Consider the following 57,671-nt stretch of genomic DNA (forward strand, 5'->3'; position numbering starts at 1 on the left):
TGTTGTGCCATGACATGCCCAGATCATTAAAAAAGTGTCGATACTACTGGCCAGCCAGCTTGGAATTGAGCGCACGCAAACGCTCAGCTTCCGGGTCGCGATCATTGCGTGGCGGCAATTGCAAATAAAAACCTTGTGTTTCCAGGCTTTCAGCGACTTTTTCAACCGTCGCGTGAGCAAGCTTTTTACCAGGCGTTAACAGCAGAACCATTGCCTGCTGTGGACGACCAAAAAGCTTGAGTAAATCTGGAGGTACCTTACTCAACCCCTCCTCCTTTTTCACGTACAGATACATGCCCTCTTCCTTGGTGCTACGATAAATTTCACAAATAATTTTCACGGGTCTTCACCTTGTTATACGCCTAGTGCGACTAAACATTCTGTTGCCGAACAATACGCAACAAGCCTTCGCCAATTAGATCAAAACGCCAGCCCAATAAACGCTCGGGCAAACGATATTCGCCACCATTCATCCCGGAGCGAACCAAATGCTCGTAATCCTTTTTGCGAATCAATACTTCGGGCGGCAACTGGGCTTGTTCGGCGTATTCGCGCACATAATTTTTCAACGCCTTCATCAGCGGGCCTTCGCTTTGCGCTAAAGGCGGATCGAGTCGCGCAGGCCATGCAGCTTCATCCATTGCCAAAGCGTCGCTGACTATTTGTAAAATAGTTTCACTATCATTTTTTAAAGTGCGCGAGGGAATATCCGGTACACGTTGTAATTGCGTCACATCCTGAATTCTTTTACGCGCAATTTCCCATAATGAAGGCTCTTTTATTAACCTATTGCGCGGAATGTTGCGTGCCCGCGCTTCAGTTTCGCGCCAAATACAAAGCTGCTTTAAAATTAATAACTCCTGTTCACGCAATTTCCAGGCAAAACCTACTTTTTGATACGCCTCGCTAAAATCATCTGCTTTGCGCGCATTGCTTATCAAATCAGCACAATCACTTTTCACCCACTCCAAACGCTCGGTTGTTTTTAATAACTGCAATAATTTTCCATACACAATCAGCATATGCGCAACGTCAAGTGCGGCGTATTTTAATTGCGCTGCACTGAGCGGGCGCTGCAACCAATCCGAGCGAGTTTCTTCTTTGGGAATTTCAATAGTTAGCAGGTTTTTGACTAAATTGGCGTAACCCAACCCAAAGCTCAAACCTGCAAATGCGGCTGCCACTTGTGTATCAAATAATGGCGCCGGCACTACTCCCAACCAGCACTGAAACACCTCCAGATCTTCTGAACAAGAATGCAATACTTTGGTGACTGCAGGGTTTAGCATCAATTCGCGCAAAGGCTCGAGATTGCCAATCGCAAGCGGATCAATTAAGTAGCATCCCTTGCCATCGCCAATCTGCAGCAAACCTGCAATGGGATAAAAGGTATCGCTGCGCATAAATTCAGTATCAATCGCCAGCGCCGCTTGCTGTTGCCAGCGCGCGCAAAGCTCGGCGAGTTGATCGTCCTGATCAATCCAGATAGGTTCAGTGGGTATTAGCATTAAAATTACAAACTTCTGCGAGAGGAAAAAGCGTGCGCGAGAGTGCCACCATCGATAAATTCCAGCTCGCCACCGAGCGGGACACCATGGGCAATACGCGAGACAGTTACATTCAAATTTTTAGCGCGTTCACTGATGTAAAAGGCTGTCGCTTCACCTTCCACTGTGGGGTTGGTGGCGAGAATGACTTCAGTGATCGGCTCTTGCTGTAACAAATTAATTAATTGATCGACACCAATATCTTCCGGGCCAATGCCATCAATCGGCGACAAATGCCCCAGTAGTACAAAATATTTACCTTGATAAGTACCCGCCTGCTCGATCGCCAATACATCGCCGGGGGTTTCAACCACGCATAGCAAACTGTTATCGCGCCGGTTATTTGCACAAATTCCACAATGGGCTTGCTCTGTAAGCGTGCGGCAGCGCTGGCAGCGCCCGACACCTTCAACTGCCTTATGCAAACTCAGCGCGAGCCGTTCAGCACCGGCGCGGTCACGCTCCAATAAATGCAACGCCATGCGCTGGGCAGATTTAGGACCCACGCCGGGCAAGCAGCGTAGTGAGGCCATAAGGTCATCAATTAAAGGGCTGAACATTCAATTTCCAATATTTGTAAGGGCGCCGCTTGCTACGCCCTGATATTTTTACGGTTTTTCAGGAGGCGCTCGCGCCAACGATTAAAACGGCATTTTGAATCCCGGTGGGATTCCCATACCCGCAGTCATTTTTTCCATTTGCTCGCGATTTTGCAGTTCAATTTTACGCACTGCATCGTTCACGGCGGCCGCCAGTAAGTCTTCCAACATTTCTTTGTCTTCAGTCATCAGGCTTGCATCAATGTGTACGCGTTTTACATCGTGACGGCCAGTCATGACCACACTCACCAAACCGGCACCCGCCGCACCTGTGACTTCCGCTTTCGCTAAATCTTCCTGCATTTTTTGCATATTGGCCTGCATTTCCTGGGCCTGTTTCATCAAATCGCCGAGACCTTTCATAGCATCCTCTTCAGTAAATTAGATTGGTTGAATGGTTTCTTCGCGCAATGTCGCACCAAATTGAGCGATGAGTTGCTGCACTATAGGATCATTTTTAATCGCATGGATTGCATCTTGTAAACGCTCCTCACGCAAACGAATCGCCATCATCGACGGTGTTTCGGCCGTCACTTGCCCCAGCTGGATATGCACGCGCACTGGCTCGACAAAATAATCACCCATTAAATCGGCAAGGCGCTTTTCATGGCTCACGTCATACAGGGTGCTATTGGCTTCATCCAGCACAAAAAAGAATTCATTGCCCTGGCGTTTAACCATTTGGCAATTCGCCACCGTACTTTGCAAAATACCGGTAACACCCAAGCCTAAATAAATTTCCGTCCAATCCGCAGGGCCCGCTTGTTCATAGGGAACTTTGCGTAGAGTTTTTGGCGTGGGAACCTTCACAGGTTCCGGCGCGGCTGCAATTTGTGTCGCAGGAACTGTAACTTGCTGCACTGCCGTTGGCGGCTGCTCAGCCGCCTCAGGCTTTTTTGGCTCGTTTACCTCGGGCGCAACGGGCGCTTCGTAATACGCGGGTGCGGGTTCGTATTCGTCTTCACTGGCCGGAACATAATCATCTTCAGGGGCATTGCCGTAAGCCTCCTCAAACGCAGGCGGAGGCTCAGACTCAACCGACCCACCCTGGGCTACAGGCTCAGGTGTAACACTCGCAGGGGGAGCTTCGCTTACCGTCGGAACTGGGGCCGGCGCGGCCACCGGAGCGACAACTGCCGGAGCCGCGACCTGTGGAGTCGATGAAGGCTTTATGGGTGCAGTCGATTGTGGCAATGTCTGGGTCGGCATCTCAATAACGCCCTGCGGCTTAAACGCCAGCATGCGCAACAACACCATCTCAAACCCGGCGCGCGGATCGGGGGCAAGCGGTAAATCGCGGCGTCCCAATAATGCAGTTTGATAAAACAGCTGTACGTCTTCCGAGGGCAATTGCTGCGCAAGCTGCATGATCCGCTCGCGATCACCGTGACTATTATCAACCGCTTCAGGTAGCGCCTGGGCAATCGCAATGCGATGTAGTACTGCTAACATCTCAGCAATCGCACTGGCGTAATCAGGTGCCTGTTCAGACATCCGCTCAACAGCAGCCAACACTGCCCTACCATCCAGCGACGCCAGTGCATTTACCACATCGTACACCGCTGTTTGATCGATGGTGCCGAGCATGGTACTAACTTCAGCTTCCGTAATTTTGCCGGAACCATAGGCAATCGCTTGGTCGGTGAGGCTCATCGCATCGCGCATGCTGCCATCGGCCGCGCGCCCCAAATGCCAGAGTGCCGACTCTTCAAACGGTACCAATTCTTCATTCAATACAAACTTCAAATGCTGAACGATACGCTCAGGGTTCATATTTTTAAGGTTGAATTGCAAACAGCGCGACAGAATTGTCATCGGCAGCTTTTGTGGGTCGGTGGTCGCCAGCAAAAACTTTACGTGGGGTGGAGGCTCTTCCAGGGTTTTTAGCAGCGCATTAAAACTGCTATTGGAGAGCATATGAACTTCGTCGATCAGGTAGACCTTATAACGGCCGCGGGTAGGCGCATATTGCACGTTCTCCAGCAGCTCGCGGGTATCTTCCACTTTGGTACGCGACGCCGCATCCACTTCAATCAAATCAACAAAACGCCCCTCGGCGATTTCACGGCAACTGGAACACTGGCCGCAGGGCTCAGAGCTAACACCGGTTTCACAATTGAGGCATTTGGCGAGAATCCGCGCGATGGTGGTCTTACCCACACCGCGGGTACCAGTGAAGAGATAAGCGTGGTGCAAGCGGTTATGATCCAGCGCATTAATAAGTGCCTGCAGGACATGCTCCTGCCCGACCATTTCCCGGAACACACGCGGGCGCCACTTGCGCGCCAGAACTTGATAGCTCATGCCAATTGCTGCTCTCTGTATGTGAAGTGTGCTGGTTGCAAAAACAGGGCGCGATTATAGCTGCCAACGACGGAAATAAATACCGAACATAAGTACCCAGCAAGCAGGACGAAGAGCAAAGTGTTAGCAAGGAAACAACAATGAAGTTAGCAGCACAGAGTTTGGTAAATTGAATTAAACAGGAAATTATAAAAAAGGAGGATTCACAATAAATGGGTGGCGACCTAACCAGCCACACCCCGGCACATAACTTACTGCTACCGTTGCTCCCTTCCGGGCCTGGCGGGGTTTACAGATCGTCATTGCGAGGGGACCGGCTAGATCACCATAGCAGCTTACGCAGTAATGCTCACTGGGAGTGGGCTACGCAAGAGGCGCGCATTATCATCAGTTTACATCGGCATTGCAAGGCTCAATTTAAAGGGCAACTGGTTTAATTACCTCTACCGCACCACCTTAATTTACAGATGTCCCGATTGCAGTTCACAGCTGATCAAAAACGCAACAATCAATAAGCACCGCACGAAATTGTAATAAATCGCACCAGAACAAAGATTTTATTGCAGTGGCACTCATTGCAATTCCCTTTTGCGCCACTATCAACTAGGCTTGTTTAATATTTTAATGATCAAACACACCTAACGCTCAGGAGCATTATTTATGGCAACAGTGACCCTCAAAGGAAATCCATTCAATACTAACGGCAACCTGCCCGCTGCAGGCAGCAAGGCTCCCTCATTTAAACTGGTTAAAACAGATTTATCGGAAGTCTCTTTGGCTGATTTGGCAGGCAAGCGCGTAGTGCTGAACATTTTCCCCAGTGTCGATACCCCGACCTGTGCACAGTCAGTGCGTACATTTAACGCACAAGCAAGCGCACTGGAAAATACGGTAGTGGTCTGTGCCTCTCAAGACCTGCCTTTTGCATTAGCGCGCTTTTGCGGTGCTGAAGGTTTGGACAAGGTAATTCCCGCATCTGCCTTCCGCTCAGACTTTGCCAGTGACTATGGCGTAAAACTGATTGATGGCCCACTGACTGGTTTAACAGCGCGCGCTGTAGTAGTTGTAGGCACCGATGGCAAAGTATTGCACACGGAATTAGTAAGCGAAGTGGCGCACGAGCCTAACTACGACGCCGCATTAAAAGCACTCGCATAATCACGATTGTGCGAAAGCCAAAACGCCAGCCCTTGCGCTGGCGTTTTTATTTCCATCTTTAGGTGGTTTCTCGACCAGCCGATAACAGCAACAATCAACAAAACCCCTATCAATCAAACTTCTTATCAAAAAGTCATTTTTATGACTAAAGACTCTTAAAAAATAAGATTTTTTAGCCTGCCCAACACGCCTGCCGCGCCTCGCCACCTATACTCAACCCTAATACTACTTGTTGTAGCGCATTAGCAATAATAGGGAGCCGAGTGCACATGCTCACTCAGGATGAAGCAAAAAAATCCGGCAGCGACTTTACCCGCGAACTTTTGGATGCAGTACCTGCAGGGATTATTGTCAGCCGTCAGGATGGCCGGATTAGCTACCTCAACGAAGAGGCTGAACGTCTGTTTGGTTACTCGCGCCATGAATTAATCGATCAAAATATCGAGACCTTACTGCCGGATCGCTTTAGCGGTAACCATGCCGATTTACGCCAAAGCTATTTGCAGCAACCATCCACTCGCTACATGGGTGCAGGCCGCGACCTTTACGGCAAACGTAAAGACAACACTGAATTCCCGCTGGAAATTGGCCTGCGTCCACTGATTGCCGACGGCGAGCGATTTGTGGTCGCCACCATTGTGAATATCACCCGCCGCAAGCAACTTGAAGACCGCCTTGCCGCTGTTATCGATGCCTCGCCCTATGGTCAATTACTGGTTGATGATAGAGGCATTATTCAACTGATTAACCCCAGCCTCCTGACATTGTTTGGCTACGAAAAAAATGAACTGCTGGGTAAGTCCATGGATGTGTTACTACCTGAGCGTTACCGCGAGGGACACCAAAAGCTGCGCGAAGGTTATGTGCAAAAACCCTCACTCAGAGCCATGGGTTTAGGTCGCGACTTAACCGGCCGCCATAAAAACGGCACTGAAATTCCCATCGAAATTGGTTTAAGCCCTGTGGATAGCGACGCGGGGAAAATGACATTGGCAGTGGTGACGGATATATCCGAGAGAAAACGCCTCGAACTCAATTTAAAACAAGCGAACGCTCATTTGGAAGAATTCACCTATGTCGCCTCCCACGATTTGAAATCACCTTTGCGCGGCATTGCTGATTTGGTTGAATGGATTGCAGAAGACCTGGGCAATAACGTACCTGCACCCGTCACCAATAATATTGACCGAATCCGCATTCGCATCGGGCGTATGGAGCGGTTGATCGAAGATTTACTGCTTTACGCCCGTGCCGGTAGGCGCCATAAAGAATCAGCGGCGGTAAATGTGCCGGAACTAATCAATAACATTGTGGATATGCACCCGGTTCCCGCGCAATTCAGCATCAAACAAGATATCCACATCAATGAAATTTATGCTGCAAAAACACCACTGGAAACCGTGTTGCGCAATTTATTCAGCAACGCCCTTAAACATCATCACGGCACCACACCGGAAATAACCATCAGTGCTGAGCCGAGCGGCAGCTATTGCCTGTTTAAAGTAATTGATAACGGACCCGGCATTCCCGAAATAGCACAAGAGCGCGTTTTTCGTTTATTTCAAACCCTTAATTCTCAGGAGGCAGGAGGTAGCGGGATTGGTTTGGCATTGGCAAAGCGATTGACAGAAAGCCACGGTGGGCAAATAGAACTCATCAGCAACAGCGAGCAACCAGGCTGCAGTTTTCATGTGTGGTGGCCGCGTTTTTCGAGGAAAGATATCGATGACTAGCGAACCCAAAATTAACATTTTGCTTGTTGACGACGATGATGTATCCGCTGAATCCGTCGTCCGCAGCCTGCGCAAAAATGCTGTTGATTTTCCCATCACCCTTGCGCGCGACGGCATGGAAGCCTTGGAAATACTGCGCTCCGCACACCCTCACCTCAGCATCACCAAACCGTATCTGGTATTGCTGGATTTAAATATGCCGCGCATGAATGGTTTTGAATTTTTACACGAAGTACGCAACGACAAAAAACTTCACAACAGTATTGTTTTTGTGTTGACCACGTCCGATGCCGAGTCGGATCGCGCTCGCGCATACGATGAAAACATTGCCGGCTACATGGTGAAATCGGCGGTGGGCCCACAATTTTCCAAGCTTGCATCGCTGCTTGAAAGCTATCGCTCAACAATCAGCCTTCCCAATTAATTAACGTCAATATCAGGATGATTCATTGATATGCAAGTAACGACTGTAGTGCGCCCGGTATCGTTACTCATTATTGAGGACGACGATGTTGATTTAGAAAAAATAAAACGACTACTGCAAAAAGGTGCCCTCAATGTCACCATTACTACCGCCACCTCGACCAACCAAGCGATAGAACTTATCAATCAACACACATATGACTGTGCAATTTTGGATTATCGCCTTCAAGATGGATTGGGCTCGGAATTACTACTGCAGATAAAAAATCACAAACAAAACCCCACTCCCGTAATTATGATTAGCGGCAACAGTGACGAGCGCATTGTTGCTGACATTATGCGCGAGGGTGCGTTTGACTACCTACCCAAACGCCAACTTACTGCTGAGACCTTAATTACTACCCTTGAAGCAAGCCTTATTTGGGCGGAACAAGCGCGCCTGCAACAAGAGGATCAAGCGCGCGTACACCACCTTGCCGAAGGCTTACCTCACCTCGCATGGACATGCACACCGGATGGGGCCTGTGATTATTTAAACCAACGTTGGTGTGATTACACCGGTATTCCCAAAGCAGAACAAATGGGCACAAACTGGATAAACGCAGTGCATCCTGATGATCGCGAATACCTTGCGCGCAACTGGGCAAAAGCAGTCGCTAACCGGGAGGAAATGTTTGTCAAATTTAGGATTCGTCGAAACGACGGCCACTATCGTTGGTTTGATACCCGTGCAATACCGCAAAAAAATTCACAAGGTGATGTACTTCGCTGGTTGGGCACCAACACCGACATTACCGAAATGGAATCGACTCGTCAGGCACTGGCTCACAGCGAGCAGTTATTCCACGCTGCGTTTGATTATGCACCGCTGGGTATGGCGCTGATTAATATGCAAGGAATTATCATCCAAACCAACCCGGCACTGCGGCACCTACTGGGGTATGACAATCAGGGAAAAACACAAACTGCCAGCTCAGCAAAACCACTGCTTAAAATCAGTGATCTTTTTATCGCAGAGGATATAACCAATGCACTGGTTGAGCTGGAGCGACTTTACAGTGGCAATCAACTATTTGCCCAATATGAAACCCGCTGCCAAACCCATAATGGCAATAGCATTCCCACTATGATCAATGCAGCTTATATCAAAGAGTTTTCGGGCGAACCTTGTTACCTGCTGCAAATTTACGATTTGTCCGAGCGCAAACGCTATGAACATCAGCTGCTGAAACTCGCCCATTTTGATAGCCTTACCGGTTTGGGCAACCGCGAAAAAATGAACCGGGAAATTGAATTTTTAATTCGCAAAGCCAGCCGCAGCACAGCTCCTTTTGCAGTTATTTTTGGCGACCTGGATCACTTCAAACAAATCAATGATGGATTGGGGCACGAGGCGGGCGACATACTGCTAAAAACTGTCGCGCGTCGGCTGCAAAAATCGCTGCGCCACGAAGATATTATTTGCCGCTTGGGCGGCGATGAATTTGTAATTTTATTACCTGACATTCCGCGCTTTGAAGCCGTAGCTTCGGTAGCCGATAAACTCCTGCAAAAAATTCACAAACCGATTCGCCTGGGAAAAAATCGCGTACATGTCAGCATGAGTTTTGGCATTGCCCTTTACCCCACCGATGGCGATGATGCCAAAACCCTGCTGCGCAATGCCGACAGTGCTTTGTATGATGCCAAAGCAAAAGGCCGCGGTTGCTATCAACTGTACCGCAAAGAGCTGACTGAATACGTTCACAATCGCTTACAGTTGGATGCCGACCTGCGCAAAGCAATTATCAATCACGAATTTGAGGTGCACTACCAACCGGTGATTGATCTTGACACCAATCAGGTTGTTTCTGCCGAAGCACTTATTCGCTGGAATCACCCTAAACGCGGGCGTGTAGGGCCGGATGAATTTATTCCCTATGCACAAGAAAGTGGTTTGATCTTGCCCATCGGTAATTGGATCATCAACGAAGCATGTCATCAGCTTGCGCAATGGAATAGAGAGGGTATACATATCAATATATCTATTAATGTTTCTGCGCGGCAGTTTATGCAGCAAGATCTATTGCCCCTTTTTGAACAGATGCTTGAGCAATACAACTTGCGCGGCGACCAACTTACCATCGAAATCACCGAGCAAATGTTTCTGGAAAATACGGAAAACAATTTGCGACAAATTACCCAACTTAAAAACCTGGGCATTAAAATATCACTGGATGATTTTGGTATAGGTTATTCATCGCTGAGCTACATTTTGCGCTTTTCCCCGCAGTACCTGAAAATTGATCGCTCGTTTGTCAGTCTAATTGGTACCGGCAAGGAACATGATGAAATGGTAAATGCGATCATCGGGCTCAATAAAATAATTCCCATGCACATTGTTGGCGAAGGAATTGAAGAGGAAAACCAACGCCACTTCCTACACTCACGCGGCTGTGATTTAGGCCAGGGTTATTTATTTTCAAAGCCCGTACCGCCCGACCAGTTGGCACACTTTATTAACAGCAAACAACCCGCCACACTCTTGCTAAATTGAGCATCAACCCCCGCAAAAGCGACCCTATATTCACACACCGGTGTAGATTTTAACGTCACATTATATTAGTCTTGCCAAAGCTGTTAGCAGGGTATTTTTTGTAAAAAACCAATAGATATCCCTGCTAACGGCTTACCAAATAGTCATTAACTTAATACGATAAAAAGGAAAACAGGATGTCTCGTTTCAAACTATCTGCGTTATTGGTTCTGGTTACTGCATTGGTTAGCGGCTGTGCTACTCAGGTAACGGAAACCCCGTCAAAAGTAACACCAGCAACTACCGACTTGGGCGAATTCAGTCAGGTTATTTTAGTCAAAACTGAAATTGCACCAACCTATGCTTCTCACCCCGCCAACTTAAAAGCAGTCAAAAAAATTGATGAAATTCTTGCTGAACGTTTGGGTGGTGTTTTGGAGAACATGCAGGTAAAAACTCTGGATCAAATCAAATCTGAAAATTTGGCTAACAATGGCAATGTGCTGTTCATCAAGCCCTATGTTAAACAAATCAAATTTATTGGCGGTGCAGCCCGTTTTTGGGCTGGTGCAATGGCTGGCAGCTCTGTAGTAATTATGGACGTAGCTTTTGAAGACGGCGCAAATGGAACCAAACTAAGTAACCCCGGTTTTATGCGTAAAGCAGGTGCCTATACCGATGCATTTGGTGTTGCATCTAATGCGATGTTAGATGACGTCGCACAAGACGTTGTTAACTATGTAGCAGCGAACAAATAATCACGCGTTAAAACTCACGCGTTTGATAAATACTGTTCGTATAGATAAAAGGCCGCCGGAAAAATAGGCGGCCTTTTTTATTGGCTGCCACCTGTGCATCAAACCCACACAAGCTAGAGCGCAATGGCACCTTGCAAATTTTTCAGGCAATGGGCCTTGGCCAGTGCCAAAAAATCCTGCACATAAGGTAGCACCAAATATTCTTCACGCACTGCCGCATAAAGTGTGGGCCAAATACCTTGTGGCCCGGCTGAACGTACGCTAATCAAACCCTGCGCCACATATTCAGCCGCCACCCAATTTGGTAAAGCACACACACCGCGCCCACTGGCAACCAATTGCACCATCATCAAAGTTAATTCCGAAGTGCGCACAGCGGCTGGCTCTACTCCGGCGGGCATTAAAAATTGGGTAAACACATCCAGGCGATTGCGGCTCACGGGGTAGCTAATTAAGGTTTGATCAGCAAGATCTTGCGGCTGTAAATATTCCCGGGCGGTCAACCGATGCTCATTCGCCAGTGCGATTTGCATTTCGTAACCAAACAAGGGCACATACTCAATACCCTTGATTACTTGTGGATCAGAAGTAATTACCAAATCAATATCGCCCTGCGCCAAGGCTGGTAGTGGCTCAAAGGTAAAACCCCCAGAGAAATCCAATTCAATAGCGGGCCATTGATTGCGATATACATCGATAGTCGGCATCAACCAGTTAAAACAACTGTGGCATTCAATTGCCATGTATAAGCGCCCTGCCTCGCCGTGCACTAATTTTTTTACATCGCGCTCAGCATCGCTAACTCTGGCGAGCACATCATCTGCCAATAGCAGCAATCGTTTTCCTGCCTCAGTAAACCGCAAAGGACGACTTTTACGGATAAACAATTCGCACTCCACGCGCGACTCCAGTTCTTTGAGCTGGTGAGACAGCGCAGACTGCGTGAGAAATAAACGCTCTGCCGCCTCCACCAAACTGCCGGTTTCACGCAGAGCGATAAGGGTTTTTAAATGGCGAATTTCGATCATAGTTATGCTCTCACGTAGGTTGGAAAAGCGTAGCGCCTTCCGACGATGCAGCCCAATAGCAGTGATATGCCTGAATATTTGTTGTGTCGGAAGTCGCTGCGCTTTTCCAACCTACCCACTCAATGAATCAATCCGCACAGGGTAACATTAACCATATTCACGTTAAAACCGAAAATCACCAGTTTTATTCATGTTTGTGTTTCGCCCAAAATAATCCTTTCGTCAACAAAGGGCGTCGACGCCGATTGACCGCTATTGGGTGTAAATTGCCGATTGCATTACCAGCCACAAACAAAAATGCCGCCGTGTTTTGCACGGCGGCATTTTTAGTGAATCATTACCAACGCCATTGAATTTCCGCCGTTAACTCGCGGCCGCGACTAGGTACACCATCCAATTTACCGAGCCCTTGTGCCGGAGTTGCATAATCCTCATCGGTAAGATTTTTTATTTGCAAACTAATGTCGTAACCACTGGTAAAGCGGTAGCGCCATTGGGTGTTGAGCACCCAAAAATCATCCAGTGTTATTTCAGTTGTTGCCGACACAGGAGCTTGGTGTTCATCTTGATATACACCAAGCAAATTCCAATTCCAACGCTGGGCGGCGTAATTAATTTCAAAGGATGCCAGCGATTCCGCTTCGCGAAATGCCGTCTCCGGTAAATTCATATTGGTATAAGTGCTGCGCAGTGACCAGCGATCGCCGAATTTTTGTAGCCACTCTATTTCAAGGCCATCACTGCGCTCGCTATCGCCATTGACATACGTACGGGTAGTGCCAATAAAACCTGTCATGATCGGTTGTTCGTAGCGGTTTTGAAACACACCAGCGCTAAGGCTGGTGGCCTGCCAATTGCCCATTAGAATCAAGTCCCAAGTTTTTACCACCTCATGCTCAAGATCCGGATTGCCAAGCAATGTGGGGTTATTAATAAACGCTGTCTCTGCCAGCGTCGGTGCGCGGAATGCTTCGCCGTATAACAACTTCAGGCTGTAGGTTTCATTGAGTTGTTCTACCAGTGCCAAACGCGGGCTAAAACGTGCCTCTACATCTGAGTAGTCATCATAGCGGCCCCCAATGGTGAGCCTAGTTGAATCGCGCAGGCTGCGAATATATTGACCATGAATACCCGTGGTGGATTGTGAACCTGAAACCCCCAAGGGGGTGCGTTCACTCATTTCGCCGTAATAAGTGATGGGGAATTGTCGCTGGATTAATTGCACCAGATCGTAGTTGCTGTAAGCACGCGCTTTGATCTCTTCGTGGTGCGCCGCTTGTATGCCCCATTGGGCGCTGGACTTGTCGTCTATAGTCCAGTCCGTTGTGTAGGCCAAGCGATAGCTTTCACCGGCTTGTGTTGCTTGAATCCTAAATGGTTCATTGCTGCTGGGTACGCTTACCGCCGCCAAGGCCCCCGGCCCCTGCACAAACCCTTCAAGCTCAAAGGTGAATTGTTGATAGCTGAGAGAAAAATTGGATTTGATCGCAGGTGTCCATTCAATACCCTGATCCACACTTAAGTTCCACAGCTCACGGGCGTGATCATTCACCCCGTTGGCAGTATTTTCCGAGAGATAAAAATCCTCCGACTCGCCGCGATAATAGGTCAGATCAATTTGGGTTTTGCCGCGACTTAACCCCAGATCCATATTCAACAAACGACGCGGGTCTTCAGTCTCCAGCGGCAAACGGCTGAAGCTATCGGTAATTGTCAAATCTTGCCCTTTATCTTCATAGGCATGCAGGTACGCATCCGCCTGCCATTCTTCACCGGCGTGACTCCAGAGTGCATCCAGTGCGCGCCGCTGCTCACTGCCCACGCCCACAGCGAGGGCTTTTTGCTGTTTGCGGGTGACAATATTAATTACACCAGTGAAAGCAGAGCTGCCGTAAACCGCAGAGCCTGGGCCGCGAATCACTTCCACCCGCTCCACCTGCGCCAATGGAAATAGCGGCAAGGTGACATCGGGGCTGCCAGCACGGGGGTCGTTAAATACCTTGCCGTCAATCAGCAACAGCACCTCCAGCGATACCTGGGTGGTGCGTCGGCCACGCGCGCTGTAGGTGTAAGCCAACCCACTATTAGCATTGCGATTAAATTGAAACCCCGGCACCAACCCGAGCAACTCGTGCAGGTAATCCACACCCAAGCGCTCTATGTGCTCATGAGTAAATACCGACACCGCCGCCGGTACCGTTTTAATCGACTCTTGGGTAAGGGTCGACCCAGTCACCGGGGTTTCCAGCAACTGTTCAAGGCTTAATTCGAGGTAGGCAAATTCATCCGCGTGTGCGCCCATACTGAGCAGACACATCAACGCCAACAAGCAGCGCGGTGCACGATAAACTTTCGGTTTGATGACCATAGTGCGATTCTCCACGTCAGTAATACCGGGCGCAGGTCAGCGAGCTGACCAATCTGCCAACCAGGCATCAAACTGCCCAGGCGGTAAGGGTTTGGAAAAGTGATAGCCCTGCATTAAACGACACCCTTCATTCACAAGCAGAGTCATTTCATGGCTGGTTTCTACGCCTTCAGCGATGGTATCCATACCCAGTGACTGTGCGAGACGGATGATGTAACTAACAATCGCCAGCGACGCCTCATCCGACTGCATATCACGAACAAACGATTGATCAATTTTTAAAATGTTTACCGGCAAGCGGCGCAGATAATTAAGGCAGGAAAAGCCAGTGCCAAAATCATCAATTGCAATGCGATAGCCCAAGTCGCGAAACTTCTGCAACACCTCGATAGAGGCATCCATATCGCTCATCAGCATGCTCTCTGTCAGCTCCAACTCCAACGACTGGGGTGCCGCGCCCGCGTCGTCCATAATGGTTTGCACCTCAGCCATAAAACCAGGTTGGTGGAATTGCAGTGCTGAAATATTCACACTGACCACCAGTGAAATGGCACCTTCCGCCTGCCAGCGAGTAACCTGTCGCGCGGCTTCGGCGATCACCCAATTGCCGATAGGAATAATCAAACCAATTTCTTCCGCCAGCGGAATAAAATCATTGGGCTGAACCAAACCGCGCTCCGGGTGACGCCAGCGAATTAGGGCCTCAGCACCGTAAAGTTGCTGATTAGTGGCATCCATCTGCGGTTGATAATGAAGTTCAAACTGCCCCAACTCCAAGGCTTGTCGCAAGTCGTACTCAAGTTTTAAGCGATCCAACGTGCGCGAATTTAATAGCGGTGTATAGAACTGATAATTGTTGCGGCCTTTTTCTTTGGCGAGATACATTGCAGCATCGGCATTTTTAATCAGTTCGCTCGGTGAACTGCCATCCTCAGGGTAAATCGCGATACCAATACTTGGGCTTAAATGCAGTGGCATCTCTTCCACTAAATAAGGCTTTAATAATTCTTCGCGCACTTTGATTGCCACTTCCGCCAAATCGCGCTCATCATGCACACGCGGCAATAACACCACAAACTCATCGCCACCCAGGCGCGCAACTGTATCGTCATTACGGATAACTTTTTTCAAACGCAGGGCTGTCTGGCGCAAAATTTGATCGCCTGCTGCATGGCCGAGCGAGTCATTGATATTTTTAAAACGATCCAAATCGATAAACAGCAAGCCAACTTTTTCCTGACGCCGTTTGGCAGTATTAATCGCCATTTCCAAACGATCATTTAATAAAGTGCGATTGGGCAACTCGGTGAGGCTGTCGTGGTGCGCAAGAAAGTCGAGTCGTTCGCGGGATTTTTTGCGCTCGGAGATATCAGTAAAAATAGCGATATAATTTTCTATCTGACCGTCGCTACCCAATACGCGGCTAATTGAAAACCAGGAGGGAAATGTCTCACCATTTTTACGCCGGTTGCTAAGCTCACCCAACCAGGCCCCACGCTCGTTGAGAATGGCAATCAGGTTGCGGAAAAATCCTCGCGGGTGTTGGCTCGCACCTATTTGGGCGGCGTCCACACCCAACACATCTTCAGCACTGAAGCCCATCATTTTTTCGTAGGTTTTATTCACCAGAACTATGCGGAATTGATCATCCAAGATCATGATCGCTTCATTGCTGCCTTCAAATACTTTGGCCCACAAACGCAATTCCGCTTCCTGATGTTTACGCTGGGTGATGTCGCGAATCACCATCACCACTTCTTGCTGTTCGCGCAGCATTACCCGCGCCTCCCAGGTGCGCATTTTTCCTGCCAGAGGCGACCAATCAAACTCGACTAATTGTTCACCTTTACCGGCAAACACCCGGCGAATTTGTGGTGCGAGAATGCGATAGACGGGTGCAGGCAAGTGCCCTTCACCACTGTCCTCATCGTAACTAACCCAATGATCCATCTCATGAGTGTAAGCGCCGACTTGCATATCAATTACATGACCATCGCGGTCAATACGCAAAATCATGTCGGGAATACCCGCCAGCAGCGCGCGGGTTTTACCCTCACTTACACTGACATCGCGAAAGGCTTTTTTGGCGCGCAGAATAAATTGCAAACGATACGGCAGAGAGCCCCAACTGACGGGCTTGGTAATAAAATCTGTGGCGCCGGATTCATAGGCGTGATGAATGGATTCTATATCGCCCAACCCGGTGACCATGGCGATAGGTAAATCGTGGCCGCGTGGGTCTTGCAGTAACTCGCGGCACAAGCTGAAACCATCACCGTCGGGCAGGAGCACATCTAACAAAACAATATCTGGTTTACGCTCTGCAAAACGTGCGCGTGCAGAGGCGCAGTCGACCGCCTCCATCACCTGAAAACCTGACTGTTCAAGGGTGATGGTAGTCATTAAACGCGCGGCTTCATCGTCATCAACAACCAATACCAGATTCACATTGGCATCACCCAGCGTGATCAGCGGCATACCGTTGCTGGTTGTTAGGTTGAGTGCTGAATCAGGCATCGAGCGGGTTTCTTTCACGTGGATAACTCCTTTCGCTCTAATTCAGCCAAACCTTCTAGCGATAAATCATAGAGCCGTAAAATGCTGTCGACCTGCTGCGCGGCACCCTCCATTTCACCTTTGCGCGCGCTGGCCTCACAATCGCGACAGGCCGCTGCCAAATCCAGCAAACCTAGATTAGCAGCGCTGTTTTTAAAATTGTGTGCGGTTTTGTAGAGTAAATTGGCATCGCCCGCGGCCACTGCCTGATGCAGCTGGGTAATTAGCGCAGGGCTAGCGCCGCGAAATAAACCAATAATTTTTGGCAACAAACCAACACGTAACTCGCGCAGTTGGCGAATAACCTGTTGGTCAATTTCAATTTTGCCTGACGTGGACGATTCAACAGGCGTTGAATCCTTTTCGGGTAACCAACGGCTCAGGGTTTGGTTCAGCTGTAATTGTGAAAAGGGTTTGCTCAGGTAATCATCCATCCCCTGCGCCAAACAATGCTCACGATCACCACTTATAGCATTCGCGGTAAGCGCAATAATGGGTAAAGGATTCAAGCCCATTGTTTGCTCGCGCTGACGAATTCGTCGGCTGGCTTCAAACCCGTCCATCACTGGCATTTGGCAGTCCATCAACACCAGGTCGAATGACAGGCGATCAATAAGCGCCAGCGCTTCCTGACCGTTGTTGGCAATTGTCATATCCAACCCCATGCGCTGCAGCATAGCTTTGGCAACTTCCTGATTCACTGGATTGTCCTCCGCCAGCAATACCCGACCGCGCAGCGGTTTTACACCGGGCATTGGCTTTGCACCCTCACTGACCAGGGACTCGGAACCCAGCGGTTGGTAGATAAAATCACCAGCCGCAACCTGGGCGATAAGCCCATGTAACTCCGTCTGGCGCGCCGGCTTGAATAACATCAATGCACGGTTGGCAAGGGACTCCTGAATCGCAATGCCGGCGGGGCACAGCACCATTACCGCTAGCGATTCAAATATTGGTGAGGCCGCCAAATTATCCAGCAATGCACCGGCATTCATATCCGGCATCGCCCAGTCAGTTAATAGCAGTTCAAATGGAGCGTCCGTTTTAGCCTGTTTATTTAACAGCGCCAGCGCCTCGACAGCGGACTCTGCAAGCACCGGAGTGATTCCCCAAGCACGCAACCAATCGTCCAGAATATCGCGGTTGACCTCGTTGTCATCCACCACCAATGTGCGCAAGGGCTTGAGTGGCTGAAACTCCGGTGCCGCCTCAGTATTAATATGCTGCGCCAGCAATAAATCAAAATAGAAACGACTGCCCTCTCCCGGCTGACTTTCCAACTGAATCTGCCCACCCATCATTTCAATCAGGCGCTGCGAAATTGCCAACCCCAAACCAGTGCCGCCGTACTTGCGCGACATGGAGGAATCCGCTTGGGTAAAGGATTGAAATAGTTTTGCGCTCTGCTCAGGAGAAATACCAATTCCTGTATCGCGCACAGCAAAGCGCAGCTGCAATTGGTCTGCCTTGTTGGCCACAAGCCCAACACTGATTTCTACTTCGCCGCTGTCGGTGAATTTGATGGCGTTGCTCAATAGATTGGTAATTACCTGCCCGAGCCGCGGGCCATCTCCTATCACAGAGACAGGCGGCAATGGTGTTCTGCACAGGAGTTCCAAATTTTTCCCGTGCGCAATAGGCGCGTAACGCTCCGCGATATCTTCAATCAGGGTATTGAGCGGGAATGGCAGTAACTCTAATTCCAGTTTACCGGCTTCGATTTTAGAGAAATCAAGAATATCGTTAATGATAAGAAGCAAATCTTCGCTGGAGCGACGCGCCACCCGGGCAAATCGTTTTTGTTTGCTGTCCAGCTCTGTCTCCAACAACAAACCGGTCATGCCCATAATGCCATTTAAGGGCGTGCGGATTTCATGGCTCATGACTGCCAAAAAGTCACTTTTGGCTTTGCTGGCAGCTTCCGCTTGTTCACGCGCGTATTGCAACTCCAGGGTGCGCTCCAGTACCCGCTGCTCCAGCAGCTCCTGATTTTGGCGCAACTCGCTGTCTTGCATTTCAATACGATCCAGCATGGCGTTAAAACGCCGGGTCAGCAGCCCCACCTCATCACGTACAGCGGACTCAGGTGCGCGAGCATCGTAATGTCCTTGATCGCCCACCCGCTGCGCCAATTCACTCAAACTCCCCAAGGGGCGCATTACTCGGGAAATCAAAGCCCAAGCCAAAATCCCGGACACCAACAGCGCCACAAAAGCGGCGGCTAACACCCAACCGATCTGGCCATAAAACTGTTCGCGCAATGGTTTTAGCGTGACATCCAACTCCAAATAGCCCAGAGGCTCTTCTGCCCAAAAAACGTCTGCGCGCACCCGGGTATCGCGCTCAGGGCCGAGCGCTGCAGTATCGCCAAGCGCAGCGCGGTATTCAGCCAGCAACTCGTTGTTGCTGAGAATCAAACGTGCCGCAATCACTTTAGGTTCCACACGCAATACGGCCAGCGTTTGTTGGGCGGCTTCTTTGTCGGCAAACATACTCGGCGCTGCCATATTCAACGCAGTTGCTTCCGCCAAAATTTGCAGCTGGTTATTTACTTGATTCACAAAGTAATTGTATTGCTGCCAACTGGTTGCTAGTGCCGCACCCAAGACTGCAATGCTGGTTAATAACATGGCGAGCAAAGTGATTTTGCGGGTTAGCGAAGTATTAGGAATGGAGTTTGGCATCTTAGCGGCGCTCCATTGTTGGCTTTTTAGCCAATTTGAGCAGCTGGCTACTGACTTTTACACCAGCGCTTTCAATCGCCTGTTCGTTGATCACAAACTCAATACGGTTATCACTCGTACGCAGCAGCGCGATAGCAACACGCCCATCCCGAGGATCAGGCTCATCCGCTACGAGCAATACCCCCGGTGGCAATTGTGCGGGCAAGGAAATACGTTCACCGCTTGCGGGGCGATAAATCATTTGGCAAGAATTTAAATGCTGATCGAGATCCGCCGTTTTATCGAGATAGACAACTCTGGTCTGACGCTGCGGTTGGGTTTTTTTTTCCAACTGCGCCAAGGCTTGACGGGTAACACCTTCTGCCCCCAAAGCACAAAGCGAAACCGATTGATCTTTGTGTGCGGGCCATTCGATGAATTTCAAAAAGTTATAGACAAATGCAACGCGCAAGCTAGCCTCGGACGCATTCGCCGAAGCCACAAAAAAAGGCGTGAAGAGCAAGACTCCCACACCAGAATAAACCAAGCGACGGCCAGTAACTTTGGCCCACCTTCCCAGCACAGACTTCACCTTGTGCGATTCCCTCGTGTAAAGCGTTTTAATCTGCTCAGGATAGCCCAGCGGAGGTGGTTTTGCGATAAAGGGTTTTGCTTTTTCCGTCGCCTCCAGCCACCTTAATAAGACTAAGTGGTATCATGGTAGCCCTCAATTTCCATTCCTATGGCCACTTTTATGCTGTTGTTTGTCGATAACCTAACCAATGTCGATTTCAGTTTCCTTGACCCCCAGCGCGGCCTTCTCGGCGAGACCTGGTTAGCAAATGTTCGTTTGTATGGGGAACTGGATGAACAAGGCATGGTGTGCGATTTCGGCACCGTTAAAAAAGTCATGCGTCATTGGTTGGATACAGAGTTAGATCACCGCTTGGCTGTGCCCATTCGCTCACCGCAAATTCGCATTGACGATGAAGGCGACTTTCTCACCATTCATTGGCAATTTGGCAGCAATGGTGAATTTTTACACACACGCTCACCGCGCGATGCAATTGCTCTTGTCGATGCAGAGGTTCTAACACAAGAATCTATTGCCGAATGGTGCATTAGCCAACTCAAGCAACAATTCCCAATGAGCGTGGCACGTTTGGAGTTGGACTTCTCATTGGAGCCTATAACAGGAGCCTATTACCACTACAGTCACGGCTTGAAAAAACACCGGGGTAATTGCCAACGCATTGCACACGGCCATCGCTCACGCATAGATATTTGGGCCAACGGCAAAAAATCACCGAAACTGGAGCAGCGTTGGGCCGATGAATGGAAAGATATTTATTTGGCTACTCGTGAAGATCTGATTGGCAAACCGCAACACCAAGGCACGAATTACTACCACTTTGCCTACGAGGCAGAGCAAGGCCCGTTTGAAATTACCCTGCCGCAACGCTGCTGCTATCTGATCGATACCGAAACTACCGTAGAGTTTATCGCCCATCACATTGCGCAAAAAAGCCGCCAGGAAAACCCCGATACCTTTATTCGCGTGAAAGCGTATGAAGGCATTAACAAAGGTGCAATTGCAGAAGCCTAAAACAGTAGTGCAATTATTAATTGCGAGTTAAAAGATTATCAATTTTTTGCAGGTGGGTAATCAGCGGTGCTGAGTGTAAATTCAACACTGAAAAATACTCTTCAGCCATAGGTGCCACTGAGCAATATTTGGGAAGCTCCATTTGTTGCTCAATCATAGAATACAAGCGCGGTAAAAAAATAAACTGCAACCACTGCGGAAAGTTCATGGTATCTATCGCGAAAGGCTCCGTACTCGCCAGCGCCTCCTCGGAAATCATTTCAAATTCCCACAGCTGTAATTGCCGCAGTTGTTGTTCAACGTCCATTAACACTTCGGCAACGGCGATGTGGAGTTTATTCATGGTATATCCGGCAGTCAGGGTGCTTCGTAGGTTGGTGCTGAGCGCAGCGATGCCCAACACGCTTTTTAAAAAATCATTTGTGAACGATATGGGTAAACGGCGGCAGCGAATTCAAAATCGCTTTGCCGTAACGCTTGGTAATAATGCGGCGATCAAGCAGGCTGATTTTGCCTGTATCCGTTTCAGTGCGCAGCAAACGCCCACAAGCCTGAATTAATTTTAGCGATGCATCCGGTACGGTAATTTCCATAAATGCATTGCCACCACGCGCTTCAATCCACTCCGATAATGATGCTTCAATTGGATCATCGGGAACCGCAAACGGCAGTTTGGCAATAATCACGTGCGTGCAATATTTACCCGGTAGATCCACCCCTTCGGCAAAACTTGCCAACCCAAACAGCACACTACCGCGCCCTTCATCGATAGCTTTTTTATGCTGCACCAACATTTCCTGCTTGGAATTATCACCCTGCACCAAAATAATTTCGCGTAGATCTTCCGGCATATCCTCAAATACATCGAGCATTTGTTTGCGCGATGAAAACAACACCAGAGTGCCCGCATCGGGATCAATTAAATTCGGCAGATCGTCAATAATGGCAAGGGTATGCACATCCGCATTAGTCGCCTCCACTGCAGCCACGGGAATTTCCAGCGTCGCCTGTTGAAAATTAAAAGGGCTGGGCACTACATGGTAGTTGGCGTCCGCAGGTGTTCCCGCGCGCATTTGAAAGCGTTGAAAATTCCCCAACGCGGTTAAAGTTGCGGAGGTAATAACCGCACCGCAGGCTTTTTCCCACAAACTGTATTCAAGGGTTTTGGCGGCAAGAATCGGGCTGGAGCAAATTTCCAAATCGAGGCTGCCAGTGTGGTCTATGGGGGTGATCCAACGGGCTTTGGGAACCGAACCGGGTTTATCGGGCGTAGCAAAACTCGCCCACAAATCGCGATTGGCTTCCGCACGCGACTGCCAGGTTCCCAGCAGCGGATAATTATTTTCCAAATCAATTTTGGGTACGGGGCAATGCGCATCTTCCATCGATTGGGTTAATTCATCGCACATTTTTTTGAGCAACTCGCTCAGGCGATCAAAACCTTTATAGAGCTCAACACAAGGTAGGAGAAAATCCTGCGGAATAACGCCGTTGTCAAAACGATAATGGTTTTGGCGATCATCAAAGGCAATGCTCTGCGCCAACTGATCAAACACCGGATACAACTGATCTAACCGCTGCTTGCAATCAATTAGCGCGGCTGGCAATTGCTCGCCATAACGATCCACATTCCCAGCGCCACTCACCGCACCTAAAATTGCGCCGAGCGCTTTATTGCATTGATCCAGCCATTTGCTGGTCGCGAGCATGCGGCTGTGATGCGCAAAATGATTGAGTGCTTTTTGCGGTAAGTGATGACCTTCATCGAACACAAAAATCGCGTCCTCCGGTGCGGGCAAAATAGCACCACCGCCTAAGGCCAAATCGGCCAGCACCAAATCGTGATTGGTAACAATACAATCCACGGCATGCATTGAATCCCGCGCTTTAAAAAAACTGCACACCGACACATTGGAACAGCGGCGTCCGGTACATTGGCGATGATCAGTGGTAATGATTTGCCACTCGTTTTGTTCGAGTGCTTGCGGCCAGGTGTCGCGCTCGCCATTCCATTTATTGCCAGCGAGGGATTCCATCATGGATTGATACAGTTTTACGCTTTGCGCCGACACACTCGGATATTCATCTTCATAGAGCGCGCGGGTGGGGTTTACACCGCTTTCGTATTCAGCAATGAGATTATCGAGCTTACTCAAACACAAATAGCGACCACGGCCTTTGGCGAGCGTGAAGGAAAAATTTAGCCCACTGTTGCGATGTAAATCGGGTAAATCTTTATTTACGATTTGCTCTTGCAGCGCGACTGTCGCGGTAGAGACAACCAACTTCTTACCCAGAGCTTTGGCCATGACCAGCGCCGGCAGTAAATAGGCGATAGTTTTGCCCGTACCTGTACCTGCCTCAACCACACAAATATGACCACCGGCACGCTCCTCCACTAGACGATGATTTTCATCATCCAATTTAATACTGCCGAGCGCTTTAGCGATTTCAGCGATCATCAATTTTTGGCCATAGCGGGACTTTAAGCCCTTATTTTCCAAAAATGTGCTGTAGGCGCTTTGAATTTGTTTTTTGAGGTCATCGGTTAGCATTAGCTGCTGCTACTCAGTTTGCTCACAACCGGGTTAGCATAAATTCCCAGCGCAATTTCGCGCTGCCCTTCGGGGATTGCATTCATACGCTGGGCAAAGGCTGCTTTTTCTGCACTTAAAGTTGCAGGATCATAAGGTGTGTTGTTTACACCATAATTCACTGTCGGCACATTGCCATGCAACATTTCATAAGCAATACAGTTAGTAGCATGCAACACATAGTTGCCAAGAATTTGTTTGTCCAAGGCGGCAACCAGCTCATCAGTATCGGTGTAATCACCATCCAAAATATCGCCGAATGCCAAATGCACATTACCTTTGTCGCCGGCAATTCCCATGGCGATGCTTTTTACATCCTCATGCTCTTCTTTTTGGTAACTGCCTTGCGTGCGCTGTAAATAAAGCTCGCGCGCTTTCGCTGCATCGCAAGGGTCCAACTCGTAAGAAATAGATACCGGCACTATGCGCAACTGCCGGATATAAGTCGCCAACTCTTCCGTTTTGGGTTTATTTAGCGCGATCATACCCAGCACTGCGGAATTGGTTTTATCGCAACCATCTTTGGCGCGACCTTCACGCTGGGCGATCCAGATACTTGAATGTTCATTGCAAATTGAATGATGAATATAAGACGACAAATATTTTGCCGCTTTGAGTTTTTCACGCGGCGCTTTTGCCGAACGGTTAACAATAAAACTTTTATTCAACCGCATTAAATCTGACACAAAAGGTTTGGTCAGCAAGTTATCGCCAATCGCGATACGCAAAGTATTGCTGTGGTTGTGATAGAGAACCCAATTGACAAATGCCGGGTCCATCGCGATATCGCGATGGTTGCTTATAAACAAATAGGCCGTTTTTTTATCCAGCTTATCCAGGCCTGATGTAGTTAATGCGGTGACGCGCTTGGCCATCATAGCCGCCATATAGTTTTCAACCACGTGCTGAAAACCATCCACATCCTGAATGCCGGATAACTGCTGTTTGAGCTTCGCTTTTACCAGAGGTTTTATTGCCCACCCCAACCATTGGTGTGCACCGGGAAAACGCAAACGAGTTACGGCATCGACCAATTCCGGGTCGGCTAACAGGCGATCAAGCGTGGAGCGAACTTCATCATCGCGGTAGGGACGAATATCATCAAATTCAGTCATATAAGGGAGTCATCAGTAAGAAGGCAATTTCAACATCTATCGGAATGGGTTTATATCCAAACAGACATTATGCGCTCCAAGAACAAGCGCTTTGCATAAGGGCCGGAAGCCAGCGAAAATAGGCGCACAAAATACCGAAAAGGGTCGCAAAATGCCACCAAAAACACCACCCATCAATCGTAATACCGATAGCAACACCCCCTGCCCCTGCGGTAGCCAGCAATCACTGCAAGCCTGTTGTCTGGATTTTATCGAAGGCATCCGCCTGCCCCCCACCGCTGAAAGCTTAATGCGCTCGCGCTATACCGCGCACAGCCTTGTCGCCGTCGATTACCTGTGGGACACCTGGAGCCCAGAACAGCGTTTGCGCTCCAGCAAGAGCGACATTCGCGCCTGGGCTGAAAGCTGCGACTGGTTGGGTCTGCAGATACGCAACACCCACGCAGGAGCAGAGTATGATGATTCCGGCATCGTTGAATTTGTAGCGATTTTTCGCCAACAAGGGCAACTGCATCAGCACCATGAAACTTCATTATTTAAAAAGCACTTGGGTAAGTGGTTTTATGTTGATCATGTGGAGCCGTGACAGAGTCAAATTTCCGACACAAATAATAAAGAAATGTGATGCAACCGGCGAAGCGCACAAAAATCCGCCACTGATCGCATTAGCTGATCACCTCATCACTCACTAATGCTTAAAATAGCGCCAAAATCATAATATCCATTGCGCTATTAGCGGCTACACTCTCCGGTGTGCCATTTGCCAAGACTCTAACTCTCTGACTCTATGAAAATTTTGCTGGTCGAAGACAGTGCAACCCTGCGCCATGCCATGCGCAATTATATTCTCGAAGCGGGTCATGAACCCTTGATTGCACGCAGTGGCGAAGAAGCGCTGCAGCTGCTCGAAAATACCCCGGTCGATATGATCATTATGGACGTGGAAATGCCCGGCTTGAATGGCTTTGAAACGACACGCCTCATCCGCGAGTGGCTTGCGGGCCACTGGATACCCATCATTTTTGTAACCGGCCTGAATGAGGACGAAAATTACCGCGAAGGCATAGAAGCCGGTGGCGATGATTATCTGATCAAGCCGGTCAGCTTCATGATTATCAAAGCAAAAATCCGCGCGATGGAGCGTATCGCCGAAATGCGCGACCAGCTGAATCAGCTCAACGTGGAATTGGAGGCACTGAGCCAGCTCGACAGCCTCACGCAAATATATAACCGCCGCACCTTTAATGATTTGGCACAGCAACAGTGGTCGCTGGCTAAACGCCATCAACAACCCATTAGTGCGTTGATGATCGACGTGGACCACTTCAAATTATTTAACGATCACTACGGTCACCCGGCGGGTGATGCCTGCCTGAAAAAAGTCAGTCAGGCGATTAAAAGTTGCCTGCACCGCAGCGGGGATATTTTGGGCCGCTATGGCGGCGAAGAGTTTGTAGTACTACTGCCGGAAACCGATGCGAAGGGTGCAATGCGCGTATCCCAATCTATCGGTGAAGCCTTGGCGCAGTTGCAAATACGCCACGATGTATCACCCACCGACAGCTATGTAACCGCCAGCATTGGCGGTGCAACTTGCCTGCGCACCACCGGCCATGATTTGGAAGAACTGATTAAAAATGCCGACCGCGCTCTGTATAAAGCCAAACGCGCGGGGCGCAATCGCAGTTGGGTGGAGGAAGTAGCCACCCACAAAACTATTTTGCTGGCGGATACAGATCAGGAGTTACTGCGTCATTTCAGCGGCTGCTTGCAAGCGCACTTTAATTTGCTCACCGCCGAAACACAGCGTGAATGCCTGGAGTTAGCGATTGAATTGCATCCAGACTTAATATTGTTAGGTAGTGGCATTGTAGATACCCAAGCCGGTGCCGAACTGTGCAACTGGCTCGCACGTACCCCAAAAACAGCCAACAGCCTGTTAGCGCTTGTGAGCGAACAAACCGACGACAAAATCAAAACACTTGGGCAAACACTCAATATCGACCATTTCTTTGATAAGAGCCTCAGTGCGCCCACGCTGCTCAACAACATTGTCAAACTGCTTAACGACGCGCACTGATGAGCAGCCATTCACCGCATTAATTGCTGCGCAGCGAGTTGTACCAATTTACCTCGCGTGAATATTTATCCACCTGATCGGCCACATCCAACACCAGCGCAAACAGCGCCATGCGCACCAACACGCCATTGTCCGCCTGGCGGAAAATGGCCAGGTTGGGGTTTGCATTCAAATCATTATCCAGCTCATTGGCGTCTGCCCGTGAATCTCGCGGCAGCGGGTGCATGATCACCGTATTCGGTTCGCAGTATTGGGTATAGATGGATTGATTCAAACGGAACCGACCGCGATACAAATCGGCCTCTTCTTTACTGGCGAAACGCTCTTCCTGGATACGTGTTGAATAAGCGATATCGATATTGCCGATGCTGGATGCCAAGTCATCCGTAATCGTCACCTTGTGCCCTGCACTGCGCAACTCCTCAACGATATAGTCCGGCATTGCCAACTCTTTGGGTGACACCAAACACACGCTAATGTTTTGAAACAAGCACAGCAACTTACACAGAGAATGCACTGTGCGACCATGTTTTAAATCGCCGATCATCGCAATGCGCAAGCCATCAATACTGCGCCCGTTAGCCCGCAACTCTTTGCGAATGGTGTACAAATCCAGCAGCGCTTGGGTTGGGTGTTCATTGGCACCATCACCGCCATTCAATACCGGCACGCGACTGCCTTCGGCAAATTCTGCGACCGAACCTGCTTGCGGGTGACGCATACAAATCACATCGCTGTAACCGGACAGTACGCGGGCGGTATCAAACAGGGATTCGCCCTTGGTGAGCGATGAGCTTTCAAAACCAGTAGTTTCGCGTACATTGCCGCCCAGCAAATTAAACGCCGAACCAAAACTCACCCGGGTGCGGGTACTGGGTTCAAAAAACATGTTGCCCAAAATCGCCCCTTCCAATACCCGCGTTACCTTGCGACGCAGGGCGTAGGGCTCCATGGCATCGGCCACGTCGAAGATGCGCTGGATATCAGCGCGTTCAAATTGTTTGATAGAGAGAATGTGCGCGCCGGTAAAATTCACAAGAAGTCCTTAGCGGTGAGACCGCTGACCAAAGAGGCAAAACCAAAGGGGGACAAAAACGGCCGCCATTTTAACGACAGCAAAGCGCGATACCAACGGCTAATGATAAAAAAACCTAGTGCACCGGAATCAGCGAGACCAGGCGCGTATCGGCACGCCGCTCTTTAGTAGGCAGCGATGGCATCATGCGCTCCAATGCCGCCTCGGCCGTAGCGCGATAAGTGGTTAACTTGCCGCCCATTACCGAGAGCACTCTAGGCTGGTGTTCGTTATCCACCGAGAAAATCACATCGCGCGAACGACCAAATGCCGCCTTGTCACTCTTGGGCAGCACTCGCAAGCCAGCAAAGGTATCGACCTGACTATCCTCCACTGGCAATTCCGGGAAATAGTGACGCAAGGTCGCGAGCAAATAAGCCTTTTCTTCATCGCTACAAAACGCGGTTTCCGGGCGCCCTTGGTGCAGCTTTTCAGTGGTGCCGACCATTAACTGCCCTTCCCACGGCAAAACAAACACCGCGCGTTTATCGGCTGGAGCCTCCAGATAGAAATACTGCGCAAGCAGCGGCGGCAATAGCAAATGACTGCCCTGCACTAGCTCGACCTGGGGATGATTTATCGCCGGTTTAATCTTGGCCAATACCTCCGTCGCCCAAGGGCCAGCGCAATTGACCAATACGCGACAGCTGATCGACTGTTGGCCGGATTCGGTTTGGATATCTACCTTGCAACATTGACCATTGCGCTCTGCGCCCACAAAGCGCGCAGGCATGAGCATATCTGCTCCCAACAAAATGGCCGACTGCAATACCGAACGCGTGAGCGCCGCATCATCGGTTTGCGCTTCGTGATAACGGAACACAGCTTTCAATCCCTGCTGCTTTAACCCGCTCAACTGATCCCATTCCGAGCGGGACAATTGACGAAACAAGCTGTTTTTATCAAACCCCGCCAAACCAGCGTAAAGGCTCAGCCCCGCCCGAATTGTCAGCGATGAGCGAGTTGAATTCTCATAAACGGGAATGTGCAAGGGGCGCAGTTTTACCAATTCGGGGGCAAGCCGTAATAGAAGCGCTCGCTCGCGTAAGCTCTCGCGCACCAAACCGAACTGGGCTGTCTCCAGGTAACGCAGCCCGCCGTGAATCAGCTTGGAAGATTTGGAGGATGTACCCGCCGCCGGCGCAGTTTGCTCGACGACCAATACCGAATAACCCGCTGCCGCTGCCGCCTGAGCGACACCGGCGCCCTGAATACCTGCGCCTACAACGACAATGTCGTATTTCATTGAATTTCGTCCGAGAGAAAAATCAGCCAGAGTATAGACAGACTTGTAAGAATGATCGACAGCTGTGCGCTGGAAATGCGATTAATGGTGCTGAATAACACCATCCAGGTCATAAAGCCCAAGCAACTTACTCGCCGCCAGGGGCAGCTGGGCAATGGAAAGCTTCGTACCGGCAGCCTTGGTCAAACTCAATGCCGCCAACAAGAGTGAGGCGATGGAAGAATCCACCTTGGTTACACCGCTGCAATCCAGAGTGCGTATATTGGATTGCACACTGGTGTGAAGGGTGCGCTGCAATTGCTCCCGCAAGTGAGTCACCGTTTTAAAACTCACCTCGCCGCGCACATAAAGCACATGCTCATTCAGTATTAATTCACTCATTTTTAGCCGCTGCCGCTTTGTCGTTTTGTTCAGTCAGGTTGTTTAAAAAAGCATCCAAATTAGTGCGATTGATTTCCTCATCGAACACCCCGCGGGCAGTAACCACCAAACTAATGCCCTCGACATTGATGTCCACAATTTTCCACTTATCATCTTGCAGCTCCAACCGCAAAAATAAAATTACCGCCTCACCGCGCTCGTTATTTACCCGCACTTTAAGGGTGGTTTTGGTTTCACTCTGACTGCTGTTTTTATTATCACGGCCGAGCATTTCCGGTTTGGCATTGCGGTACAGGTACAAGGTTTTGGTGTAGCTACGAATTAAATAGCGCTGAAATTCGCGCAAGTAAATTTCCCGCTGCTGCGCACTGGCACTACGCCAGTGTTTTGCCAACGCGAGTTGCGCCATACGTTTAATCGCCAGGTTAGGTAATGCAGACTCAGCCACAATACTACGCAATTGTTCCGGGTCAGTTTGATAAAGCGCCTCATGTTTTTTTAACTGGGTTAATACATTTTCAATCGCAACCTGCATTACCCCAGCCGGATCTGCTTTTTGGTTACCCGCCGTATCGGCACGAACAGCCAATGGTAGTGAAAACAAAAACAAGGTACAAAAAATCGCCCTGAATGAACGCGAAAAAAATAATGGTGTTAGTAAGTTATTCATGATTCGTATCCTCTGCTGAAGTGCTCGTAGCTTTGTTCAAGCCAAATTCACCGATTAATTTTTCTAGCAACAGCGCAGAAGAAGTGAACTCAATAGTGTCACCAGCCTTGAGCATGTCCTCTTCCGCGCCTACATCCAAGCCGACATACTGCTCGCCCAGCAAACCGGAGGTAATAATACTCGCCGAAGAATCCACACTAAATTCATAGCGGTTATCAAGCGCCATACTGACTTTGGCTTGGTAATTGGAAGTATCCAACTGAATATCTGTAACACGCCCTACCACTACTCCAGCGCTTTTAACCGGCGAACGCATTTTTAGCCCACCAATATTGGTAAAGTAGGCATGCACCTCATAACTCGGTGCGGCGCGAAAGCTGGATTGATTTGCAACCTTCAGCGCTAAAAAAACCACTGCCGCCATTCCCAGCGCGACAAAAAAACCAACCCACAAATCAACCAGTGTGCGATTCATTATCAAAACCCTCTGAACATAAAAGCCGTCAGCACAAAATCCAATGCCAACACCACTAACGCTGAAACCACCACTGTGCGTGTTGTCGCCCGCGAAACCCCTTCGGCAGTCGCCACCGCAGAATAACCTTCGTATACCGCGATCAAACTTACTGCCACCGCAAAAATCAGGCTTTTAATAATGCCATTGACAACATCCTGACGAAAATCCACCGCGTTTTGCATTTGCGACCAAAAGGTTCCTGCATCCACACCCAGCAATTGCACCGCCACTAAATAGCCACCAAAAATTCCGAGCGCACAAAAAATGACATTGAGTAATGGCAGCGAGATAACGCCCGCCCAAAAGCGCGGTGCAATCACTCGCGCCAGCGGTTGAATCGCCATCATTTCCAGCGCATTTAATTGCTCAGTCGCTTTCATCAAACCGATTTCTGCTGTTACCGCAGAACCCGCGCGACTTGAGAATAGCAATGCCGATAATACCGGCCCCAATTCACGCACCAGTGCTAAGGCTACCACCATGCCCACACCATCACCGGAACCAAAACGCTCCAGCGTGTCGTACATTTGCAAGCCCAGCACCAACCCCACAAATAAACCGGACACCACAATAATTAACAGCGAGAGCACACCAATAAAATAAACTTCGCGCACCACCAACCAGGGGCGGCGCAAACACATGGCAGACATCAATAAAATAGAAATTAAAAACCGACAAATAGCGCCGAGCAATATCAGCCGATCGGTCACCTGCCGCCCAATGAACTCAACGCCCTGCAAAATAGATTTCATCGCTCAGCTCCCAGTAAGTGGCTGGCATAATCCGGCGCAGGGTAATGAAATGGCACCGGCCCATCGGCTTTACCGTTGACGAATTGTGCGAGGAAAGGATGATCGGACATTTGAATATCAGCAGGAGTACCTTCGGCGATAACCGTACCGTCGGCGATCATATAAACGTAATCCACTATTTTGAGCGACTCTTTAATATCGTGAGTCACCACAATCGAGGTTGCACCCAGCGCATCATTAAAGCGGCGAATTAACTGCCCGATGACACCGAGTGAAATTGGGTCTAGCCCCGCAAAAGGTTCATCGTAAAGAATTAATTCCGGGTCCAGTGCAATGCAGCGCGCTAAAGCTACGCGCCGCGCCATACCGCCCGACAGTTCGGACGGCATTAAATGATGTGCGCCACGCAAACCCACCGCGTGTAATTTCATTAGCACCAGGTTGCGAATTAAATCCTCAGGCAGATCGGTATGCTCGCGCATTTGAAAGGCAACATTTTCAAACACAGTTTGATCGGTAAACAGCGCACCCATTTGAAACAACATGCCCATTTTGCGGCGCAACAAAAATAACTTTTGCGTATTTAATTCCGCCACCGATTGGTTATCCACCAACACTCGCCCGGAAGTTGGTTTCACCTGCCCGCCAATCAAGCGCAAAATAGTTGTTTTGCCACAGCCACTCCCGCCCATAATGGCCACCACCTTGCCACGCGGAATGCGTAAACTGATGTTATGCAAGATCTTGCGCGAGCCATAGCCAAACGAGACCTGCTCCAATTCCACCATCGCCGATTGATCATTCATGCCAGTTATTTCATCCCTCTTGCAAAGGTCACACTGCGAAATATCAAATAAACCAAAACACTGTAGGCGCGTCTTTTTAAGATAAAAAGACACTAACCTAAGTGTTACCTTCGTAATGGAAATTACAAGTGAGGATTCTGATATGGATCAACTGGAAGGGAATTAAAATACGCACGCTGATAAGCAAGCAATCTATTACCTGGATCGGTACATAAGGGCGCCTCTTTCGACACCCAGATGCGCCTTATTTTAACCAGGGCGCGGAAAGCGGCGCGCCTACACCTTACCCACGCAACGCAGCCTCAATAGTGGCGATGTCGATTTTTTTCATTGTCATCATCGCATCAAAAGCACGTTTCGCCGCAGCAGGATCAGGATTCACAATGGCCTGCATCAAGGCAACGGGCGTAATCTGCCAGGACAACCCCCACTTATCCTTACACCATCCGCACTCACTCTCCGCGCCGCCATTATTGACAATTGCATGCCAATAACGATCAGTTTCTGCCTGATCAACTGTGGAGACTTGAAACGAAAATGCTTCACTGTGCGTAAAAGTATCACCACCATTAAGTCCAAGACAGGGAATCCCCATGACGGTAAACTCCACCGTCAACACATCACCCTGCTTCCCCGACGGATAATCACCTGGCGCACGAAATACAGAACCAACCGACGAGTTGGGAAATGTTTCCGCGTAAAATTGCGCCGCCGCCTCAGCATCATCAACATACCAAAGACAAATTATATTTTTTGCGTGATTACTCATAACGATTCTCCTTTATGAAATTTTAATACCCACCACCGCAACCCAATAGCAACGCTAATTTTTCTAGAGGCAGCACTTGCTGCCCCCAATTTACCAGATAAGAGAAAAACGCCAAATAAATCAAAAAATCAAAAAATCAAAAAAACGGTTAACTATTGAGTTGCGCGCCAAACATATTTAATTGAACCACTATGAACTTATAAACACTACTAAATTGCTTCAGAGGCTGCTACTTTGGGGCGCAGGTATTATCTGTATGCATCATCCATCAATCACGATAAGGAGTCGGTTATGAAAGCACCACGGTTTTATTCCGTATTTTACAAACCTCTTGTTTTTATTATTTTCGCTCTATGGGGTTCCAATGCGCTTGCTTATTTAGTGATTAACTATGATAGCAATGACCTCATGTGGCAGAGCGAGGAGTTGCGAATTGACGACGACGATTACGCCTCTTACGGGGACTTCTTTATAGACCAGACGATCAACTTCAAAATAAAGATTATCATTCCAGATATTGAATCTTCAAACCCAGAAACAGCGCCGTCTGTTTTCAATGATGTTATAAAAAGTATCAGCACATCTAATATTTTCACATCTCCACTGATAACTAAAAGCCGATTTGAGTTAATACCTGAAGGCCCCCTATTCTCTTACTGGAGCCTGACTTTTGACGTTATTGAAAGCGGACCTCTGACAAATGGAACTGCAAGCGGCGGCTCATTCTCCACAGGAGGTTTTATTAGTTGGAACCCGGATGGCTCCGGTGTTGGAAATGGCATCGCTAATTTTATGTATTATTGGGACAATTGGGTTTACAGACGACAACAGATGGAATGGATAATAAATACCGACGTTCACTTTGCAAATTATGAGAGTCAATTGACTATAGAAAAAGTATCCGTAGCGGAACCCATTCCACTTGGGTTATTACTAGCCGGAATGATCTTTATTTTTTTCGCGCGTCGTCCAATCAAACTTAAAATCTAAGCCCACAGTACCAACAAAAATCAGGCAGCTGCTGGAGATGCGATTAGTCGCTGGAATGTCAGGTAGAGTAAGCGGATCGATTGCTATAACAAAGTGTACCCAAATTTCCAAACCGTAGGGGCGTTTCTTGCTGCGCCCCTACGGTTAATTCTGTAACCACTCGTTCATTTTGCGCTGCCAGTTTGCGAAGCGTTGTTGCAATACAGGGTTTTGCTGTGGCGTAAATATATCCTCCTGCAAAGCAGGCTTCCAACTTTCTGGTAAACCGGCAGCCATGCAGGCGATACCTTGTACGGTTGCGTCAGCATTATCGCTGCGATGGACATCGGCTTGTGTGAGATCTGCAATTTTTTGGCAGACGGTATCGGCTTTGCTGAAGCCGCCACTGATAATTATTTTTTGGGTAGCGCCTGACTGATTCATCAATTGCACGTTGATAACAATCTGAAAAATAACGGATTCGATCCACGCAAGAATTTTTTCTGCTGCGGATAAATTGTCGCTAAAGCGCGATTGCAAATCGGTTCGCCAATAAGGCGCACTTAGGCCACCGACGGCGTTAAGGAAATAACAATCACCGGCGGGATTTAATTCAAGTGCGCTGTCAATTTTTTGTGGGGTAATGGTTAACCCGGCGTGCTGCTGGATAAAACTGATCGCCGCCGCTGCACCATTTACGGTTGCCTCCCAGGCGTAATATTTTTTTGCTGCCGAATTTTCTGGCAATTCATTTTCAGGCAACCCATTTTTAGGCAACCATAGGGGACTGACTAATAACCCTTCTGGCGCATGCAAATTTTCACTCAGACGCTGGATAAATGCGCCGGTGCCGATATTGATGTAGCAGGCATCGGGCTCCGGCAAACCACGCGCAAACAATGACGCACCTTGATCGCGGGCGCTCGCGGTGAAGGGAATTGTGTAATCGCCCAATTGCAAATTTCCAAAGTGACTATTGTGGTGTTGGCAATGCGGTAAAACCGCGCGCGGGATTTTAAAAAGTTCCAACAGCGATTGATCCCATTCATTGCGCCGCAAATTCCATAACAGTGTGCGCTGGGCGTGACCGGGATCGACAAGGGATTGTTTATGTATTGCTGAAGAGTTATCCAACAAATGCCAAAAAATATAACTGACGATGGGGCCAATGCTGAGGCAATTATCTTTTTGTGCTTGGGCAACTTTTTCATTGTGTTCCAAACACCAGCGCATTTTTGTTGCGCCGTAATGCGGCGATAAACGTAACCCCGTCAGTTGTTGAGTTTGTTGGTGTGTCAGTGAAATATCGTTTAAGTAGGGTTCGCCGCGAATATCCTGCCAGCTCAACACCGGTGTTAAGGTTTCACCGGTTTGATTATTCCAACATAAGAGCGATGAGCCCTGCCCCGCAAATCCGGCGCTGACAATATGCTGCACATCGGCACCGAGTTGTTGCTGGATTTTTTGCAAGCAGGTGCGAATACCCGCAAGAATCTCAGCGCCATCTTGTTCGATAAAGGGATAGACAGACTTTTCGGGTTGATATGTGCGTGTTGCACAGGGTGCGGAATAAATGCAGACCTGTTGGCCGCTGCTAGTATAAATGGCGACGCGTGTGCTTTGACCACCTTGATCGATGGCGAGGTGCAGGTTGTTGCTAAAAACGGGAGAGAAAACCGGGGGCATAATGCTTGCTCGATAATAGTGGTGTCATCGAGCAAGTGTAGCGAGGATTTAAAGTTTATTCGCCAGATTGGGGGCCGGGCATAAAACCGCTGTAGGGGAACTGGGCGATCTTATCGCTGCCACCTTTGACTTCGGTGATTTTTGCAGGGCCTTCTTTTTCCACTTCATCGATACGCACGATCGAATGCATGGGAATATAAGAGCGCTTGACGCCCGCAAATTCGGTTTTGAGCTTTTCTTCGGCCGGGTCAATTAACAGGCCGCTGCGTTCACCAAACACAAATTCTTCGATTTCGATAAAGCCGTACATTTCACTTTGGTAAATCGCCGAGCAAAACACCTCGTAGACCTGGGCCTGGTTGAGGAATATCACTTTATAAACGGGTTTAACTGCCATAACTCTCTCTGCTGCAATGCGCTCACTCAGAACGCGACCAAAACACACCATCGCGGTCGGCTTTACCCCATCGCGAGGGGCGCGAAGAATAACACACCTTCCTGGCGATTCACGCCCCAACTGCACAAAAAGTAGCCGATAACGGAGGGCAATCCACTAAAGCGCCCCATTAACCGGTATACTGCGCGCCATTTTTTCCCTTTTCAGTCGATTATTTATGAATTTTGCCTCGCTCGGCCTTGCCCAAGAACTCCTGCACGCGATTAAAGTCATCGGGTTTAAAACCCTTACCCCCATTCAGCAGGAGGCGATTCCCGCCGCCCGCCGCGGTATTGATTTACTCGCTACCGCACAAACCGGTACCGGTAAAACCGCCGCCTACAGCTTGCCCGTACTGCAGCAAATGCTGGAAAAACCCAAACATACCGAAGCCGGTTTTGTGCGCACACTGATTCTGGCACCCACCCGCGAGCTGGTGGAGCAGATCGCCACCGCGATGCAACAATTTGCGCAGTTCACGCCCTATAAAATCGCCACCGTTTACGGCGGTGTAAAGCTCACCGGCCAAAGCACCAAACTGCGCGCGGGTGTGGATATTCTGGTCGCCACACCGGGCCGCCTGAAAGAACATGTGGAGCTGGGCAATATCAATTTGGCTAAAACCGAATTTGTGGTGCTGGACGAAGCTGACCGCATGATGGATATGGGTTTTGTGAACGATATGCACACGATTCTCACCAGCATTGTGCGCAAACATCAAACGATGTTTTTCTCCGCCACTAGCTCGCCCTTGGTAACTAACCTCGCCAAACAGGCAATGAATCGCCCTACTCTGATTTCCATTTCCAAGCGTAACTCGGTGGCAGAAACCGTCGATCACGTGCTGTATCCGGTGGATAGCGACCGCAAATACGAGCTGTTTATCCATTTGTTGCGCGAGCAAAACTGGCATCAGGTGATGGTATTCAGCAGCACCCGCGACGAGGCAGAGAACCTATACAAGGCATTAAAAGAAGACAAAGTAGACGCTGCGGTGATTCACAGCGAAAAAACCCAGGGCTCACGGCGCCGTGCCCTGCAGGAATTTAAGGAAGATAAGCTGCAAGTATTAGTAGCCACCGAAGTCGCCGCGCGTGGGTTGGACATTCAAGGGCTGGACTTTGTAGTCAACCTCGATTTGCCCTTCTTCACCGAAGACTATGTGCACCGCGTAGGCCGCACCGGTCGCGCGGGTAAAAAAGGTGTGGCGATTTCGTTGGTCACACCGGCGGAAGAACACAAGATTTCGCTGATCGAAGAAGTGATTGGTACCAAAATCAAACGCGAAAAAATCAAAGGTTTTGATGTAACCGAGCAAGTGGTTAAAACCGTCACCAAACCCAAAAGCGGATTGTTGAAACTGGCAACCAAGCCAAGCGGCCTTAAACTGGGAGCAAAATCGCGCGCGGGTGATCCTAAAAAATCGGCCTTTGCCAAACCGGGCAAATCCGGTGCCAGCGGCCATACGGCTGCCAAAAAACCGGTGCGCAAAGGCAGTAAAGATGCGCGCCCGGCGAGCAAGTTAGGCTCATCTACCCGCCCTAAAAAGAAGTAACACAAATGGATACCCGCGTTCGCGGGTATGACAAAAGGTGCAGTTGTTTAAAGCTGAGTCCAATAAAAAGCCGCCCTCGATCACTCGGGGGCGGCTTTTGTTTTTCGGGCGATTAGTTGGGAACTAGTCGTTCAAGTCTTCGTCGTCATCCAGCTCATCAAACTCATCACGCGCTTTGCGAATACCGTGAGCAGCAATAATCTCCACATAAAAACTATCGCCACCGGCGCTGGCAACTTCATCCATCTTTTTAGTGATTTCGCCTAACCGCACCACTTCTGCCTGCTCGGCAGTCACACCGAATTTGCAATCAAACGCCCAGAAATCCACACCCGCTGGCAGGGTTTTGCGGCGCTCACGTTTCACGTATTTGCGCACTTCGTGTTTGATGGCCTCCAATAAACGATCGGGATGCTTGCCTTCGACCTGGAGTTTGAACGTCTTTTTCATGGCTTACCTGTAGATAAAGAAGAGAATGTATATAAAGAAGAATGTGCGCGGCAGTAAAGTGGCGCGCATGGTAACACGGGCGCCATTGCCAAGGGGCATTTGTGTAGGCTTTAGCGCCCAAGATGGCTATAATGCGCGCCTCCTTTTTCTGCGTGTTTTTTAATCAACACTTTTGCGCCAACCATTCTTTTTTAACCAGGTAGTAGTTAGATGTCGACCACCGAAATGCCGATCAAAAAGCTCTATATCAAAACCCATGGCTGCCAGATGAATGAGTATGATTCATCGCGCATGAAGGATTTGTTGGGTGAATCGCACAATATGGTACCGACCGAAGACCCGGAAGATGCCGACGTAATCCTGATTAATACCTGCTCAATCCGCGAAAAAGCCCAGGAACGCCTGTTCCACGAATTGGGCCGCTGGAAAAAACTGAAGAAGAAAAACCCCGATCTGGTGATTGGTGTGGGCGGCTGTGTGGCTAGCCAGGAAGGTGAAGCTATTGCCAAACGCGCGCCCTATGTGGACCTGATTTTTGGCCCGCAAACCCTGCATCGCCTGCCGGAAATGATGGAAACCAAACGCGAAAATGGCGTAGTGGTGGTGGATGTCAGCTTTCCGGAAATCGAAAAATTTGACCGCCTGCCCCAACCGGATGCCGATGGCGTGAGCGCGTTTGTATCGATTATGGAAGGCTGCTCCAAGTATTGTACTTTCTGCGTGGTGCCCTATACCCGTGGCGAAGAAGTGAGCCGCCCGGTGGCCGATGTGATGGCAGAGATTCTCCATTTGGCCAAACAAGGTGTGCGTGAAGTGAACCTGCTCGGCCAAAACGTGAATGCTTATCGCGGCGCGACCGCCGATGGCACTTTTATCGATTTGGCGGAATTGATCACCTATGTAGCGGCGATTGATGGCATTGACCGCATTCGTTTCACTACCTCGCACCCCGTTGAATTTACCGATGCGCTAATTGAAGTGTACAACCAGGTGCCCGAGCTGGTCAGCCATTTGCATTTGCCGGTGCAAAGCGGTTCAGATCGTATTTTGATGGCGATGAAGCGCGGCCATACCGCACTGGAATACAAATCCAAATTGCGCCGCATTAAAAAGAATCGCCCAAACATTAGCTTCTCGTCCGATTTTATTATTGGTTTCCCCGGCGAAACCGATGCCGACTTTGAAGCGACCATGAAGCTGATCCACGATATGGATTTTGATACTTCCTACAGCTTCATCTACAGCCCACGCCCCGGCACACCCGCGGCAGATTTGCCCGATGACACACCGGAAGAAGTGAAAAAACAACGTTTGGCAATTTTGCAGGATCGGTTGATTCAACAAGCAATGGCAATCAGCCGTCGCATGGTGGGCAATACCGAGCGCATCTTAATTACCGGTTATTCACGCAAAGATCCAGGCCAATTGTGCGGCCGCACCGAGAACAACCGCGTGGTTAATTTCCGCAGCGACAATGCCGACTTGATTGGAAAATTTGCTGACATATTGATTGAAGAAGCACTGACCAACTCCCTGCGCGGCACCCTGCTCAGCTCGGAATTGGATGCAGACTGGGTCAAATAATTACTATTGTTTTAAACCCATCAAGAAAAACCCCGTGCTGGCAGTGCCAGCACGGGGTTTTGTTTGCCAAGACTGCCTGTTTGCACTAGCAGTTCTTGTCGGATGCCTCTTCACAAGCATCCTCAACACCATCCTTGATTTCATCTGCCGCGTCATCCAATTTATCGCGGGTTTCATCAAGCGCTTTATCAACATCCTCACCCAATTTTTCTGCAGGGCCATCGCTGGAATCACAGGCCGCCAAGGGCAAAGCTAATAAAGCGATGATAAATACACGTTGAAGTAAATTCATAAAAACTCCCTATACGTTGTTTTAATGACATGAAATTCTTTGCGTATTGCGTGCCAACTTCCCCAAACCCGCTATAGACGGGAGTTTCAAGCAAATAAAAGAACAAGATAGTTAATAATGCAGATTATTTTTTGCAATTTTTACAACAAGTAAGCGATGAGTACAAAAATAGGGATGCAAAAAGGATTCAATCCAAGATTGCTTCAAGTTGTGCGAGCGATACGGGTTTTAATAAGCTTGCAGCAATGCCTGCATCTGCCGCACGCCGCGGATCTACTGTCTCACCACTAGCAACTATGAGGCGCACCTCTGGGTTGCGCTCGCGGATTTTCGCTGCGCATAAATAGCCACTCATATCCGGTAAATTCAAATCGATTAGTACAGTATGCAGCGTGTGTTTATCCAATTCTTCCAATGCGGCGGCGGCGCATTGCGCGCAAAATACCTGCCAGCCTAACAAAGTCAACAGGCCGGTCATCGCCGCCAAAGTATCTGCATCATCTTCCACGACTAAAATAGATTTAGCAGGAAATGAGGTGGTTAATGCCGAAGTAGAAGGGGTTAAAAATCTTGCCAAACAATTATAAAGCCGGGCCTGATCAAGCGGCTTACCCAGATAAGCGGTAAACCCCGACTCAAAACAATGATCCATATCGCCTTTCATGTGCGCGGCAGTCAAAGCAACCAGTGGCAGAGTGAATCCTTCACTGCGCAATTGCTGCGCAGCTTGATGACCATCCATAACGGGCATATGAATATCCATCAATACCAAATCAAAATGTTTACCCAATAATTTATCAGCGTTGATAATGCGCACGGCGTTGGCACCATCAGTGGCATAAACAACTTCTGCACCGGTTAACTGTACAAAGTGGCCGATTAACGTGCGAATATCGCGCAGGTCATCAGCAACCAAAACCCGTCCGGTAAAACGGGGAATTTCCACATTGTGTTCCGTTGCCGCTGCAATGTTTAACGATAAAATGGCAGTTTCCGTGCAGTCGGATTCGTCTATAGCGAGGGTAAAACTAAACTCGCTGCCCTCTCCCACCACACTGCTTACCTGAATATTTCCGCCCAGTCGCTCAACTAATTGCTTGCTGATAGTGAGCCCTAAACCTGTGCCCGCTCGCGGATGTACCTGCGCATTTTTGGATTGCACAAAAGGCTCAAAGATTACCTTGAGAGTTTCTTCGCAAATGCCGATACCGGAATCTTTCACAGAAAAACGGATTTTGTCTTTCCGGGTTTGATCAACCCAATCGATAGTGAGCACCACCTCGCCTTGATGCGTAAATTTTATGGCATTCCCCATCAGGTTTAATAAAATCTGTCGCAAGCGCATAGGGTCGGTATTAATGGTAAGCGGCAATGGTTGCGGAGCTTCTATGCGCAGCTGCAAATTTTTATCGGCGGCGGCTCCCTGCATTAAAAAATAAATATCAGTCAAAAAAGCCGCGAACGAAACCGGCTGCTTTTCCAATTCCAATTTTCCCGCTTCAATTTTGGAGAGATCCAGAATATCGTTGAGTAAGCCGAGCAAATGTTTGCCATTGCGATGCACAATGCGTAAATGCCCTGCATTCTCGGAATCAGTCGTTTTATTGAGCAGCAGCTCGGTAAAACCTAAAATAGCCGATAAAGGGGTGCGCAACTCATGACTAAGGTGCGCAAGGAATTCACTTTTGGAGCGATTTTCTGATTCCGCTTTCAAGCGTTCTACTCGCTCGCGCTCCACATCCCGTCGTGCCAGCGCATAGCGAATGGCGCGCGCAAGCTGCTCTGCACTGAGCGTGGATTTCACTAAATAATCCACCGCACCAGCTTGCAAAGCTTGCCGATCCACTTCAACTTGATGCATACCCGTCAAAAGAATAACCGGGCCGGAAAAACCAACTTCATGCGCAAACTTTAATAACTCGATGCCATCGCGTGCGCCGAGTTTATAATCCATCAAACACAAATCGTGTTTGTCTTCCTGCAGCAATCGCTGCCCCATCTCATAAGTTGGAGCCCAATCCAATATGCAGCTTTGGCTAATATCGGTTAATAAATCTTTGACGAGAATAAAATCATCTTCGTCATCGTCAATAATTAATAACCTTATATTCTGCATCCCATCCTCACTGCTTCGCCAATCATGGCAACTCTACAAATTCAACCCAATATTTTCCCAAAGTGCGCATCAGATCTACCAAAGCATCAAATGTTACTGGCTTGGTGATATAAGAGGCAGCGCCCAGGTCATATCCCTTCACCATATCTTCCTCTGCTTTGGATGTTGTTAAAATAACAACAGGAATACGGCGCAAACGAGGATCGGCTTTAATGTGTGCGAGTGCTTCACGCCCGTCCATTTTGGGCATATTTAAATCCAGAAGAATCAACCCGGGCATGGGGTAAGCCTGACGATCGGAAAACTCACCATCACCGCGCAGATAACGTAAAAGCTGCACACCATCCTCAACAAAATACAATTCATTGAGCACGCGGCTTTCGTGCATAGCTTCTTGCGCCAATAAACGATCATCAGCATCGTCATCGGCCATTAAAATAATTAATGTTTTTTTGGGAATACTCATAGTCATATCCTTAATCGCAGGAATAGCATAACGTGTTGCTATGAAGCATCAGCGAGCAAATCCCTCAAGGGTTCTATAGATGTTTGAGTCATAGGCAATAACAGTGTAAACACCGCACCTTCACCGGGTTCACTTTGTGCGGTAATAGTGCCACCATGACGTTCAATAATTTTTCGGCACAATGCCAAACCGATACCAGTACCAGAATATTCCTCGCGTCCATGCAGACGCTGAAACAAACTAAACACTCGCTCGGCATACTGCGCCTCAAAGCCGATACCCTGATCAGCAAAACGTAAACAGCACCAGGTTCGATTGTCACCCTCCAACGGCGATACAAGATTAGTTTCACTGGTTACCGTTACTATAGGGCGATGACCCGGCGCATGAAATTTCAAACTATTGCCGAGCAAATTCATAAACACCTGTGCCATCTGGGAACCGTCTGCATCAATGGTCGGCAATGGATCTATATGAATCTGAGCACCACTGTCCTCAATTGCATAATCCAGGTCATCCATCACACTGTGCATAACGGTATTTAAATCCACTGCAACAAATGGCCGCTGTTTAGTGGTTACCCGGGAGAAGCTAAGCAAATCATCAATTAACGCCGACATACGCCCGGAAGCCGCTTGCATACGCAGTACGTAATCCGAACCCGTCTCACCTAACTCGGCAGAAAACTTTTGCTGCAAACGGTCACCAAAGGCGCGAATTTTTCGCAATGGCTCTTGCAAATCATGTGATGCAACAAACGCAAATTCTTCCAGCTCACGATTGCTACGCTGCAACTCTTCAGAATATTGCAATAGAGCCTGGGTGCGCACACCAACCTTTTCCTCCAACTCGGCATTGGCTGCCGCGAGCGCAGAATTCAGCTCAGCCACATAAGTCGCATTGCGATACCAGAAATAAAAAACACCTAGCGACAAAAGCAAACCAATTGCATTGGCAAGTAATAACGCCATGATAATAAACTGACGATTTTCAGCGGCAAGTGCTTTATTTTTTTCCAACACCAAACGCTCTTCACTTTCCATTTCTATTAACAGCTGGGAAATAGCACGCATAAGCTCAATCCCTTCATCTGTTTTTACTTGTCGTATTGCGGCGCGAATTTCCTCGCGATTGGTCAAGGTAACAATACGGTGCATATCATCAATTTTATGCCGAACATAATAACGCAGGGATTCAAAGCGTTTTTTCTGCATTGGTAATTGCGCGGTTGAAGCACCGAGCTGATCGAGTAAATCATCCACCACCGCCAACGTTTGGCGGTAAGGGTGCAAGTATTCAGGGTCTTCCGTAAGCAGATACCCTCTCTGACTGGATTCAGCCGCCATGAGTTCGCGATTTAAATCCTTGATGAGATTAATCGTCTGCAAGGTGTTATTAATGCCAATATTGTTTTGCGTAATGACATCGATGGAACGGTAAGCAAGAACGGCACTGACCGTAAAAAAAGTAATGGCCGCAGCAAGCGCCATTACCCAAACCGAGCTGGGGAGTTTGTTGATAACAAATTGATTAAATGATCGGCCATCCACAAGTGGGCTCTCGCTCATTCTTGCGTCTCGCTATGGCTTTCGTCGCGGACGAAGCGGGTATCTTTTAGGGTTTCCAGTAGTTGGCTGCACTGACGGCATTCCAGCAGAATGGTTTCAAATATACTGATTGCTTTACGTATATCGCCCGTGCGCTCCAGAGTCAGCTTTCCCAATTCAGCATTGACCGAAATGGTATTTAGTGGATTCCGTAAATCATGCACAAAACGATTTTTTTCACCATCCATTTGATTTCCCCTTACAACTCAACACTACCATAGGTATTTAAGCGGTTATAAAGTGTTTTTAAACTGATACCCAAAACATCCGCCGCTTGTTTTTTATCGCCATCAAAATGCTCCAGGGTTGACTCGATCAGCTCGCGCTCCACCTCCTCCACTGTTTTTCCAACCCGTATTCCGGTCTTATGTTGGCTTGCAACTTTTGAAAAGGGCGACGTCAAATTATCAGGCAATACCAATATTTTCTGTTGTTGATCCGCCATGATATAGCCACGATGAATTGCATGGCGCAACTCACGCACATTGCCCGGCCAGTCGTAATCCATCAGACGTTTCAGCGAGGAGCTACTAATACCTATATCGCTTGAATACTCCTGATTAAATGCTTCAAGAAAATATTGCACCAACAAGGGAATATCTTCTTTGCGCTCACGCAGTGGTGGAATATGAATTGGAAATACTGCCAAACGAAAATATAAATCCTCACGCAGGCAACCTTGTATCGCAATATCCTGCTCTGAACGATTTGTTGCCGACACCACGCGGGCTTCAATATCAATACTAGACGTTGAACCAAGCCGGGTTACTTTTTGCGTCTCTAATACGCGTAACAAATTGGGCTGTAATTCAATAGGCATTTCTGTTATTTCATCCAGAAATAAAGTACCTTTATTAGCTTGTTCAAATACACCAATTTTCCGCTGTATCGCTCCAGTAAAAGCACCTTTTTCGTGACCAAATAATTCACTGCTAATTAGCTCGCGGGAAAATGCACCACAATTGGCAGGGACATAATCACCTTCCGCCTGGCTGGCATAATGAATAGCAGCAGCAACCATTTCTTTACCAACACCGCTCTCACCTAGCAACATCACATTAGCTTTGGTGGTCGATACCCGCTCAATCATTTGATACACATGCTGCATGGATGCGGATTCACCCACCAAATGATTAAAATGCAAACTAACGGATGACTCGTTCTTTTTTGTTGCCAGCCGTTTGTCTTCAAATAGAGATTCCAGCTGTTGCAGATCAATTGGTTTAATCAGGTAATTTATATTCGAACCATAGAGATCAGTCACAATGGACTTAATGGAGGGATGCCCGGTAATAAGTGTGATTTTTGTTTGATTTCGCTCAGGTAATGCCTCCAATAAATGCAAGCCACTGCCATCCGGTAAAATTAAATCCAAAATCACATGCGAATAGCGATTTTTGCCAAGCAATTCACGTGCTTGCGCCACCGAATCGGCCGCCATCACCTTGTGGCCCAACAAACTTAATAACTGAACTGTTGCATCCAAGAACCGCCGATCATCGTCAACCAATAAAACTTCAGCCACGATTTATATCCTCATGTTGCCAGTTAGCGCGAGGCTCATTCTAGCACCAGTCAGATATAGGAATGCACCACCGATCAATAACTTAGCGATGCAATTCACTTTTTTGAATATTTAAAAAAATGGCAAAAGGCGCAATCCGGGAAACGCAACGCGAAATATTCGCTGCAGGGTAGACCCTGTGGGTGCAGAGGCAATTCCCGCGACAACACCCACTAACAATGGGGCAAAAACAAAGGTAATCAGAAATGAACTAAATGCCGGTTTATTAAGCGCCAAATTCAGACATTGTTGTAGCTCCGCGCCCTGCAATGCCAAGCGATCACTCTTTTGTTTCACTTCGACGACTAAATTCATTTTTAGTACTCCGCACAAAATTATCAATGTGCGCACGGGTATAAGGAAAAGTCATGCGTGCACGATATTTCACAAACAACCAACGGCAAACAAACAAAAGCAAAACCTGCAGCAAGAAAAACGTGAGCATGCCCAGACCAAGTTGTTCGCTTAAAGCCACAACTGACCAGGCAACCAATGCGGAAAATGAACACCAAGTCAGCAAAATAATGGGCATCATAATCAACCACAGCATCATTACTTTGGGCAGCGTATGTACTGCCAGTAATGCTTCTGTGCGCGCCAAGTCAATCACGCCGCCCGCAAAACCAATTAACTGCTCGCCCAGCTGTACGGTTTGGGCTACATCAGCTTCCCAGTTAGCTGCAGGTTGATCAGCTGACGATGAAACACGCTCCTGAGGCTGGGTAGCCTCAGGAGCCTGCTCATTGCGCTCAGGGGTATGCATATTCGCTTACTCAGTGACGACGAGTAAGTAAATACGACACCAGACAACCGGCTGCAAAAGCAACACCCACCGTTACCAAGGGTTTGGCTCTAACGGCTTCTTCGGCTTTCTCTTCCAACTCAATAGCACGCGCCTTACCTTCATTGAGCTTGATTTTGGCATTAGCCGCTGTAGCCGTACCAATAGAACCAACCGCATCATAGATACTGGAGGTCGCTTCCTTAAACTGGGCGATAGCTTCAGACATGGAGATATCGTCCATTTTACCGTTCTCATTACTTTTTACTGAAGTTTGAGTAGCCATGGTTATTACCTCTTGGGTTGTTGAAAAACAGGTTTAGGATTTTACCAATTTACGTTCAAATCACTGACACAGTTTCTACAGTACTAAAGGCGACGCCGGCCAAAAATAAGCGACAAGATAAACAGCACGAGAAATACAAAAAATAAAATTTGCGCTATTCCTGTTGCTGCCCCAGCGATACCACCAAAGCCTAAAAGACCAGCAATAATGGCAACAATAAAAAATACTAGTGAATAGTAAAGCATGGGATGCTCCTCTGTTTAACATTCACTGTATTACCTTCAATGAACATGCCAACTCATTTTAACTTGGCTGAAAAACACAGAAAAAATTAGCAATGGAGTATAGCTTTAACACTGTAATGGAGCTGGCTACAGGCATTTTTGATCGCAATCAAAACTCAACAAGCTAGATATTGATAAAAATCATAAAAAGCATGGCGCTAACAAAAAAATCATCCTTTGGCGGAGTAATATTTGCAAAGACTACAAAAATTCGAAAAACTTACACCCCTATTCAGTCTGCTATTAGCCACTACTCTTTGTTACTCGCGACATCACCATCAAGAAGATTGATCCAGCAACCGAGCAAATTCAAGTGTAATGATAAAATTTTAAAGCACACCAACAAAGGAATGGCAATTAGCAAGCCGATAACCCCCCACAGCCAACCCCAGGCGAACATCCACAACACGACCAATAAGGGATTCATATTAAACCGTCGACCTAATACTGTTGGCGTTACCAACTGCGACTCAATAAAATTTAATGCCAAAAAACTACCTGGCACCAGCAGCGCCATACTCACTGACTCGTATTCTAAAAAACCGACACCGGTCAGAATTACGCACAACAATAATGGTCCGATATAAGGTGCAAAATTTAACATGGCCGCCAACGTACCCCAAAGCAACGGATCTTCCACACCTATTATTGCCATTACACAGGCCGTTGCTGCCCCCAAACCAATATTGATAATAGAAATTAACAATGCATAGCGGGATATATCGTCGCGCACAGTTTGAAAGATAATCACCGCTTTCTTTTTTTCGGCAAATGATGATTGGGAGCGAACAAAATTACGCATCAGGTTATCACCGTATACCAGAAAGAAATAAGTAATGACAAATACTGCAGCAACCTGGACTAAAAACATCGCCGTAGTACCTGCGGCGAGTGACACCGCAGAAAAAAGAATCGTTTCAAAGAGGCTGCTAACAGCATTACTTTCTTGACTAGCCGAGGGCATGACCTGTGATCGCAACAAATTAAACTGATCAGCAAAGCCATTTAGATGTGCAGTTAATTTATTCCCCAGCTCGGGCAAACTACCTAACCAATGCGCAGCAGGCCCACCGAGGAAAACACAGGTCAAGCCCAGCATAAAAAGCAGAAAAATAACCACTAATGCGGCAGCAAGCGGATGCGGTAATTTAAAATCGGCAAGAAGCCGCACAAGCGGACTGGAAAATAATGCAATAAAACCGGCAACAAATACCGGCAGTAATAAGGTGCGGCAAAAATACAAGGTATAGAGTACTGCAATCACTACCAATATATTTAGAGCCATGCCTATAGTATTGGAGAAATTAATGCGCCTTAATATCTGGGTATCAGGCCTACTCCCCAAGTTGTGATGCACAATTGGACTATTCATAACGACTCCCTGAGCATTGGCATTGACTCAGGATATCTGCTATTTCCATACCAGCTTTACGCGAAAAAGATATACCTCACTCCCACAATGTAATTTCCTTTAATAAAAATTTACATATTTTTGTAGTTTTTTCATAAATCTTAATTTATTACCTGCCATATAAACCAAAAATAATCACATCAAATATCCCCCGCAGATTTTCCCCACACGCAAAAACAGTGGTTCCCGGGTAATCTTTGATTAATTGGCATGAATTAAGCTTTATCCTTTCCGTGCCCTCTTTAACGAGCGCATGTTTTTCAACGAAATATTTTCAATATTTTTTGAAAAAATTTTCCAAAGGAGAACATCATGAAAAATACTTTATTTGACTCAATCACCATTTCTCTTAGCGCCCTTGCGCTCACCACGTCACTGTCTGCCGTCGCAGCCAACACAGAGCCTGCAGCAAATAATAGTGCCCATACAGAGAACACTTATACCGAAAAAACTTACACTGAGAAAAGAAGCGCGGCAGAATTTTGGGCCGACTTTAAACAGGATAGCAAACAGACCTGGCAGGATAGTAAAGCAGCATTCAAAGACGGCTGGATTGAAAGCAAGCTGGAAACAGCGTTAATCCTGAATGAGCACCTCAATGCATTCAAAATTGACATTGAAGTCGATAAAGATATGGCCACTCTGGGTGGAGAAGTTCACTCCGATATTGAAAAAGAACTGGCCGAAAATATTGCGCTGGGCGTTGAAGGCATTGACGCCGTGACCAATAACATCAAAGTAATTGAAAAACCCGCTAAAACCGCAGAATCTGTTGCCCCGCAAGGTCGTAACTTCGCACAGTATGTCGCTGACGTTTCCACCACTGCGGCAATTAAAACCGAACTGCTGGCTTCGCCCAACATTAAAGGCTTGGCAATTGATGTGGACACACTAAACCATAAGGTAACCCTTTCCGGTCAAGTGAGTTCACTGGAACAAAAAGCATTAGCGCAAGCAATAGCCGCCAAACACGAAAATGTGAAAGGTGTGGTGAATAATTTGCAAATTAAGTCGTGATTCCAATGAGCACAAAACTTGATGTGAATATTATTAACGGGGCGGGTACCGCCCCGGCTTCGCATTAAGGGAAAAACAAGTGCAAATACAACAAGTTATAAAACAAACCTCACAAAGACATGCAACTTCAGCAAAGGGTTCAGCGTTTGTTCAGCTGTAATTTAGGCTTTATCCCTCCCGCTGAATGGTTTAGTCTTACTTTTAATTAAGTCACACGAGCCTACTAACCACTTGAACACCCACGTTATATCCCCCCCGGAAATTATTACCCAGCCTCTATCGCTGGAGCCTAGTGATAGTCGTCGCCTTGCCAACCTCAATGGTCTGCTCGGCCAACACCTGCGCCAGATTGAAGAGCGCCTTGATATTGAAATTCGCAATCGCGGTTCAGAGTTCCAGCTGGTAGGCCCCGCCAACAAAACCCGTGCTGCCGCCGAACTACTGCGAAACCTTTACGAATTTACCGGTCACAGTGAACTCACCCCGGATGAAGTACATCTCGCCTTGCAAACCTCAGGAATTGAACAGCTTATGCAACAACTCGATAACGCCGAGTCTATTGTGGATGACGCCGCAATCGGCGCTACAGCACCTGCCACCGAAACCACGGGTGACGAAGGCGGCATTACGCTTATCCGCACTAAAAAGTGCACTATCAAGCCACGTGGCCTCAACCAACAGCGTTACGTGCGCGCCGTGCAGCGCCATGACATCAATTTCGGTATTGGCCCAGCCGGTACGGGCAAAACCTACCTCGCTGTGGCCTGTGCGGTAGAAGCCTTATTGAAAAATGAGATAGAGCGTATTTTGTTGGTGCGCCCTGCGGTTGAAGCAGGTGAGAAACTCGGGTTTCTACCAGGCGACCTGGCGCAGAAAGTCGACCCCTACCTGCGCCCGCTTTACGACGCCCTGTTTGAAATGTTGGGCTTTGATACCGTAGGCAAGCTGATGGAGCGCGGCGTGATTGAAGTGGCGCCCCTCGCCTTTATGCGCGGCCGCACCCTGAACAATTCTTTCGTGATTCTGGATGAAAGCCAAAACACCACCCGCGAGCAGATGAAAATGTTCCTGACCCGCATCGGTTTTGGCACTACCGCCGTAATCACTGGCGACCCAACCCAGATCGACTTGCCCCGCGGCATGGCCTCTGGCTTGCGCCATGCGATTGAGGTGCTGGATAACGTCAACGGTATCAGCTTTACCCACTTCACCTCTAAAGATGTGGTGCGCCACCCGATTATTCAGCGCATAGTCGAAGCCTATGACGCATTTGAACAAAAGAACCCCAAACCGGATGACGCGCGCTAATCATGGCCTACCAAATTGATATAGAAAGTAATAGCCAAAGCCAACAGATACCGGCTTTGGCTGAATTGGAGCGCTGGATTGGTGCCGCACTGCACAGCCAAAAACTTGAAGATGCAGAAGTAAGCCTCTATATCGTCGACGAAGACGAAAGTCAGCAACTTAATAGCCAGTATCGCGGCAAAGACTACCCCACCAACGTGCTCTCCTTCCCGGCAGATATCCCTGAGGAAGTGGGTGTACCACTCTTGGGTGACTTGGTGGTCTGCGCCCCTGTGGTGGAGCGTGAAGCTCAGGAACAAGGTAAAACCTTGGCCGCCCACTGGGCACATATGCTGGTGCACGGCAGCTTGCACCTCCTAGGCTTCGATCACATCGACGATACTGAAGCCGATGAGATGGAAGCGCTTGAAACAGCAATTATCACCGGGCTGGGTTACCCTGCTCCCTATAACGAACTTACGGCAGAATAAAAACCTTGGGAACTAGCATCATGTCGGACGACCATCCGAGTAGCACAACTACTGACAAATACGAACGCAGCGATAAACACGAGCGATCGTGGCTGGATAAAGTACTGCACGCCTTCAGCGCGGAACCTAAATCCCGCGATGAGCTGCTGGAAATTATTAAAGACGCCGCCGATAACCAATTGCTCGACCAGGAAGCCCTGAGCATTATCGAGGGCGCACTGGATGTATCCTCCCTGCAAGCGCGTGAAATTATGGTGCCGCGCTCACACATAGTCGCCATTCGCCTGGAAGACTCACCGCAGGAATACCTGCCGCAAATTATCGAATCCGGCCACTCACGCTTTCCGGTGATTGGTGAAAATATCGATGATGTACGCGGTATTTTGCTCGCTAAAGACTTACTGCCGCTCGCCTTAAAAGGCACCGACAACTTCAATCTGGAAACCATACTGCGCCCCGCCAACATTGTGCCGGAGAGCAAACGCGTAAATATTTTGCTGCGGGAATTCCGTGAAAATCGCTATCACATGGCATTAGTGATGGACGAATACGGCGGCATTACTGGCCTGCTCACCATTGAAGATATCCTGGAAGAAATTGTCGGCGAAATTGAAGATGAAACCGACGAAGAAGATGAAGCCTCAGACTTCATCAAACGCGTGAGCGAAACCGACTATATAGTCAAAGCGCTGACCCCCATTGAAGACTTCAACGAATTTTTCAACACCCAATTCAGCAACGAAGACTTTGATACCCTGGGCGGGATTTTGATGCAGGAGTTTGGCCATTTGCCCAAGCGCAACGAGGTGGTACAAATGGACAAGATGCAGTTCCGCGTGCTCTACGCCGACAATCGCCAAATCCATTTATTGCGCTTAACAATCGCAACAGATTAATCTTCGCAGCTGTAACAGAGCAAAAACCTGGAAATCCCGCCCTCTCCCGGCGGGATTTTTTTAACCGTCTAAAAAAGATTACCCACCCATGGCCGATACCTTTCGCAATCTCCCCAACCCACTGGCACTGCTGTTTGCACTGGTTAGCGGTGCGCTTATCACCCTGAGCTTTGCACCGTTTAACCTCTGGCCAATTACCCTACTGAGCCTCACCACCTTTGCCTTGCTGCTCAAAGAGCAACCCAGAAACCAGGTACTCTGGCGTAGCTTTGCATTTGGCGTAGGGCTGTATGGCGCAGGTATTCACTGGATTTACGTCAGCATCCATAACTTTGGTGGCGCTGCCCCCCTGTTTGCCGCCTTTTTGGTATTGATATTCGCCTGTTTTATGGCGCTTATTTTTGCACTGCCGCTCTATATTTATGGCCGCTGGTTTAGCTACCACCGTTTTGCCTTGCTCATCGCCCTGCCCGCATGCTGGTTGCTCGGGGAGTGGACACGCACCTGGTTACTAACAGGTTTCCCCTGGTTATTTTTAGGCTATAGCCATGTGGATACCTGGCTCGCTGGCTGGGCACCGGTTACCGGTGTGATGGGCATTAGTTTTATTCTGGCAGCCAACGCCGGTGCAATCGCTGAACTGGTATGGCACGGCAAAGCTGCCCGCCAACAAAAGCCGGTAGTCATAAGTGCGATCACTCTTAACCTTGCGTTCTGGGTGAGCGGCGCCGTGCTAAGCAGCATCACTTGGGCTAAACCGGAGCAAACACCCATCAAGATTGGCATGGTGCAGCCCAACGTAGATCAGAGCACCAAACTCACGTTCAATGAGGAAAGCACCCTCGCCGCCCTGAACCAATTACGCGAACTCAGCACTGACCTGTGGAATAACGACTGGGTAGTCTGGCCGGAGGCCGCCATCCCCACCAGCCTTACCTTCCATGAAGCACTGCCCTTTTTGGAGGAGATGAACAGCAAAGCCGCTGCCGCCAATACCGCGCTGTTCACCGGGGTGATTTATGAGGATCGCGACAAACAGAAATACTACAACTCAATAGCCGGGCTGGGTGAAGGCTATGGGTTTTATCACAAGCGCCGCTTAGTGCCCTTTGGCGAATACGTACCGCTGGAAGACCAACTGCGCGGGCTGATCGAGTTTTTCAACCTGCCTACTTCGTTTATCCATTTGGGCCCGCAGGATCAACACGGACTGATTGCCAAGGGGGTACGTATCACTCCCGCGATTTGCTATGAAATTGTCTACCCGGATTTAATAGCCCAAGCCGCCAAAGAGACACAAGTGCTGCTCAGCGTTAACAACCTCGGCTGGTTTCTGGATTCCATCCAGTCCAAGCAGTTTATGCAGATGGCGCAAATGCGCGCCCTCGAAACCGGCCGCTATCTGGTGTACAGCACCAACAACGGCCCCAGCGCGATTATCGACAACAAAGGTAAGATCATCAGCCAAAGCAATTCCTTTACCGCACAAACTTTTACCGGTGTGATTCACGCAGTGAAGGATTGGACGCCGTTTATGATTACCAGCAGCGGGCCACTGGTTATTCTGTGCACACTGCTGTTATTGGCGCTGCAACTGCCCCAGCTGTATCGCAAACAACCAGACTGATCATCACTGCACCATCAACCGCCAGCGGGTCAGCTTGACTAAAACCCGCTGGCGCCCCCGCAAAAAAACAGCAATCTGTAGCAAAAACCAACAGACACTATATGTAGTCATAACCCGACAATTGGATTATTAGAAAAAAGTCTAAGTTTCACGACAAACCGTCACATTTTGCATACGTCGCCAATTGCGGGGCTTTTCCGGCGCAACGCCTGATTCTTGCTGACTTGCCCCCAGTTTGTACCCCTGTCACCCACACCTTATCCACAGCTTTTCAAGCTTGCATAAAACCCACAATCGCATTATCTTGTAGCCCATTCACGATTTACCCCTAGATATAGGTGTTAAGCGCGCCAAGCACACTAATGGTGCCTAACCCTGCAGAGCTAAATCGTCAAGCAAAATTTTGACCCAATTGAACGCTTACCTATTGTTTGTCGTATTGGCAGCAGTAATTAAGTGGCTGGGGCGCTACTCCAAGTGGGTATCTCCGGCATCAGCTGTATGGGCACCAAGTGCAATGGAGTCAACCACAAGATCTTGTGGTCAGACAAAATAGGCAAAACCGTGTTGCAGACCCTGATTTTAATAACAACGGCTGCTTTTAGAATGCAGCGCCCGGGTCACTCATACACAAAGCTTTACCACAGTTTTTTTACCAACCAGTCATTTCAACCAGGAAAGACCTCACGCGGGAGACGTCTATGCAAACTGACATTGAAACCACCACCGGTACACGCAACGTGCAACAGGATATTCACAGCGGCGGCGCGCCGCTCTCGGCCACAGCGCCCGGCCAACTGCGCGTCATCAAACGCAACGGAACGGTGGTTCCCTTCGATGCCAGCAAAATTGCCATCGCCATGACCAAAGCCTTTTTGGCGGTAGAAGGTGGCACTGCTGCTGCTTCTACACGGGTACATGAAGTGGTGAGCAGCCTCACCCAGCAAATTACCGCCACCTTCAAACGCCGTATGCCCTCGGGCGGCACTATCCATATTGAAGAGATCCAGGATCAGGTTGAACTGATTCTGATGCGCTCGGGCGAGCAAAAAATCGCCCGCGATTACGTGCTCTACCGCGAAGAGCACGCTCGCCTGCGTGCCCAAAAACAATCCAGCTCCCAAGAGCCAGACCCGGACTACCCCAGCCTCAACGTGATTCTGGCCGATGGCAGCCGCGCGCCGTTGGATATTGGCCGTATGCGCACCATCGTGCGTGAAGCCTGTGCCGGTTTAGCCGGTGTAGAAGAGAAGGCGATTCTCGATGAAGCCATGCGCAACCTCTATGACGGTGTGGCGGAAAAAGACGTAAACACCTCATTGGTGATTACCGCCCGCACCCTGGTAGAAAAAGAGCCAAACTACTCTTTTGTAACCGCTCGCCTGCTGATGGACAAACTGCGCGCTGAAGCCCTGAGCTTCTTTGGCGTGGCCAACTCAGCAACCCAAGCGGATATGGAAACCCTCTACGCCCAAACCCTGCCGCTCTACATCAAAAAAGGGGTTGAGCTGGAACTGATCTCCCCTGAATTGCAAAACTTTGATTTGGAAAAACTGGGCAAAGCCCTGATCGCCGAGCGCGATCTGCAGTTCACCTACCTCGGCCTGCAAACCCTGTACGACCGCTACTTCATCCACAGCAACGACACTCGCATCGAACTGCCGCAAATATTCTTTATGCGCGTTGCTATGGGCTTGGCGATTCAAGAAAAGAACCGTGAAGACCGCGCGATTGAGTTCTATCGCCTGCTCTCTTCGTTCGATTACATGAGCTCCACCCCAACCCTGTTCAACTCCGGCACCTTGCGCCCGCAGTTGTCCTCTTGCTACCTGACTACCGTACCGGACGACCTGCACGGTATTTATGGCGCCATTCAAGACAACGCCATGCTCAGCAAATTTGCTGGCGGCTTGGGTAACGACTGGACACCCGTGCGTGCACTGGGCGCCTATATCAAAGGCACCAATGGCAAATCACAAGGTGTAGTTCCCTTCCTGAAGGTAGCCAACGATACCGCCGTGGCGGTAAACCAAGGCGGTAAACGCAAAGGCGCCGTGTGTGCGTATTTGGAAACCTGGCACTTGGATACCGAAGAGTTCCTTGAACTGCGCAAAAACACCGGTGATGACCGTCGCCGTACCCATGACATGAACACTGCCAACTGGGTGCCCGACCTGTTCATGAAGCGTGTGTTTGACGATAAAGAGTGGACCCTGTTCTCGCCCAACGATGTGCCCGACCTGCACGACCTGTACGGCAAGGCATTCGAAGAGCGCTACGAGCATTACGAGCGCGAAGCCGCCGCCGGCAAGATCAAAGTCTTCAAAACCGTGCGCGCACTGGATTTGTGGAGAAAGATGCTGGGCATGTTGTTTGAAACCGGCCACCCATGGATCACCTTCAAAGACCCATGCAACCTGCGCAGCCCGCAGCAGCATGCCGGTGTGGTTCACTCGTCCAACCTGTGCACCGAGATCACCCTCAACACCAAAGCCAACGATGAAATCGCGGTGTGTAACCTCGGCTCCATCAATCTGGCGCAACATATTGTGGATGGCAAACTCGATCAAGCGAAGCTGGAGCGCACCGTTAAAACTGCAATCCGCATGCTCGATAACGTGATCGACATTAACTACTACGCCGTGGCTACCTCCAAGCAGTCCAACCTGCGTCACCGCCCTATCGGCCTTGGCATTATGGGCTTCCAGGATGCACTCTATGAGCAGCGTATCGCCTACAGCTCGCAAGCCGCTGTGGATTTTGCCGATACCTCCATGGAAGCCGTGAGCTACTACGCGATCAAAGCCTCCAGCGAACTGGCGGCCGAGCGCGGCAAATACTCTACCTTTGAAGGTTCGCTCTGGAGCAAAGGCATTCTGCCCATCGACTCGATTGAAATCCTCGCGCAAAACCGTGGCGAGAATTACATCAAAGTCGACCGCAGCCAAACCTTCGACTGGGCAACTTTGCGCGCACAAGTAAAAGCACAAGGTATGCGCAACTCCAACGTGATGGCGATTGCACCAACCGCAACCATCTCCAACATCACTGGCGTAACCCAGTCGATTGAACCGACTTACCAAAACCTCTACGTGAAATCCAACCTCTCAGGCGAATTCACCGTAGTTAACCCACACCTGGTACACGACTTAAAAGCCCGTGGCCTGTGGGATGCGGTAATGGTTAATGACTTGAAATACTACGAAGGCTCACTGCAAAAGATCGACCGCATCCCGGCCGACCTCAAAGCCATCTACGCCACCGCGTTTGAAGTAGAACCCAAGTGGATCGTAGAAGCCGCCAGCCGTCGCCAAAAGTGGATCGACCAAGCGCAAAGTTTGAACCTCTACATTGCTGGCGCTAACGGTAAAAAATTAGACATTACTTACCGCATGGCATGGTTCTCCGGCTTAAAGACTACGTATTACCTGCGTGCCTTGGCGGCAACCACCACTGAGAAATCCACCATCAATACCGGCGCATTGAACGCCGTATCGGCTGGTGGTGCGAGCGGATTGTCAGCTGCACCTGCTGCTGCAAAACCTGCCGTATCAGAAGTAGAAGCCGCGAGTTTCGCCGAAGCAGCGCCAGTGCCATTGGCCT

The 57,671-nt window shown here is 48.8% G+C and carries 53 protein-coding genes and 1 other RNA gene (2 of these 54 running past the window's edge); 17 read left to right on the plus strand and 37 right to left on the minus strand.

Annotated elements, in window-relative coordinates; genetic code table 11:
• From D0B88_RS14155 to ffs, 7 genes are all read right to left on the minus strand, one after another.
• On the minus strand, positions 1-11 hold the beginning of the coding sequence (locus D0B88_RS14155) for a YcgN family cysteine cluster protein (protein ID WP_007641574.1). Its footprint begins 433 nt before the window's first position; 11 of the gene's 444 nt are visible here — the first part of the coding sequence; the start codon lies at positions 9-11; its stop codon lies beyond the left edge, outside the window.
• 32 nt (positions 12-43) lie between these two features.
• A complete protein-coding gene (locus D0B88_RS14160) occupies positions 44-340 on the minus strand; it encodes a YcgL domain-containing protein (RefSeq protein ID WP_151057976.1) in 297 nt (98 codons plus the stop codon).
• A gap of 31 nt (positions 341-371) precedes the next feature.
• On the minus strand, positions 372-1,508 hold the full coding sequence (gene rnd / locus D0B88_RS14165; protein ID WP_151057978.1) for a ribonuclease D: 1,137 nt from the start codon (positions 1,506-1,508) through the stop codon (positions 372-374).
• 5 nt (positions 1,509-1,513) lie between these two features.
• Positions 1,514-2,107, minus strand: coding sequence for a recombination mediator RecR (recR, locus tag D0B88_RS14170; protein WP_151057980.1), 594 nt, complete (start codon positions 2,105-2,107; stop codon positions 1,514-1,516).
• An 81-nt stretch (positions 2,108-2,188) separates the two neighbouring features.
• Positions 2,189-2,509 carry a YbaB/EbfC family nucleoid-associated protein gene (locus D0B88_RS14175; RefSeq protein ID WP_007641584.1) on the minus strand — a complete coding sequence of 107 codons (321 nt, stop codon included), beginning with the start codon at positions 2,507-2,509 and terminating at the stop codon, positions 2,189-2,191.
• A gap of 18 nt (positions 2,510-2,527) precedes the next feature.
• Complete coding sequence (gene dnaX, locus D0B88_RS14180; protein WP_151057982.1) at positions 2,528-4,450, minus strand: DNA polymerase III subunit gamma/tau; 1,923 nt, start codon at positions 4,448-4,450, stop codon at positions 2,528-2,530.
• 223 nt (positions 4,451-4,673) lie between these two features.
• Positions 4,674-4,769: signal recognition particle sRNA small type (gene ffs / locus D0B88_RS14185), an RNA gene on the minus strand.
• Between the two features lie 341 nt (positions 4,770-5,110).
• On the opposite strand from ffs, the gene tpx reads away from it, so the two are divergent.
• The 5 genes from tpx to D0B88_RS14210 all read left to right on the plus strand — a co-directional run bounded on the left by tpx (position 5,111) and on the right by D0B88_RS14210 (position 11,037).
• Positions 5,111-5,608: a thiol peroxidase gene (gene tpx / locus D0B88_RS14190; protein ID WP_007641589.1), complete on the plus strand. Its 498-nt coding sequence runs from the start codon at positions 5,111-5,113 to the stop codon at positions 5,606-5,608.
• 269 nt (positions 5,609-5,877) lie between these two features.
• Positions 5,878-7,341, plus strand: a complete 1,464-nt coding sequence (locus D0B88_RS14195; protein ID WP_007641593.1) for a PAS domain S-box protein — start codon at positions 5,878-5,880, stop codon at positions 7,339-7,341.
• Positions 7,334-7,765: a response regulator gene (locus D0B88_RS14200; protein WP_007641595.1), complete on the plus strand. Its 432-nt coding sequence runs from the start codon at positions 7,334-7,336 to the stop codon at positions 7,763-7,765. Before D0B88_RS14195 ends, D0B88_RS14200 begins: the two co-directional genes overlap by 8 nt.
• A gap of 30 nt (positions 7,766-7,795) precedes the next feature.
• The gene (locus tag D0B88_RS14205; RefSeq protein ID WP_151057984.1) at positions 7,796-10,300 is read left to right on the plus strand and encodes an EAL domain-containing protein; all 2,505 of its coding nucleotides are present in this window, start codon (positions 7,796-7,798) and stop codon (positions 10,298-10,300) included.
• Positions 10,301-10,476: 176 nt separating this feature from the next.
• Entirely contained in the window at positions 10,477-11,037 is a 561-nt protein-coding gene (locus D0B88_RS14210; RefSeq protein WP_007641598.1) for a hypothetical protein, read from the plus strand.
• A gap of 113 nt (positions 11,038-11,150) precedes the next feature.
• Here D0B88_RS14210 and D0B88_RS14215 read toward each other — a convergent pair whose 3' ends face one another.
• The 5 genes from D0B88_RS14215 to D0B88_RS14235 form a co-directional block, all read right to left on the minus strand.
• Positions 11,151-12,065 (minus strand): LysR family transcriptional regulator, encoded by a 915-nt coding sequence (locus D0B88_RS14215; protein WP_151057986.1) that lies wholly within the window; start codon positions 12,063-12,065, stop codon positions 11,151-11,153.
• Between the two features lie 337 nt (positions 12,066-12,402).
• Positions 12,403-14,433 carry a TonB-dependent siderophore receptor gene (locus tag D0B88_RS19155; protein WP_151057988.1) on the minus strand — a complete coding sequence of 677 codons (2,031 nt, stop codon included), beginning with the start codon at positions 14,431-14,433 and terminating at the stop codon, positions 12,403-12,405.
• Positions 14,434-14,469: 36 nt separating this feature from the next.
• Positions 14,470-16,968, minus strand: a complete 2,499-nt coding sequence (locus tag D0B88_RS14225) for an EAL domain-containing protein (protein ID WP_225318378.1) — start codon at positions 16,966-16,968, stop codon at positions 14,470-14,472.
• Complete coding sequence (locus D0B88_RS14230) at positions 16,965-19,673, minus strand: response regulator (RefSeq protein ID WP_151057989.1); 2,709 nt, start codon at positions 19,671-19,673, stop codon at positions 16,965-16,967. The genes D0B88_RS14225 and D0B88_RS14230 overlap by 4 nt, the downstream gene beginning before the upstream one ends.
• Position 19,674: 1 nt before the next feature.
• Entirely contained in the window at positions 19,675-20,235 is a 561-nt protein-coding gene (locus D0B88_RS14235; protein WP_191966446.1) for a YfiR family protein, read from the minus strand.
• A 171-nt stretch (positions 20,236-20,406) separates the two neighbouring features.
• Between D0B88_RS14235 and D0B88_RS14240 the strand changes: the two genes are divergently transcribed.
• A complete protein-coding gene (locus D0B88_RS14240) occupies positions 20,407-21,258 on the plus strand; it encodes a 6-carboxytetrahydropterin synthase (RefSeq protein WP_191966447.1) in 852 nt (283 codons plus the stop codon).
• A gap of 16 nt (positions 21,259-21,274) precedes the next feature.
• Here the strand turns inward: D0B88_RS14240 and D0B88_RS14245 are convergent, their stop codons facing one another.
• From D0B88_RS14245 to D0B88_RS14255, 3 genes are all read right to left on the minus strand, one after another.
• On the minus strand, positions 21,275-21,601 hold the full coding sequence (locus D0B88_RS14245; RefSeq protein WP_040391782.1) for a YqcC family protein: 327 nt from the start codon (positions 21,599-21,601) through the stop codon (positions 21,275-21,277).
• Positions 21,602-21,674: 73 nt separating this feature from the next.
• The gene (gene dinG / locus D0B88_RS14250) at positions 21,675-23,813 is read right to left on the minus strand and encodes an ATP-dependent DNA helicase DinG (RefSeq protein WP_151057995.1); all 2,139 of its coding nucleotides are present in this window, start codon (positions 23,811-23,813) and stop codon (positions 21,675-21,677) included.
• Entirely contained in the window at positions 23,813-24,967 is a 1,155-nt protein-coding gene (locus D0B88_RS14255; protein WP_007641626.1) for a 1-acyl-sn-glycerol-3-phosphate acyltransferase, read from the minus strand. The genes dinG and D0B88_RS14255 overlap by 1 nt, the downstream gene beginning before the upstream one ends.
• Before the next feature lie 151 nt (positions 24,968-25,118).
• Between D0B88_RS14255 and D0B88_RS14260 the strand changes: the two genes are divergently transcribed.
• Both D0B88_RS14260 and D0B88_RS14265 read left to right on the plus strand, forming a co-directional pair.
• Positions 25,119-25,553 carry a YchJ family protein gene (locus D0B88_RS14260; protein WP_151057997.1) on the plus strand — a complete coding sequence of 145 codons (435 nt, stop codon included), beginning with the start codon at positions 25,119-25,121 and terminating at the stop codon, positions 25,551-25,553.
• Positions 25,554-25,754: 201 nt separating this feature from the next.
• Positions 25,755-27,047 carry a diguanylate cyclase domain-containing protein gene (locus D0B88_RS14265; RefSeq protein WP_151057999.1) on the plus strand — a complete coding sequence of 431 codons (1,293 nt, stop codon included), beginning with the start codon at positions 25,755-25,757 and terminating at the stop codon, positions 27,045-27,047.
• Between the two features lie 19 nt (positions 27,048-27,066).
• Here the strand turns inward: D0B88_RS14265 and D0B88_RS14270 are convergent, their stop codons facing one another.
• The 8 genes from D0B88_RS14270 to D0B88_RS14305 form a co-directional block, all read right to left on the minus strand.
• Positions 27,067-28,083, minus strand: coding sequence for an aspartate carbamoyltransferase (locus D0B88_RS14270; protein WP_151058001.1), 1,017 nt, complete (start codon positions 28,081-28,083; stop codon positions 27,067-27,069).
• A 115-nt stretch (positions 28,084-28,198) separates the two neighbouring features.
• The gene (locus D0B88_RS14275) at positions 28,199-29,368 is read right to left on the minus strand and encodes a glycerol-3-phosphate dehydrogenase/oxidase (RefSeq protein ID WP_151058003.1); all 1,170 of its coding nucleotides are present in this window, start codon (positions 29,366-29,368) and stop codon (positions 28,199-28,201) included.
• Between the two features lie 81 nt (positions 29,369-29,449).
• Complete coding sequence (locus D0B88_RS14280; protein ID WP_151058005.1) at positions 29,450-29,749, minus strand: STAS domain-containing protein; 300 nt, start codon at positions 29,747-29,749, stop codon at positions 29,450-29,452.
• Positions 29,742-30,419 (minus strand): phospholipid-binding protein MlaC, encoded by a 678-nt coding sequence (locus D0B88_RS14285; RefSeq protein ID WP_151058007.1) that lies wholly within the window; start codon positions 30,417-30,419, stop codon positions 29,742-29,744. The genes D0B88_RS14280 and D0B88_RS14285 overlap by 8 nt, the downstream gene beginning before the upstream one ends.
• Positions 30,412-30,894, minus strand: coding sequence for an outer membrane lipid asymmetry maintenance protein MlaD (gene mlaD, locus D0B88_RS14290; RefSeq protein WP_151058009.1), 483 nt, complete (start codon positions 30,892-30,894; stop codon positions 30,412-30,414). Before mlaD ends, D0B88_RS14285 begins: the two co-directional genes overlap by 8 nt.
• Before the next feature lie 2 nt (positions 30,895-30,896).
• On the minus strand, positions 30,897-31,688 hold the full coding sequence (mlaE, locus tag D0B88_RS14295) for a lipid asymmetry maintenance ABC transporter permease subunit MlaE (protein WP_151058012.1): 792 nt from the start codon (positions 31,686-31,688) through the stop codon (positions 30,897-30,899).
• On the minus strand, positions 31,685-32,494 hold the full coding sequence (locus D0B88_RS14300) for an ABC transporter ATP-binding protein (protein WP_151058014.1): 810 nt from the start codon (positions 32,492-32,494) through the stop codon (positions 31,685-31,687). The genes mlaE and D0B88_RS14300 overlap by 4 nt, the downstream gene beginning before the upstream one ends.
• Before the next feature lie 283 nt (positions 32,495-32,777).
• Positions 32,778-33,263 carry a VOC family protein gene (locus tag D0B88_RS14305; RefSeq protein WP_151058016.1) on the minus strand — a complete coding sequence of 162 codons (486 nt, stop codon included), beginning with the start codon at positions 33,261-33,263 and terminating at the stop codon, positions 32,778-32,780.
• Between the two features lie 291 nt (positions 33,264-33,554).
• On the opposite strand from D0B88_RS14305, the gene D0B88_RS14310 reads away from it, so the two are divergent.
• Complete coding sequence (locus D0B88_RS14310; RefSeq protein WP_151058018.1) at positions 33,555-34,253, plus strand: hypothetical protein; 699 nt, start codon at positions 33,555-33,557, stop codon at positions 34,251-34,253.
• A gap of 144 nt (positions 34,254-34,397) precedes the next feature.
• Here D0B88_RS14310 and D0B88_RS14315 read toward each other — a convergent pair whose 3' ends face one another.
• Both D0B88_RS14315 and D0B88_RS14320 read right to left on the minus strand, forming a co-directional pair.
• Positions 34,398-35,918: an FGGY family carbohydrate kinase gene (locus tag D0B88_RS14315; RefSeq protein WP_151058020.1), complete on the minus strand. Its 1,521-nt coding sequence runs from the start codon at positions 35,916-35,918 to the stop codon at positions 34,398-34,400.
• A 55-nt stretch (positions 35,919-35,973) separates the two neighbouring features.
• Positions 35,974-36,315 (minus strand): DUF1820 family protein, encoded by a 342-nt coding sequence (locus D0B88_RS14320; RefSeq protein WP_040392063.1) that lies wholly within the window; start codon positions 36,313-36,315, stop codon positions 35,974-35,976.
• 217 nt (positions 36,316-36,532) lie between these two features.
• Between D0B88_RS14320 and D0B88_RS14325 the strand changes: the two genes are divergently transcribed.
• A complete protein-coding gene (locus tag D0B88_RS14325) occupies positions 36,533-37,909 on the plus strand; it encodes a DEAD/DEAH box helicase (RefSeq protein ID WP_151058022.1) in 1,377 nt (458 codons plus the stop codon).
• Positions 37,910-38,032: 123 nt separating this feature from the next.
• Here D0B88_RS14325 and D0B88_RS14330 read toward each other — a convergent pair whose 3' ends face one another.
• Positions 38,033-38,359 carry a DUF6172 family protein gene (locus D0B88_RS14330; protein WP_151058024.1) on the minus strand — a complete coding sequence of 109 codons (327 nt, stop codon included), beginning with the start codon at positions 38,357-38,359 and terminating at the stop codon, positions 38,033-38,035.
• A 210-nt stretch (positions 38,360-38,569) separates the two neighbouring features.
• On the opposite strand from D0B88_RS14330, the gene miaB reads away from it, so the two are divergent.
• Entirely contained in the window at positions 38,570-39,943 is a 1,374-nt protein-coding gene (gene miaB, locus D0B88_RS14335; protein ID WP_151058026.1) for a tRNA (N6-isopentenyl adenosine(37)-C2)-methylthiotransferase MiaB, read from the plus strand.
• Positions 39,944-40,028: 85 nt separating this feature from the next.
• Here miaB and D0B88_RS14340 read toward each other — a convergent pair whose 3' ends face one another.
• The 11 genes from D0B88_RS14340 to D0B88_RS14390 all read right to left on the minus strand — a co-directional run bounded on the left by D0B88_RS14340 (position 40,029) and on the right by D0B88_RS14390 (position 48,711).
• Positions 40,029-40,235, minus strand: a complete 207-nt coding sequence (locus tag D0B88_RS14340) for a hypothetical protein (RefSeq protein WP_007641689.1) — start codon at positions 40,233-40,235, stop codon at positions 40,029-40,031.
• 187 nt (positions 40,236-40,422) lie between these two features.
• A complete protein-coding gene (locus D0B88_RS14345; RefSeq protein WP_151058028.1) occupies positions 40,423-42,351 on the minus strand; it encodes a response regulator in 1,929 nt (642 codons plus the stop codon).
• 22 nt (positions 42,352-42,373) lie between these two features.
• Positions 42,374-42,817, minus strand: coding sequence for a response regulator (locus D0B88_RS14350; RefSeq protein ID WP_007641700.1), 444 nt, complete (start codon positions 42,815-42,817; stop codon positions 42,374-42,376).
• 38 nt (positions 42,818-42,855) lie between these two features.
• The gene (locus tag D0B88_RS14355; RefSeq protein ID WP_225318379.1) at positions 42,856-44,385 is read right to left on the minus strand and encodes a CHASE3 domain-containing protein; all 1,530 of its coding nucleotides are present in this window, start codon (positions 44,383-44,385) and stop codon (positions 42,856-42,858) included.
• Entirely contained in the window at positions 44,382-44,612 is a 231-nt protein-coding gene (locus D0B88_RS14360; RefSeq protein WP_151058030.1) for a histidine kinase dimerization/phospho-acceptor domain-containing protein, read from the minus strand. Before D0B88_RS14360 ends, D0B88_RS14355 begins: the two co-directional genes overlap by 4 nt.
• An 11-nt stretch (positions 44,613-44,623) precedes the next feature.
• Positions 44,624-45,949 carry a sigma-54 dependent transcriptional regulator gene (locus D0B88_RS14365; protein WP_007641714.1) on the minus strand — a complete coding sequence of 442 codons (1,326 nt, stop codon included), beginning with the start codon at positions 45,947-45,949 and terminating at the stop codon, positions 44,624-44,626.
• A 111-nt stretch (positions 45,950-46,060) separates the two neighbouring features.
• The gene (locus D0B88_RS14370; protein ID WP_151058032.1) at positions 46,061-46,303 is read right to left on the minus strand and encodes a hypothetical protein; all 243 of its coding nucleotides are present in this window, start codon (positions 46,301-46,303) and stop codon (positions 46,061-46,063) included.
• Positions 46,269-46,751, minus strand: a complete 483-nt coding sequence (locus D0B88_RS14375; protein WP_151058034.1) for a hypothetical protein — start codon at positions 46,749-46,751, stop codon at positions 46,269-46,271. Before D0B88_RS14375 ends, D0B88_RS14370 begins: the two co-directional genes overlap by 35 nt.
• Positions 46,752-46,761: 10 nt before the next feature.
• Positions 46,762-47,055, minus strand: coding sequence for a DUF883 C-terminal domain-containing protein (locus D0B88_RS14380; RefSeq protein ID WP_040391789.1), 294 nt, complete (start codon positions 47,053-47,055; stop codon positions 46,762-46,764).
• Between the two features lie 83 nt (positions 47,056-47,138).
• Positions 47,139-47,300, minus strand: a complete 162-nt coding sequence (locus D0B88_RS14385) for a DUF1328 domain-containing protein (RefSeq protein WP_007641725.1) — start codon at positions 47,298-47,300, stop codon at positions 47,139-47,141.
• Positions 47,301-47,589: 289 nt separating this feature from the next.
• Positions 47,590-48,711, minus strand: a complete 1,122-nt coding sequence (locus D0B88_RS14390; RefSeq protein WP_225318380.1) for an AI-2E family transporter — start codon at positions 48,709-48,711, stop codon at positions 47,590-47,592.
• Positions 48,712-49,062: 351 nt separating this feature from the next.
• On the opposite strand from D0B88_RS14390, the gene D0B88_RS14395 reads away from it, so the two are divergent.
• From D0B88_RS14395 to D0B88_RS14420, 6 genes are all read left to right on the plus strand, one after another.
• Positions 49,063-49,767, plus strand: a complete 705-nt coding sequence (locus D0B88_RS14395) for a BON domain-containing protein (RefSeq protein WP_007641729.1) — start codon at positions 49,063-49,065, stop codon at positions 49,765-49,767.
• A 231-nt stretch (positions 49,768-49,998) separates the two neighbouring features.
• Positions 49,999-51,075, plus strand: a complete 1,077-nt coding sequence (locus D0B88_RS14400; protein WP_151058036.1) for a PhoH family protein — start codon at positions 49,999-50,001, stop codon at positions 51,073-51,075.
• A gap of 2 nt (positions 51,076-51,077) precedes the next feature.
• A complete protein-coding gene (ybeY, locus tag D0B88_RS14405; RefSeq protein ID WP_151058038.1) occupies positions 51,078-51,545 on the plus strand; it encodes an rRNA maturation RNase YbeY in 468 nt (155 codons plus the stop codon).
• A gap of 20 nt (positions 51,546-51,565) precedes the next feature.
• A complete protein-coding gene (locus tag D0B88_RS14410) occupies positions 51,566-52,441 on the plus strand; it encodes an HlyC/CorC family transporter (protein WP_007641733.1) in 876 nt (291 codons plus the stop codon).
• Positions 52,442-52,529: 88 nt separating this feature from the next.
• A complete protein-coding gene (gene lnt / locus D0B88_RS14415) occupies positions 52,530-54,068 on the plus strand; it encodes an apolipoprotein N-acyltransferase (protein ID WP_007641734.1) in 1,539 nt (512 codons plus the stop codon).
• A gap of 701 nt (positions 54,069-54,769) precedes the next feature.
• Positions 54,770-57,671 carry the 5' portion of a ribonucleoside-diphosphate reductase subunit alpha gene (locus D0B88_RS14420; protein ID WP_151058040.1) on the plus strand. 38 nt of this gene lie beyond the right edge of the window, so only the first 2,902 of its 2,940 coding nucleotides appear in the window; the start codon lies at positions 54,770-54,772; the stop codon falls past the right edge of the window.

It is taken from the genome of Cellvibrio sp. KY-YJ-3 (assembly GCF_008806955.1).
Taxonomy (GTDB): domain Bacteria; phylum Pseudomonadota; class Gammaproteobacteria; order Pseudomonadales; family Cellvibrionaceae; genus Cellvibrio.

Coding starts and splice junctions, on each gene's coding strand:
- D0B88_RS14275 (WP_151058003.1), bottom strand. CDS start 29,368: ATGAAATACGACATTGTCGTTGTAGGCGCAGGTATTCAGGGCGCCGGT.
- D0B88_RS14215 (WP_151057986.1), bottom strand. CDS start 12,065: ATGATCGAAATTCGCCATTTAAAAACCCTTATCGCTCTGCGTGAAACC.
- D0B88_RS14320 (WP_040392063.1), bottom strand. CDS start 36,315: ATGGCAGTTAAACCCGTTTATAAAGTGATATTCCTCAACCAGGCCCAG.
- D0B88_RS14360 (WP_151058030.1), bottom strand. CDS start 44,612: ATGGATGGTGAAAAAAATCGTTTTGTGCATGATTTACGGAATCCACTA.
- D0B88_RS14305 (WP_151058016.1), bottom strand. CDS start 33,263: ATGAGTAATCACGCAAAAAATATAATTTGTCTTTGGTATGTTGATGAT.
- D0B88_RS14200 (WP_007641595.1), top strand. CDS start 7,334: ATGACTAGCGAACCCAAAATTAACATTTTGCTTGTTGACGACGATGAT.
- D0B88_RS14240 (WP_191966447.1), top strand. CDS start 20,407: ATGCTGTTGTTTGTCGATAACCTAACCAATGTCGATTTCAGTTTCCTT.
- lnt (WP_007641734.1), top strand. CDS start 52,530: ATGGCCGATACCTTTCGCAATCTCCCCAACCCACTGGCACTGCTGTTT.
- D0B88_RS14280 (WP_151058005.1), bottom strand. CDS start 29,749: ATGAGTGAATTAATACTGAATGAGCATGTGCTTTATGTGCGCGGCGAG.
- D0B88_RS14380 (WP_040391789.1), bottom strand. CDS start 47,055: ATGGCTACTCAAACTTCAGTAAAAAGTAATGAGAACGGTAAAATGGAC.
- D0B88_RS14255 (WP_007641626.1), bottom strand. CDS start 24,967: ATGACTGAATTTGATGATATTCGTCCCTACCGCGATGATGAAGTTCGC.
- D0B88_RS14375 (WP_151058034.1), bottom strand. CDS start 46,751: ATGCATACCCCTGAGCGCAATGAGCAGGCTCCTGAGGCTACCCAGCCT.
- D0B88_RS14195 (WP_007641593.1), top strand. CDS start 5,878: ATGCTCACTCAGGATGAAGCAAAAAAATCCGGCAGCGACTTTACCCGC.
- D0B88_RS14390 (WP_225318380.1), bottom strand. CDS start 48,711: ATGAATAGTCCAATTGTGCATCACAACTTGGGGAGTAGGCCTGATACC.
- ybeY (WP_151058038.1), top strand. CDS start 51,078: ATGGCCTACCAAATTGATATAGAAAGTAATAGCCAAAGCCAACAGATA.
- D0B88_RS14285 (WP_151058007.1), bottom strand. CDS start 30,419: ATGAATAACTTACTAACACCATTATTTTTTTCGCGTTCATTCAGGGCG.
- D0B88_RS14340 (WP_007641689.1), bottom strand. CDS start 40,235: ATGAATTTACTTCAACGTGTATTTATCATCGCTTTATTAGCTTTGCCC.
- mlaE (WP_151058012.1), bottom strand. CDS start 31,688: ATGAAATCTATTTTGCAGGGCGTTGAGTTCATTGGGCGGCAGGTGACC.
- mlaD (WP_151058009.1), bottom strand. CDS start 30,894: ATGAATCGCACACTGGTTGATTTGTGGGTTGGTTTTTTTGTCGCGCTG.
- rnd (WP_151057978.1), bottom strand. CDS start 1,508: ATGCTAATACCCACTGAACCTATCTGGATTGATCAGGACGATCAACTC.
- recR (WP_151057980.1), bottom strand. CDS start 2,107: ATGTTCAGCCCTTTAATTGATGACCTTATGGCCTCACTACGCTGCTTG.
- D0B88_RS19155 (WP_151057988.1), bottom strand. CDS start 14,433: ATGGTCATCAAACCGAAAGTTTATCGTGCACCGCGCTGCTTGTTGGCG.
- D0B88_RS14325 (WP_151058022.1), top strand. CDS start 36,533: ATGAATTTTGCCTCGCTCGGCCTTGCCCAAGAACTCCTGCACGCGATT.
- D0B88_RS14315 (WP_151058020.1), bottom strand. CDS start 35,918: ATGCCCCCGGTTTTCTCTCCCGTTTTTAGCAACAACCTGCACCTCGCC.
- D0B88_RS14175 (WP_007641584.1), bottom strand. CDS start 2,509: ATGAAAGGTCTCGGCGATTTGATGAAACAGGCCCAGGAAATGCAGGCC.
- D0B88_RS14245 (WP_040391782.1), bottom strand. CDS start 21,601: ATGAATAAACTCCACATCGCCGTTGCCGAAGTGTTAATGGACGTTGAA.
- dnaX (WP_151057982.1), bottom strand. CDS start 4,450: ATGAGCTATCAAGTTCTGGCGCGCAAGTGGCGCCCGCGTGTGTTCCGG.
- D0B88_RS14355 (WP_225318379.1), bottom strand. CDS start 44,385: ATGAGCGAGAGCCCACTTGTGGATGGCCGATCATTTAATCAATTTGTT.
- D0B88_RS14230 (WP_151057989.1), bottom strand. CDS start 19,673: ATGCCAAACTCCATTCCTAATACTTCGCTAACCCGCAAAATCACTTTG.
- D0B88_RS14345 (WP_151058028.1), bottom strand. CDS start 42,351: ATGCAGAATATAAGGTTATTAATTATTGACGATGACGAAGATGATTTT.
- dinG (WP_151057995.1), bottom strand. CDS start 23,813: ATGCTAACCGATGACCTCAAAAAACAAATTCAAAGCGCCTACAGCACA.
- D0B88_RS14410 (WP_007641733.1), top strand. CDS start 51,566: ATGTCGGACGACCATCCGAGTAGCACAACTACTGACAAATACGAACGC.
- miaB (WP_151058026.1), top strand. CDS start 38,570: ATGTCGACCACCGAAATGCCGATCAAAAAGCTCTATATCAAAACCCAT.
- D0B88_RS14265 (WP_151057999.1), top strand. CDS start 25,755: ATGAAAATTTTGCTGGTCGAAGACAGTGCAACCCTGCGCCATGCCATG.
- D0B88_RS14210 (WP_007641598.1), top strand. CDS start 10,477: ATGTCTCGTTTCAAACTATCTGCGTTATTGGTTCTGGTTACTGCATTG.
- D0B88_RS14300 (WP_151058014.1), bottom strand. CDS start 32,494: ATGAATGATCAATCGGCGATGGTGGAATTGGAGCAGGTCTCGTTTGGC.
- D0B88_RS14350 (WP_007641700.1), bottom strand. CDS start 42,817: ATGAGTATTCCCAAAAAAACATTAATTATTTTAATGGCCGATGACGAT.
- D0B88_RS14260 (WP_151057997.1), top strand. CDS start 25,119: ATGCCACCAAAAACACCACCCATCAATCGTAATACCGATAGCAACACC.
- D0B88_RS14395 (WP_007641729.1), top strand. CDS start 49,063: ATGAAAAATACTTTATTTGACTCAATCACCATTTCTCTTAGCGCCCTT.
- D0B88_RS14205 (WP_151057984.1), top strand. CDS start 7,796: ATGCAAGTAACGACTGTAGTGCGCCCGGTATCGTTACTCATTATTGAG.
- D0B88_RS14330 (WP_151058024.1), bottom strand. CDS start 38,359: ATGAAAAAGACGTTCAAACTCCAGGTCGAAGGCAAGCATCCCGATCGT.
- D0B88_RS14385 (WP_007641725.1), bottom strand. CDS start 47,300: ATGCTTTACTATTCACTAGTATTTTTTATTGTTGCCATTATTGCTGGT.
- D0B88_RS14370 (WP_151058032.1), bottom strand. CDS start 46,303: ATGAATTTAGTCGTCGAAGTGAAACAAAAGAGTGATCGCTTGGCATTG.
- tpx (WP_007641589.1), top strand. CDS start 5,111: ATGGCAACAGTGACCCTCAAAGGAAATCCATTCAATACTAACGGCAAC.
- D0B88_RS14310 (WP_151058018.1), top strand. CDS start 33,555: ATGAAAGCACCACGGTTTTATTCCGTATTTTACAAACCTCTTGTTTTT.